At 64.1% G+C, this 48,882-nt stretch carries 42 protein-coding genes, 1 tRNA gene and 1 pseudogene (1 of these 44 cut by a window edge); 29 read left to right on the plus strand and 15 right to left on the minus strand.

Features of this window, described 5'->3' with window-relative positions:
* The 5 genes from ssuD to Q2941_RS06350 form a co-directional block, all read left to right on the plus strand.
* Nucleotides 1-930 carry the 3' portion of an FMNH2-dependent alkanesulfonate monooxygenase gene (ssuD, locus tag Q2941_RS06330; protein WP_458191952.1) on the plus strand. It extends 237 nt beyond the left edge of the window, so the window shows 930 of its 1,167 coding nt (coding positions 238-1,167); its start codon lies off the left edge, out of view; it ends in the stop codon at nucleotides 928-930.
* Nucleotides 927-1,733 (plus strand): aliphatic sulfonate ABC transporter permease SsuC, encoded by an 807-nt coding sequence (ssuC, locus tag Q2941_RS06335; RefSeq protein ID WP_458191953.1) that lies wholly within the window; start codon nucleotides 927-929, stop codon nucleotides 1,731-1,733. Before ssuD ends, ssuC begins: the two co-directional genes overlap by 4 nt.
* A 7-nt stretch (nucleotides 1,734-1,740) precedes the next feature.
* On the plus strand, nucleotides 1,741-2,565 hold the full coding sequence (locus Q2941_RS06340) for an ATP-binding cassette domain-containing protein (RefSeq protein ID WP_458191954.1): 825 nt from the start codon (nucleotides 1,741-1,743) through the stop codon (nucleotides 2,563-2,565).
* 32 nt (nucleotides 2,566-2,597) lie between these two features.
* Nucleotides 2,598-3,179 carry a flavin reductase family protein gene (locus Q2941_RS06345; protein ID WP_458191955.1) on the plus strand — a complete coding sequence of 194 codons (582 nt, stop codon included), beginning with the start codon at nucleotides 2,598-2,600 and terminating at the stop codon, nucleotides 3,177-3,179.
* Between the two features lie 88 nt (nucleotides 3,180-3,267).
* The gene (locus tag Q2941_RS06350; RefSeq protein ID WP_027523194.1) at nucleotides 3,268-3,423 is read left to right on the plus strand and encodes a hypothetical protein; all 156 of its coding nucleotides are present in this window, start codon (nucleotides 3,268-3,270) and stop codon (nucleotides 3,421-3,423) included.
* Between the two features lie 103 nt (nucleotides 3,424-3,526).
* Here Q2941_RS06350 and Q2941_RS06355 read toward each other — a convergent pair whose 3' ends face one another.
* The 11 genes from Q2941_RS06355 to Q2941_RS06405 all read right to left on the minus strand — a co-directional run bounded on the left by Q2941_RS06355 (nucleotide 3,527) and on the right by Q2941_RS06405 (nucleotide 15,318).
* Nucleotides 3,527-4,675, minus strand: a complete 1,149-nt coding sequence (locus Q2941_RS06355; RefSeq protein ID WP_458191956.1) for a M20 family metallopeptidase — start codon at nucleotides 4,673-4,675, stop codon at nucleotides 3,527-3,529.
* Between the two features lie 116 nt (nucleotides 4,676-4,791).
* Nucleotides 4,792-5,880 (minus strand): hypothetical protein, encoded by a 1,089-nt coding sequence (locus Q2941_RS06360; RefSeq protein ID WP_458191957.1) that lies wholly within the window; start codon nucleotides 5,878-5,880, stop codon nucleotides 4,792-4,794.
* Nucleotides 5,881-5,882: 2 nt separating this feature from the next.
* A complete protein-coding gene (locus tag Q2941_RS06365; RefSeq protein ID WP_458191958.1) occupies nucleotides 5,883-6,575 on the minus strand; it encodes a hypothetical protein in 693 nt (230 codons plus the stop codon).
* 369 nt (nucleotides 6,576-6,944) lie between these two features.
* Nucleotides 6,945-8,330, minus strand: coding sequence for a sigma-54-dependent transcriptional regulator FlbD (flbD, locus tag Q2941_RS06370; RefSeq protein WP_027523197.1), 1,386 nt, complete (start codon nucleotides 8,328-8,330; stop codon nucleotides 6,945-6,947).
* A gap of 108 nt (nucleotides 8,331-8,438) precedes the next feature.
* Nucleotides 8,439-8,789, minus strand: coding sequence for a flagellar motor switch protein FliN (fliN, locus tag Q2941_RS06375; RefSeq protein ID WP_449377945.1), 351 nt, complete (start codon nucleotides 8,787-8,789; stop codon nucleotides 8,439-8,441).
* 3 nt (nucleotides 8,790-8,792) lie between these two features.
* Nucleotides 8,793-9,413: a FliH/SctL family protein gene (locus Q2941_RS06380; RefSeq protein WP_458191959.1), complete on the minus strand. Its 621-nt coding sequence runs from the start codon at nucleotides 9,411-9,413 to the stop codon at nucleotides 8,793-8,795.
* Entirely contained in the window at nucleotides 9,413-10,507 is a 1,095-nt protein-coding gene (fliG, locus tag Q2941_RS06385; RefSeq protein WP_027523200.1) for a flagellar motor switch protein FliG, read from the minus strand. Before fliG ends, Q2941_RS06380 begins: the two co-directional genes overlap by 1 nt.
* A gap of 17 nt (nucleotides 10,508-10,524) precedes the next feature.
* A complete protein-coding gene (gene fliF, locus Q2941_RS06390; RefSeq protein WP_458191960.1) occupies nucleotides 10,525-12,150 on the minus strand; it encodes a flagellar basal-body MS-ring/collar protein FliF in 1,626 nt (541 codons plus the stop codon).
* Between the two features lie 179 nt (nucleotides 12,151-12,329).
* Nucleotides 12,330-12,605, minus strand: a complete 276-nt coding sequence (gene sciP, locus Q2941_RS06395; protein ID WP_002714638.1) for a CtrA inhibitor SciP — start codon at nucleotides 12,603-12,605, stop codon at nucleotides 12,330-12,332.
* Between the two features lie 373 nt (nucleotides 12,606-12,978).
* Nucleotides 12,979-13,689 (minus strand): flagellar hook assembly protein FlgD, encoded by a 711-nt coding sequence (locus Q2941_RS06400; protein ID WP_458191961.1) that lies wholly within the window; start codon nucleotides 13,687-13,689, stop codon nucleotides 12,979-12,981.
* A 12-nt stretch (nucleotides 13,690-13,701) separates the two neighbouring features.
* A complete protein-coding gene (locus Q2941_RS06405) occupies nucleotides 13,702-15,318 on the minus strand; it encodes a flagellar hook-length control protein FliK (protein WP_458191962.1) in 1,617 nt (538 codons plus the stop codon).
* Between the two features lie 364 nt (nucleotides 15,319-15,682).
* Between Q2941_RS06405 and mnmA the strand changes: the two genes are divergently transcribed.
* From mnmA to Q2941_RS06420, 3 genes are all read left to right on the plus strand, one after another.
* Nucleotides 15,683-16,864, plus strand: coding sequence for a tRNA 2-thiouridine(34) synthase MnmA (mnmA, locus tag Q2941_RS06410; RefSeq protein WP_027523204.1), 1,182 nt, complete (start codon nucleotides 15,683-15,685; stop codon nucleotides 16,862-16,864).
* Nucleotides 16,865-16,970: 106 nt separating this feature from the next.
* Nucleotides 16,971-17,609, plus strand: a complete 639-nt coding sequence (locus tag Q2941_RS06415; RefSeq protein WP_027523205.1) for a class I SAM-dependent methyltransferase — start codon at nucleotides 16,971-16,973, stop codon at nucleotides 17,607-17,609.
* Between the two features lie 45 nt (nucleotides 17,610-17,654).
* On the plus strand, nucleotides 17,655-18,020 hold the full coding sequence (locus tag Q2941_RS06420) for a hypothetical protein (RefSeq protein ID WP_027523206.1): 366 nt from the start codon (nucleotides 17,655-17,657) through the stop codon (nucleotides 18,018-18,020).
* Nucleotides 18,021-18,187: 167 nt separating this feature from the next.
* On the opposite strand, the gene Q2941_RS06425 is transcribed toward Q2941_RS06420, so the two are convergent.
* A tRNA-Met gene (locus Q2941_RS06425) sits at nucleotides 18,188-18,264 on the minus strand.
* 488 nt (nucleotides 18,265-18,752) lie between these two features.
* On the minus strand, nucleotides 18,753-19,643 hold the full coding sequence (locus Q2941_RS06430; protein ID WP_027523207.1) for a LysR substrate-binding domain-containing protein: 891 nt from the start codon (nucleotides 19,641-19,643) through the stop codon (nucleotides 18,753-18,755).
* Between the two features lie 111 nt (nucleotides 19,644-19,754).
* Between Q2941_RS06430 and Q2941_RS06435 the strand changes: the two genes are divergently transcribed.
* The 8 genes and pseudogenes from Q2941_RS06435 to Q2941_RS06470 all read left to right on the plus strand — a co-directional run.
* The gene (locus Q2941_RS06435; RefSeq protein WP_027523208.1) at nucleotides 19,755-20,504 is read left to right on the plus strand and encodes an SDR family NAD(P)-dependent oxidoreductase; all 750 of its coding nucleotides are present in this window, start codon (nucleotides 19,755-19,757) and stop codon (nucleotides 20,502-20,504) included.
* Between the two features lie 17 nt (nucleotides 20,505-20,521).
* Nucleotides 20,522-21,370 (plus strand): transketolase, encoded by an 849-nt coding sequence (locus Q2941_RS06440; RefSeq protein WP_027523209.1) that lies wholly within the window; start codon nucleotides 20,522-20,524, stop codon nucleotides 21,368-21,370.
* A gap of 59 nt (nucleotides 21,371-21,429) precedes the next feature.
* Nucleotides 21,430-22,383: a transketolase family protein gene (locus Q2941_RS06445; RefSeq protein ID WP_051389757.1), complete on the plus strand. Its 954-nt coding sequence runs from the start codon at nucleotides 21,430-21,432 to the stop codon at nucleotides 22,381-22,383.
* Nucleotides 22,384-22,434: 51 nt separating this feature from the next.
* On the plus strand, nucleotides 22,435-23,460 hold the full coding sequence (locus Q2941_RS06450) for a TRAP transporter substrate-binding protein (RefSeq protein WP_027523211.1): 1,026 nt from the start codon (nucleotides 22,435-22,437) through the stop codon (nucleotides 23,458-23,460).
* A complete protein-coding gene (locus tag Q2941_RS06455; RefSeq protein ID WP_458191963.1) occupies nucleotides 23,457-25,325 on the plus strand; it encodes a TRAP transporter large permease in 1,869 nt (622 codons plus the stop codon). The genes Q2941_RS06450 and Q2941_RS06455 overlap by 4 nt, the downstream gene beginning before the upstream one ends.
* Before the next feature lie 132 nt (nucleotides 25,326-25,457).
* Nucleotides 25,458-27,413, plus strand: coding sequence for a transketolase (tkt, locus tag Q2941_RS06460; RefSeq protein ID WP_458191964.1), 1,956 nt, complete (start codon nucleotides 25,458-25,460; stop codon nucleotides 27,411-27,413).
* A 74-nt stretch (nucleotides 27,414-27,487) separates the two neighbouring features.
* Nucleotides 27,488-28,474 carry a D-2-hydroxyacid dehydrogenase gene (locus tag Q2941_RS06465; RefSeq protein ID WP_458191965.1) on the plus strand — a complete coding sequence of 329 codons (987 nt, stop codon included), beginning with the start codon at nucleotides 27,488-27,490 and terminating at the stop codon, nucleotides 28,472-28,474.
* Between the two features lie 171 nt (nucleotides 28,475-28,645).
* Nucleotides 28,646-28,972: pseudogene (locus Q2941_RS06470) on the plus strand (aldehyde dehydrogenase (NADP(+))); the annotation flags it as partial.
* 5 nt (nucleotides 28,973-28,977) lie between these two features.
* Here Q2941_RS06470 and Q2941_RS06475 read toward each other — a convergent pair.
* Together Q2941_RS06475 and Q2941_RS06480 are read right to left on the minus strand one after the other, a co-directional pair.
* Nucleotides 28,978-30,390: a sensor histidine kinase gene (locus Q2941_RS06475; protein ID WP_458191966.1), complete on the minus strand. Its 1,413-nt coding sequence runs from the start codon at nucleotides 30,388-30,390 to the stop codon at nucleotides 28,978-28,980.
* Nucleotides 30,387-31,052: a response regulator transcription factor gene (locus tag Q2941_RS06480; protein ID WP_027523216.1), complete on the minus strand. Its 666-nt coding sequence runs from the start codon at nucleotides 31,050-31,052 to the stop codon at nucleotides 30,387-30,389. Before Q2941_RS06480 ends, Q2941_RS06475 begins: the two co-directional genes overlap by 4 nt.
* An 88-nt stretch (nucleotides 31,053-31,140) precedes the next feature.
* Between Q2941_RS06480 and Q2941_RS06485 the strand changes: the two genes are divergently transcribed.
* The 13 genes from Q2941_RS06485 to acs form a co-directional block, all read left to right on the plus strand.
* Nucleotides 31,141-32,235, plus strand: a complete 1,095-nt coding sequence (locus tag Q2941_RS06485) for an ABC transporter substrate-binding protein (RefSeq protein WP_027523217.1) — start codon at nucleotides 31,141-31,143, stop codon at nucleotides 32,233-32,235.
* Nucleotides 32,236-32,396: 161 nt separating this feature from the next.
* Nucleotides 32,397-33,800, plus strand: coding sequence for a 2-hydroxycarboxylate transporter family protein (locus tag Q2941_RS06490; RefSeq protein ID WP_084801449.1), 1,404 nt, complete (start codon nucleotides 32,397-32,399; stop codon nucleotides 33,798-33,800).
* Nucleotides 33,801-33,861: 61 nt separating this feature from the next.
* Nucleotides 33,862-36,558, plus strand: a complete 2,697-nt coding sequence (gene acnA, locus Q2941_RS06495) for an aconitate hydratase AcnA (protein ID WP_458191967.1) — start codon at nucleotides 33,862-33,864, stop codon at nucleotides 36,556-36,558.
* A 43-nt stretch (nucleotides 36,559-36,601) separates the two neighbouring features.
* The gene (locus tag Q2941_RS06500) at nucleotides 36,602-37,627 is read left to right on the plus strand and encodes an isocitrate/isopropylmalate dehydrogenase family protein (protein WP_458191968.1); all 1,026 of its coding nucleotides are present in this window, start codon (nucleotides 36,602-36,604) and stop codon (nucleotides 37,625-37,627) included.
* Between the two features lie 316 nt (nucleotides 37,628-37,943).
* Nucleotides 37,944-39,596 carry an acetolactate synthase large subunit gene (locus Q2941_RS06505; RefSeq protein ID WP_458191969.1) on the plus strand — a complete coding sequence of 551 codons (1,653 nt, stop codon included), beginning with the start codon at nucleotides 37,944-37,946 and terminating at the stop codon, nucleotides 39,594-39,596.
* A 10-nt stretch (nucleotides 39,597-39,606) separates the two neighbouring features.
* Nucleotides 39,607-40,992, plus strand: a complete 1,386-nt coding sequence (locus Q2941_RS06510; protein ID WP_458191970.1) for an aldehyde dehydrogenase family protein — start codon at nucleotides 39,607-39,609, stop codon at nucleotides 40,990-40,992.
* A 38-nt stretch (nucleotides 40,993-41,030) separates the two neighbouring features.
* Entirely contained in the window at nucleotides 41,031-42,221 is a 1,191-nt protein-coding gene (locus tag Q2941_RS06515) for an iron-containing alcohol dehydrogenase (protein ID WP_458191976.1), read from the plus strand.
* A complete protein-coding gene (locus Q2941_RS06520; RefSeq protein WP_027523224.1) occupies nucleotides 42,214-42,876 on the plus strand; it encodes a poly(R)-hydroxyalkanoic acid synthase subunit PhaE in 663 nt (220 codons plus the stop codon). Before Q2941_RS06515 ends, Q2941_RS06520 begins: the two co-directional genes overlap by 8 nt.
* Entirely contained in the window at nucleotides 42,873-43,964 is a 1,092-nt protein-coding gene (gene phaC, locus Q2941_RS06525) for a class III poly(R)-hydroxyalkanoic acid synthase subunit PhaC (protein ID WP_254111007.1), read from the plus strand. Before Q2941_RS06520 ends, phaC begins: the two co-directional genes overlap by 4 nt.
* A gap of 4 nt (nucleotides 43,965-43,968) precedes the next feature.
* A complete protein-coding gene (locus tag Q2941_RS06530) occupies nucleotides 43,969-45,924 on the plus strand; it encodes an acyl CoA:acetate/3-ketoacid CoA transferase (protein ID WP_458191971.1) in 1,956 nt (651 codons plus the stop codon).
* Nucleotides 45,925-45,943: 19 nt separating this feature from the next.
* Entirely contained in the window at nucleotides 45,944-46,357 is a 414-nt protein-coding gene (gene phaP / locus Q2941_RS06535; RefSeq protein WP_458191972.1) for a TIGR01841 family phasin, read from the plus strand.
* Between the two features lie 92 nt (nucleotides 46,358-46,449).
* Nucleotides 46,450-47,400 (plus strand): alpha/beta fold hydrolase, encoded by a 951-nt coding sequence (locus Q2941_RS06540; RefSeq protein WP_458191973.1) that lies wholly within the window; start codon nucleotides 46,450-46,452, stop codon nucleotides 47,398-47,400.
* A partial coding sequence (gene acs / locus Q2941_RS06545; RefSeq protein ID WP_458191974.1) for an acetate--CoA ligase occupies nucleotides 47,393-48,882 on the plus strand: 1,490 nt, incomplete at its 3' end. The genes Q2941_RS06540 and acs, both read left to right, overlap by 8 nt.

Consider the following 48,882-nt stretch of genomic DNA (forward strand, 5'->3'; position numbering starts at 1 on the left):
GTGGCTGTCAGGCCCGGCCTGCAATCGCCAAGCGTCGCCGCGCGCATGACGGCCACGCTCGACCGCGTCACCAACGGCCGGTTGCTGGTGAACGTCGTCACCGGGGGCGACCCCGTCGAGAACAAGGGTGACGGCATATTCCTCGCCCATGATGAGCGCTACGAGGTCACCCGCGAGTTTTTGAACGTCTATAGCGAGCTGCTTGCCGGCAAGACCGTGAATGTCGAGGGCAAGCACATCCGCATCGAGGATGGCAAGCTGCTGTTCCATCCAGTGCAGTCGCCGCGTCCGCCGCTTTATTTCGGCGGTTCGTCGGATGCCGGCATCGACGTCGCCGTCGAAGCAGTCGACAAGTATCTCACCTGGGGCGAGGCACCGGCGCAGGTCGCCGAGAAGATCGCCAAGGTGAAGGAGGTTGCGGCGCTACGCGGGCGAAAACTGTCCTTCGGTATCCGTCTGCACGTCATCGTCCGCGAGACCAATGAAGAGGCCTGGCAGGCTGCCAACGAGCTGATCAAGCATGTCAGCGACGAGACCATTGCGCTGGCGCAGAAGAACTTTGCGCGCATGGATTCGGTTGGCCAGCAGCGCATGGCACGGCTGCATGGCGGAAGGCGCGACAAGCTCGAGATCAGCCCGAACCTCTGGGCCGGCGTCGGCCTCGTGCGCGGCGGCGCGGGAACGGCGCTGGTCGGTGACGCCCAGACTGTGGCGGCCCGCATCAAGGAATACCAGGATCTCGGCATCGATACCTTCATCCTCTCGGGCTATCCGCATCTCGAGGAAGCCTATCGCTTCGCCGAGCTGGTGTTCCCGCTGCTCTCGCTCGAGCTGCCGAGCAACGTGACGAAGCTTCACTTCAATGGCGGGCCGTTCGGCGAGACCGTCGGCAGCGATTTCCGTCCGCAGAAGCAGGTCTCGCAGTCATGAGCCTTATCGACAGCATTCCCCTTCGGCGCAGTTTCCGCCTGCCGCGCGCCGACGGCCTGATCCAGTGGATCGTGCCGCTCGCCATCATCGTGATCTGGCAGATCGCCAGCGTTGCCGGCCTCGTCCCGACGCGCGTCTTGCCGGCACCGAGCGACGTCGCGCTCGCGGGCTGGAAGCTGCTGCTCTCCGGTGAGCTCGTCCGCAACATCTGGGTCAGCTTCTGGCGCGCCTCGATCGGCTTCCTCATCGGCGGCAGCATCGGCTTCGCCTTTGGTCTGGCCAACGGCCTCTCGCAGCTCTCCGCAAAGCTGACCGATACGACGCTTCAGATGGTGCGCAACGTGCCGCACCTGGCTCTGATCCCGCTTGTCATCCTCTGGTTCGGCATCGACGAGAGCGCAAAGCTGTTCTTGGTGGCGCTCGGCGTGTTCTTCCCGATCTATCTCAACACGCTGCACGGCATTCGCACAGTGGACCCGCAGCTCATCGAGATGGGCCGCATCTACGGCATGAGCGACGGCGAATTGTTCCGCCGGGTGATCTTTCCCGGCGCGCTGCCATCGATCTTCGTCGGCATCCGCTTCGCGCTGGGCATCATGTGGCTGACGCTGATCGTCGCCGAGACCATCGCGGCGTCCTCCGGCCTCGGCTACATGGCGATGCAGGCGCGCGAGTTCATGCTGATCGACGTCGTCGTGCTGTCGATCCTGATCTACGCCCTGCTCGGCAAGCTCGCCGACACCGCCTCGCGCCTGCTCGAGCGCCTGACGCTTGCCTGGCACCCCGCCTTCCAGAAACGTTGAGACAAAAATGCAGACAGCTCTCCTCCTTCCAGAAACCGAACGCAACCAGCGGGCTCGCATCACGCCGCAGGCCCGGCGCCGGCGCGAGGACCGGCCGGCACTTGGCTTGCCGCTCACGATCCGCAACTTGCGCAAGTCCTTCGGCGACAACGAGGTGCTGCGCGGCATCGACCTGCACATCCCCGCCGGCCAGTTCGTGGCGATCGTCGGTAAAAGTGGTTGTGGCAAGAGCACGCTGCTGCGGCTGATCGCCGGCCTCGACAAAATCGATGCCGGGGCCATCAGCTTTGGTGAGGCGGCGCGGCCCGAGGATATCAGGGTGATGTTCCAGGAGCCGCGGCTGTTGCCATGGGCGCGGGTGCTCTCGAATGTCGAGGTCGGTTTGGGGCGCGATCGCGCCTCACAGGATGCGCATCCGCGCGCCGAGCACGCGCTGACCGAGGTCGGGCTCGCCGACAAGCGCGACCAATGGCCCTCGGTGTTGTCGGGCGGCCAGAAGCAGCGCGTGGCACTGGCGCGCGCGCTCGTCAGCCAGCCCCGCGTGCTGGCCTTCGACGAGCCGCTGGGCGCGCTCGATGCCTTGACCCGCATCTCGATGCAGCGGCTGCTGGAGCGCGTCTGGCGCGACCAGGGGTTTACGGCGATCCTGGTGACGCACGACGTCGCGGAAGCCGTTGCGCTGGCCGATCGCGTGCTCGTGATCGAGGAAGGCCGCATCGCGCATGACGCCACGGTCAATGCCCCGCGGCCGCGCGAGCGCGGCTCGGTGGAGCTTGCGGGCCTCGAAGGCTCCATCCTGCGCCATCTTCTCTCGGCGGACGATCGTACCTAGATAATAGAGGCCCTGATTTCAGGGAGCATGCCATGAACGTGATTGCCCGCCATATCATGACCGACACCACGATCTCCTCCGCCGATTTCCGCGGCGCCATGCGCCATCTCACCGGCGGTGTCAGCGTCATCACGGCCGGGCGCGGCAGGGACATCACCGGCATGACGGTGACTTCGGTGACGTCGCTGTCGGTCGATCCGCCGACACTGCTCGTCAGCATCAACCGCGACGCCTCGTCTTTCCCGCTGATCAAGCGCCATGGTGCCTTCGGCGTGAACATCCTCAACGCCGACCAGCTCGACATCGCCGAGCGCTTCGCCGGCAAGGGCGGGCTGAAGGGCGCCGACCGTTTCGCCGGCAGTGACTGGGTGACTGCCGTCTCCGGCGTCCCGCTGCTTGCCGGCGCGCTGGCCGCGCTCGATTGCGAGGTCGAGGAGATCGTCGAGCGCCACTCGCATGGCATCGTCATTGGACGCGCGCGTGACATCCGGAGCTCGACCCGCAGCGCGGCGCTTGCCTATTGGCACGGACAGTACGTCGCGGTCGATCAGGATGAGGATGCGGCGAGGCTCGCCGAGGTCAGTGTTCCCGCGCGGGGCCGGCGCGTCATTTGACCGCCGGGTGGCCTTCCGGGCTGGCCTTTTCGTTTCCCTCGATCTAGAAGCCCTGCCAGAGCCTCCCGGAGGAGGCGATGGAGCCGGCATGAAACGCGTTGCGACCTGGGCCTTCTACGCCGTCGGCGCGCTCGCGATTGCCTATCTCGCGCTCTACGCCTATGCGATGTTCACCGGCCGGCACATCGTGCCCGGCGACCCCATCCACATCTTCCGCAATCCCGACGCGCCGAGCTATTCTTGAGCAGGCGTAGGGTGGGTTAGCGAAGCGTAACCCACCACTTGCTTTCCGCGCGAAGAGAGAAGTGGTGGGTTACGCCTTCGGCTAACCCACCCTACGAGAGCGTTCAGCTCCGCAAGATCGCCAGCGCCAGCGCCTGCGCGCGGGGGACGATGCTGTCGAGCTCGAGATATTCCTCCGGCGTGTGCGCAAGCCCGCCGACCGGGCCGACGCCGCAGATCGTCGGCGTGCCGACGGCGGCGGTGAAGCCTGAATCGGCGCAGCCGCCGGAGAACTCGCCGGTGAGCGTGGTCAGCCCGACGTCGCGTGCAGCGCCCTGGTAACCCCAAAACAGCGACTTCGACGCCTCGCTCTGAACCGCCGGCACGAACTCGCCCTTGATCGTCAGCGTGGCGCTCGTGCCCGGCACGTAAGAGGTGGCGACGATCTTCTCGATCGCGGCCATCACCGCCTCGCGATCCGCAGGCTCGACGTAACGCAGATCGATCTGGCCCTCGGCATAGGGCGCCGTCGTATTCACGGACTGTCCGCCCGCGATCAGCCCGACGTTCAGGGTGATCCCCTTGGACAGATCGGTCAGCGCGTGGATGTGGACGATCTTGTGCGCGAGCTCGCCGATCGCGCTCACGCCGGCCGCAAAATTCGCGCCGGAATGCGCGGCCTTGCCGGTGACGGCAAGGTGCATGAAGATGCCGCCCTTGCGGCTCGTGACCACGTTCCCGGTCGGCCGCCCCGGCTCGGAATTGTAGACGGCGCGCGCGGAACGTCCCTCGCGCTCGATCACCGGGCGCGAGGAGGGCGAGGCGATCTCCTCATCCGAGGTGATCAGGACCTTGATAGGGTGAGGGCTGCCGCCGAATTTGTGGAAGGCCGTGGCCACGAACACGTTCATCACGAGCCCGGCCTTCATGTCCGCGACCCCCGGGCCATAGGCGCGGCCGTCCAGAATCGTGAAGGGGCGTCGTTCGGCCTCGCCTTTGCCGAACACCGTGTCGCGATGTCCCATCAGCAGGATCGGCTTTTCGTTGCTGCCGGGCTTGGCCACGGTTGCATGAAGCGCGTCGCCATAGGTGCCGTTCGGCTCGCGCCAGCTCGAAATGCCGTGCTCGGCAAAATGCCGCTCGAAGCGCGCGCCGACCGCGTCCACGCCTTCCTTGTCGTAGGATCCGGAATCGATGTTCACGACGTCGCGCAGCAGATCGATCATCGCCTGCTTCTGCGACGCCAGCCAATCGGTGATTTGAGTCTCGCCCATGTTCGCCCCGCAAGTTTGTCTTGCGGCGCTTATACGGCGTATCGCATCCGCGACCTAGTCCCCGAACGGAGCCCGGCCTTGCAAGTCGGCCATGCCCCGCAAGCCAGAGCGCGAAGCTATTCCATCGACGGAGGAACAATCCTTTCCATGCGTGCCGAAGGTCGACTGGGGTTGGGCGCGGTCCAGCGAAATGCGTGAAACGCTGCATCATCGGCCACGCTTCTTCCCACAATGGTCGTACCGTCAGCGCTTATTCCGGTGGCGTAGGATTCCGCTCCTCGGGGGGTGTCGAGGTCGAGCATGCCGGTTTCGGCGGTCCAGCGAAAGGCATGCGCTTTCCCATCGGCGATCTCGGCATATCCCACCACCACCGAGCCATCCGCGCTCACCGCAAGCGCATTGGATTCCCTCCCGCCGAGCGTGCCCAGATCGACCATGCCTGTGCTGCGTGTCCAGCGAAAGGCGTGATAGCCGTCCCAGGGCGAGGTCATACTATTTCCAACGACCACCGATCCGTCTGCGCTTGTGTCGTGGGCGCTGGAAGTGGGGCCTCCGAGCGTTCCCAGATCGATCATGCCGGTATCGCTGGTCCAGCGAAAGGCGTGTTCATCCTGCTCGGGAGTGTGGCTCGACCCCACTACCACCGCGCCGTCGGCGCTTACACCGCGCGCGCTGGATTTGTGTCCTCCGAGCGTGCCGAGATCGACCATGCCGGTGCTGCTGGTCCAGCGGAATGCGTGGGAGATGTGGGACCTATCGTCGGAGGTATCGGGGATCTGGGCGGACCCGACCACGACCGAACCGTCCGCGCTGACACCAGTGGCGCTGGACGAAGGTCCTCCCAGGGTGCCGAGATCGGTCGTGCCGCCGCCACTGGCCCAGCGAAGGGCGTGAGAGGCTTTACGATCCGCCGCAACTTTCCCACTGCCAACGATCACCGAGCCGTCGCCATTCACGGCATTGGCTGACGTCAGCTCGTCGAAGCCGGTCAAGCCGGTAGCGCTGGTCCAGCGGAACGGGCGATGGCGAACGGTCCCCAACACGACCGAGCCGTCAGCGCTCACCGCATCGGCACTTGATTTCGTCGGACAAGGCTGGGCTTGCGTGCACGCGACATCAGCGCTGATATAGATGGCAGAGCCGATCGCAGCGACGACGGCTCCCCCCGCCGTCGCGATCAGCCATTTCCGAGATTTGACGATCACGTCTATTCGGCAAACGGTATCGTCTCGCTGCGCATGCGCGTTCCGGGCGGGTAGCCCTCATGGTCCTCGGTTGCCCAATAGGGCCCCAAGGCATAGCCCATATAGTCCCAGAACCGGTCCCACATCGGCGAGCGCACGCCGGCGCGATAGCCGTCCTGCTCGCTGAGGGCCTTGTCGCGCCAGCGCTGCGCGATCTCTCGTTTCACCAGCGCGAAAAACATCGTGTCGCCGTCGGTCGCATCGATGGAAAGCAGGACCCGGCCGCGGGAGCCGATATGTTGCTCGAGCTCCTCGGTCGCTTGAGCATAGAGAGACCACACGGTCCTGCGATACGCGGAAGTCGTGTCCTCGTCAGAAAGGTCCGGGATCTCATCCTGCGTGATGAACGGCCCGAAGACGGCTTTGACTGCGGGCGGAAGAGCCGTGGGATCGATGACCCCGTCGTCGCGCCAGCGGCCGAATATCTCGATGAGGTATTTGTCCTCGGCCGAACATATTTTGTCCTGGTTGCGGAGCAGGACGACCGTTGCCAGAAAGCTTCGTGTGGTCGGCTCGTAGTCATCCCCTCCATAAAAGCCGACCGTTTCCTGGTCTTCCGGCGGATTGGCGATCCAGGCCTCCACTTGAGCCGTGATCGCAGCATCATCTCCCGAGAAATCCCGGGCGAAGGAGAGAATGGGATTTTCGTGATTCACAGAACCTCGCATTGTAGTCGGCGTAGTTGATCTCAGCGGTCCAACGCTGTCGCTTGTCGCACTTGCTTAGTCGCTGCTTCGACATCCGGGGTTCGGCCGGGCAACCGTGAGGATCACGGATCAGCATTCTCCCGAACGGTGCGCGAGCGCTGACCGTGCGGCGCACGTCGGTTCGAGACTGCCCGACGCGTCAAATCTTGCGGAGGCACGAGGCGTTCGCTGCCGGCCATCGGCTACTTTGCATGGGGTTGTTTTCGATATTTTGCGTGGGGGCCTATGGCGAATGTGTTCGCCCGCAAAGAAAACGCCCGGGGGCAAGCCCCGGGCACTCCTGACCTCAGCACTTGTGACCTCAGCACTTGTGCGGGGCTAAGCCCCCATCGCCGGCATGCGGGGATATTCGCCGGGCGTGCCGGCGGGCGGGATCGGGATGCCGCCGTCGGCATATTCGTTGAGCTTGTTGCGCAGCGTGCGGATCGAGATGCCGAGGATGTTGGCGGCGTGGGTCCGGTTGCCGAGGCAATGCTTCAGCGTCTCGAGGATCAAATCGCGCTCGACGTCGGCGACGGTGCGCCCCACCAGCGCCCGCGTCACCTGCTCCGCTGCCATCGTGGCGTGCGCTACCGCCGGCGCGGTCCTTGCGACGTCGAGGCGGTCGCCGTCCGGCGTGATGATGGCGTCAGCGCCGATCTCGTCGCCCTGCGCCATCAGCACCGCGCGGTGCATGGTGTTCTCGAGCTCGCGGACGTTGCCCTGCCAGCGGTTGGTCGAGAGCACTCGGCGCGCTTCCGCGGAAATGGGGCGCAGCGGGACGCCGTTGGCATCGGCATATTTCTTGACGAAATGCTGGGCGAGTTCGAGGATGTCGGCGGGACGCTCGCGCAGCGGCGGGATCTTCAGGTTCACGACGTTGAGGCGGAACAAGAGATCCTCGCGGAACGTGCCTTCGCGCACGGCTTCCGCCAGGTTGCGGTTCGAGGTCGCGATGATGCGGATGTCGACGGGGACGGGCTTGGTGCCGCCGACGCGGTCGATCACGCGCTCCTGGATCGCGCGGAGCAGTTTTGACTGCAGGCGGACGTCCATCTCGGAGATTTCGTCGAGCAGCAGCGTGCCGCCGGTCGCCTCCTCGAACTTGCCGATACGGCGGGCGACCGCGCCGGTGAACGCGCCCTTCTCGTGGCCGAACAGCTCGGATTCCAGGAGATGCTCGGGGATCGCAGCGCAATTGATGGAGATGAAGGGGCGTTTGGCGCGGGCCGAGCGTGTATGGACGTAGCGTGCCAGCACCTCCTTGCCGGTACCGGATTCGCCGGTGACCATCACCGAGGCGTCCGAGCCGGCGATCTGCTGGGCAAGCTTGACCACGCGCGCCATGGCGTCGTCGCGATAGATGAGCTCGCGGGAATCGTTGGCGACCGCGGCGAGCACCGCGGCGATCAGCTCCGGCTCCGGCGGCAGCGGGATGTATTCCTTGGCGCCGGCGTGGATCGCGGCGACCGCGGCGCGGGCGTCGTTGGTGATGCCGCAGGCGACGATCGGAGCGTGGATGTGCTCGGCTTCCAGCCGCATCACGAGATCGCGGATGTCGAGGGCGACGTCGACCAGCAGCAGGTCGGCGCCCTTGCCGCCGCGCAGCACGCGCATTGCCTGCTCGTGGTCCTCGGCGTGGGTCACGGTGGCGCCGTTCTCCATCGCGATCTTGGTGGCGGTGGTGAGCTGGCCCTTCAGTGTGCCAACGATGAGAAGCCGCATGTCAGTCTCCTGTCCGTCTGTTCGCGCTGCTGCGCGTCATTCCTTGCGCTAAAGCATGATCCGGAAAAGTGTGTAGCGGTTTTCCGAAGAGATCATGCTCAAAACAAATCAACTGCGTTCGGTCCTGATGATTTCGGTCATGGTCACGCCGAGCTTGTCCTCGACCAGCACCACCTCGCCGCGAGCGACGAGGCGGTTGTTGACGTAGATGTCGATGGCCTCGCCGACGCGCCGGTCGAGCTCGAGCACGGTGCCGGGGCCGAGCTTCAACAGCTCACCGACGTCCATCTTGGAGCGGCCGAGCACGGCGGAGACTTGCACCGGAACGTCGAACACGGCCTCGAGGTCTGCGGCGACACGGGCCGCGTATTCGTCCTCGTTGTAGCCGACATCGGTGCCGGTCGGCGGCATCGGGCCGTTGAGATCGGGAAGCGGGACCTGCCCGTCTGTGTCGCTCATGGCTTAGTTCCCCTTGCGGGACGCGAGATAGCGTCCGACGAGTTCGTCGATCTTGCCGAGAATGGCGCCGCGCTCGAGCACGACGCCGCCATCGGCCCATTCGATCCGGCAGTCGCCGGTTGCAATCTCCGGCTCGGCCAGGATCACCAGCCGGCCCTCGAACCCGCTCTGCTTGGCGAGCCGCTCGATCCGCTCGCGCGCGCTCTCATAGAGCGCATCGTTGATGCGGACGACCAGGTGCGGCGTCGCGACCAGGTGCGAGAAGCACTCCTTGACCAGCGCGACGATCTCGCCGAGCGGCTCGGCGGCGATCAGGTCGGCGCACAGCTTGCGCGCCACCGCGACCGCGACGTCGACCGCCTCGGTCTCCATCCTGGCCTCGATATTGCCGATGCCCGACGCGATGCCCCTGACCGAGATGTTGATCTCCTCCATGGCGAGCGCGACGCGGCGGTCGCTCTCGGCCTTGGCCTCGCGCTGTCCGGCGTCGAAGCCGGCCTGGTAGGCGCGCGCCTCGGCGGCCGCGATCTTCTGCGCGACCTCGGCTGCACTCGCAGCCTTCTCGCGCGTCCGGTCGGGTGCGGAGAAGTCGTTGTCGAACAGGAATTTCGCGGGTGCCGCCATCAGTACACCAATTCGTCGTCAGCGCGGTTCTTGGTCAGCATGATCTCGCCCTTGGCGGCGAGGTCCTTGGCGAGGTTGACCAGCAGCGCCTGCGCCTCGTCGACATCGCGCAACCGGACCGGTCCCATCGCCGCCATATCGTCCTGCAGCATCTTGGCGGCGCGCGAAGACATGTTGCCGAAGAAGAAGTTGCGGACGTCCTCGTTCGCGCTCTTCAGCGCGACGGCGAGCTTGTCCTTGTCGACGTTGCGCATCAACGTCTGCGCGGAGCCGGAGTCCAGCTTGACGAGGTCGTCGAAGGTGAACATCAGGGCCTTGATGCGCTCGGCCGATTCCCGGTTCTCCTCTTCCAGCGAGGTGATGAAGCGGGTTTCGGTCTGGCGGTCGAAATTGTTGAAGATTTCCGCCATCACCTCGTGGGCATCGCGGCGGCGGGTCTGCGACAGGTTCGACATGAATTCGACGCGAAGCGTCTTCTCCACGCTCTCGATGACCTCCTTCTGCACCGCCTCCATCTTCAGCATGCGGTTGACGACGTCGAGCGCCAGCTCCTCGGGCAGGATGCCGAGGACGCGCGCGGCGTGCTCCGGCTTGAGCTTGGACAGCACCACCGCGATGGTCTGCGGGTACTCGTTCTTCAGGTAGTTGGCGAGCACCTCTTCCTGCACGTTGGAGAGCTTCTCCCACATGTTGCGCCCCGCGGGGCCGCGGATCTCGTCCATGATGCCGTTGACGCGCTCGGGCGCCAGGTATTGCTGCAACAGTCGCTCGGTGGCGTCGAAATTACCCATCAGCGCGCCGGAAGCCGACATGCGCGAGACGAATTCGAGCAGCATGTCCTCGACCGTGTCGACCTCGACCGTGCCGAGGGTGGACATCTCCAGCGAGAGCTGGCGCACCTCCTCGTCGTCGAGCATCGACCAGATCTTGCCACCATATTGCTCGCCGAGCGCCAGCATCAGGATTGCGGCGCGCTTCGGTCCTGCCAGCGGCTCGGACTTGCCGTCCTTGGCCCGGTTGCCGGCGCGCTGCCCGAGGGTCGAGATCACACTGGTGATGTCGTGCGAGTTGGCGTTTTGCAAGGAGGCGGCCATGTCAGTTCACTTCTCGATCATTTCGCGGGTTCGCTCAGCCATTGGCGGATGATGGCGACGGTTTCATTGGGGTTGCGCTCGGCGAGCTCACCGACGCGATGAACGGACTGGGCGTGGACCTGACCCTGGACGGTGGCGACGTCGATCGCGCTCGCCGTGGCGTTGCCGCTCGTGACCAGCGCGTGGCCGCCGCCCGAGGCGGAAGCGGATTCGTCGGTCAGCGCGGGCGCGCTCAGCGCGCTGGTCAAGGCCGCGACCTCGTCGGAGGCAAGGATTCGCTTCACCAGCGGCCGGATCACTATGAACATCACGACGAGGCCGAGCAGCATCATCACGCCGAGCTCGACGAAGTACATCACGTCGTCCTTGGTGAACTGGAGCATGCCGAGGAAGCCCGATGGTTCGGCGATCGGGGCGGTCGACGGCGCGTCGGCAAAGCGCAGGTTGACGACCTCGACCTGGTCGCCGCGCTTCTGGTCGAAGCCGATCGCCGAACGCACCAGCGTGGCGATGCGGTCGAGCTGCTCCTTGGTGCGGTCCTGATAGACCAGATCGCCCTTGTCGTTCTTGGAGTAGATGCCGTCGACCAGGACCGCGACCGAGATGCGGTTGACGCGCCCGGCCTCGGTCACCTCGGTCTTGGTGGTGCGGGAGATCTCGTAATTGTTGGTTTCTTCGGTCTTCTTGCTCTGGTCGCGGGCCGCGACCGCGGTGCCGCCCGATGAATTACCCGGTAGCTCGTTGTTGACGGTGACCTGGCCGTTGTTGTCGGCGGTAAGGCTGCTCTCTTCCCGGGTCTGGCTCGAGCGCAGCACGCGGCCTTCGGGATCGAATTTGTCGGAGGTCTGGGTGATCTTGTTGAAGTCGAAATCGGCGGAGAGCTGCACCCGGGCGCGGCCCGAGCCGACCACCGAGGAGACGATGTCCTCGACCTGCTTGCGCATCCGCTTCTCGAACGCGGTGCGGCGCTCGTCGCCGACGGCCTGCTCGGGATCGCTCGCCGCGCCATCGGCGAGCAACTGACCGGATTCGTCGACGATCGAGACGCGCTGCGGCTTCAACCCGTTGACGGCGGAGGCGACGAGATGGCGGATGGCGCGGATCTGCTGCGCCTCCAGCGAGCCGCGGACCCGCACCACGATCGAGGCCGACGGCTCGGGCGCCTCGCGCGAGAACAGCGGGCGTTCCGGCAGGACGAGGTGGACGCGGGCGGCCTGGATGCGGTCGATCGCGCGGATGGTGCGGGCGAGCTCGCCCTCCAGCGCGCGCAGATGATTGATGTTCTGGACGAAGCTGGTGGTGCCGAGCGCGTCCGACTTGTCGAACACCTCGTAGCCGATGCCGCCACCCTTGGGCATGCCGCCTTCGGCAAGCTTCATGCGCAGTCGCGTGACCTTGTCCTTGGGCACCATGATGATGCTGCCTTCATTGCGCAGCTCGAACTGGATGCCCTGACGTTCCAGGTCTTTGATAATGCTGGAGGAATCTTCGACGCTGAGGTCGGTGAACAGCGTCGTCATCTGCGGCGTGGTCACGCGCATGATGACAAAGGCAAAGAAGCCGATGAGTGCGGCGGTGACCGCGATCATCGCCCCGAACCGGGCGGCGCCGATACCTTTCAGGAAGTCCAACAGACCTTGCAAGCAATCGCCCCGCCAGATTCGGCCTGCAACCGGCAAGCCGACTGGGCAATTATTGCCTAGGTGATGGTTTCGATATGGTTAACGAAGATTAAGAGGTGGGACAAAAGTCGCGACATGAAAAAAATCGGCCTCGCAGAGCGAGGCCGATTTGCGTCAAACTTGGCGAATTTCCAGATCGCTTACTGGCGATACTGCTGGATGCGCGTGGTGCGCAGTCCGGCCAGACCATGCTGGTCAATGGAAAACTGCCAGGAGAGGAATTCGTCGACCGTCAGGGTGTAACGGCTGCAGGCTTCCTCGAGGGAGAGGAGGCCTCCTCGGACCGCGGCAACGACTTCAGCCTTGCGTCGGATGACCCAGCGTTTGGTCCCCGGTGCAGGCAGATCCGCGATCGTCAAAGGGCTGCCGTCCGGCCCGATGACGTATTTCACCCTCGGGCGATGGGGTTCTGTCATGGCGTACTCACAAACTCTCAACCACTGAACTCACGCCATAACCCTACGCCGGTCGGCTTAAAAATTGGCTAAGCCTAAGGCTTCAATACAATTCTCGTTGAAAATGGCTGGAACACGAGCGGCCCGGCGGGCGAGACGGGGGTCTCCAACCGGCCAAGCGGGGTAGAAGGTAAATACTTTACTAACTGGCGAGGCCTGCACGCGATGTCGCAAAGCCCCTCGACGTCGTCCTGGCGAAAGCCAGGACCCATTACCCCAGGGAGTAGTTCCTGCGAAGACTCGGGGTTACGCCTTCGCGTCAAAACGACTTTCGGTGGCTATGGGTCCTGGCTTCGCCAGGACGACACTGAATTTGCTCCGGCAGCGCGCCGCTTTAATTGCTGCTGCTGACGATGCTCTTGACCTGGCTGACCGTGTAGGTGCTCCCGTCGATCGTCAGCAGGGGCGGCGACTGCGTCAGGTCGACTGAAGACACCGTGCCCTGAACCTGCGCGGCGACACCGACCGAATTCCCCGAGGCGTCCTTGCCGGTTGCGCTGATCGTGTATTTGCCGTCGGGCCACTGCGTGCCGTCATTGCCCTGGCCGTTCCAGGTGAACGGAATGTCGGAGGCGGCGCCGGCGGTGTACTTGCCGGTGAACACGGTCTGGCCGCTGGAGTTGGCGATCGAGATGTCGACTGTTGCGTTGGAGGGGACATTGAGGTGCCAGGTCGCCGACGAACTGGTCATCGTCGCGGTCGTGCCGTCGACCACCGCGGTCTTGCCGACGAAATTCAGCGCCTGGGTCGCCTGCGCGGTCTGCTGCATCGTCACCAGCGTGGAGAGCTCGGTGTTGGTCTTGAGCTGTTGCTCGACGCCGGCAAACTGCACGAGCTGCTGGGTGAACTGGTTGGTGTCGAGCGGATCGAGCGGGTTCTGGTTCTGGAGCTGCGTCGTGAGCAGCGTCAGGAAGGTCTGGAAATTACCCGCCAGCGTCGAGCCGGTGGTCGAGCTCAGGCTGGAGCTCGACGAGGACGACGAGGATGACGTCTGGGTCGTGCCCGAAACGACTGAAGGGGCAGTGGCGGCATTCGTGGTGGTCATGTCGAATACTCCTCACACTCTGATATCGACGCCGCTGCTCGATCCGAGCATGCGGCCGTAGCCGCGTCCCACGGGCGCGGCGGGAGCTGCGTCTTCGTCGCTGATGATCAGACGGCGGGAATTGCTGCCGTTGTCGTTGCCGTTGCTCGAGTTCTGCCCGGATGAATTCTGGTCGCGCAGGCTGAACGACAGGCCGTTGCTGCCTGTCTTGAGGCCCGCATCGTCGAGCGCGCGCTGCAACTGCGGCGCGTCCTGTCGCAGCATCGACAGCGTCTCCGGCTTCTCGACGGTGAGATGCGAGGTGACCTGGCCGTTGCGGTCGACGTTGATGCGCACGTCGATGCGACCGAGCTCGGCCGGATCGAGGCTGATGTCGAACCGGGTCTTGCCGGCGCGCGCGGCCGCGGCGATCTCGACCGGCACCCCGCTGATCGGCACGGCGGTGGCGGTCGCCGCGGTCGCGGTCAGCGTCGCCGTCGATGCGCCGGCGACCGAGGTCGTCGTGGTCTGCGGAGCCTGCACTGCGGCAGCGGCCTGGGCGCTGGTGTCCGTCGTGCTCGTCAGCGTCTGAGTTGCTGCCGTGTGGTCGTGCGTCGATACCGCGGCGGGCGCGGCCGGAGCGGTCTTGTCCGATACATCGGCCTTGGCCTCGGTCGTGTTGCCCTCGACCTGCGGCCTGACGGCCTGCGGATGCACGGCCGCGTTCGGATTCGTGGCCATCGCCGCCTGGTTGGGCGTCGTGCCGGTCGTGCTCGTCTTGCTCGGATCCTGCCCGACGTTGGAAACGTCGGCGTTCTGTTGTGCCGTGGCGGCCGCCTTGAACGAGGTCTTGGGCGTCGCCTGGGCAACAGTGGCGGTCAGAGCGCCCTGTGCTTGTGGATCGGTTGGCGACGCGTCGGTTGTCGCGGCGGCGGCCGCATCCGTCAGCGCGGCTTTCGCGGCGGTGCCGGCATCGGCGGTCGCGGCGGTCTTGTCGCCGGTCGCGTCGGTCTTGACGGCCGGCGTAGCGATCTGCGCCGCGGTCGAGGCACTCGCGGCGATGCCGGCGGCTGCGATTGTCAGCGGTGAACTTGAATTGCTGGCAGCCTGGCTGGCGGCCGCGTTCGGATCGACCGGTACGACCGGGGCCGCGACGACGATGGCATTCGGATCGGGCGTTGCAGTCGGTGCGGTGGCTGCCTGCGTGGGATCGGCCTGAATGGCGGTGGCCAGGCCGTCCGTGTCCTCGGTCTTGTCGCCCTTGCTGTCGTCGGATTTTTCGGCCGATTTCGTGCCGGAGGCGTCTGACTTGCCTTTGGTCTTGTCGGTCGCCTTGGTGGGGGCGGCCGGTGTATCGCTGGCGGCAGACGTCGAACTGTCGGTCGTATCGGTCGATTTGCTCTGCGACGACGGATCGGTCGAGGAGGTGTCACGCGTGCTCTTTTCGGTGGAGGACGACGATGACGTGCTGTCTGTGCGGCGTGGTGCCGGGTCCGAGGTCGTGCTCGGCGTGCTGCTGGCAGCCGCCGTGTTGCTGTCGACGAGCGCGCCGAACGGGTCGTTCGCCGTCGACCCCTGCGAGCGGGCAGGTTTCGGCGGCGCGGTCTGGACCGACACGCTTGCGGCTACATCTGACGTCACGCTGACCACGGACACGCCCCTTGCAATGAACTCGAGACAAGGGGTTAGCAAGGAGTGGGCCAGCCCGGCTAAGAGTGGCTTTATATAATAAAATCAAATGCTTGACGCATTCCGCGTGCCACGGTGAAGACCTCGGAAACACGGCCCATTTCTGCCTCCCGGCAAGAATTGCCCTAAGCGCGTGGCGAAAGTCTCCCCTGCGATTGCTTCACGGGAATACGGCCTATATTAAAGGGTAGCTCTCAGCCGCTTTCGACCGGGCAAGCCGACCTCGTGGAACTATTTCCGTTCCCTGAGACCGCCCCTTTCCCGACCGATCAACGCGGGGCCAGCGGAACACTTCTGCAGCAAGTCGCATTCAACAGCCGGAACCATGCGCAACAGTCTGGATCTCGAAGGCCGTCCGCAGGACACCAGGGTCGTCGTCGCCATGTCGGGCGGCGTGGACTCCTCGACGACGGCTGCGCTGCTGAAGGCCGAAGGTTACGACGTCGTCGGCATCACGCTGCAGCTCTATGACCACGGTGCGGCGACCCATCGCAAGGGTGCCTGCTGCGCCGGCCAGGACATCCACGACGCGCGCGACGTTGCCGCCAAGCTCGGCATTCCCCATTACGTACTCGACTACGAGGACCGCTTTCGCGAGTCCGTCATCGACAATTTTGCCGATAGCTACGCGCTCGGCGAGACGCCGGTGCCATGCATCGAGTGCAACCGCTCCGTCAAGTTCCGCGATCTCCTGAAGACCGCGCGCGAGCTCGGTGCGGTCGCGCTTGCCACCGGCCACTATGTCGCCTCGCGTGGCCTCGCCGACGGCTCCCGCGCGCTGGTCTGCGCTGCAGATAGCGAGCGCGACCAGAGCTATTTCCTGTTCGCGACCACGCGCGAGCAGCTCGACTACTTGCGCTTTCCCCTCGGCGACATGACCAAGCCCGAAACGCGCGAGCTCGCCCGCCGCTTTGGCCTCAACGTTGCGGACAAGCACGACAGCCAGGACATCTGCTTCGTGCCCACCGGGCGCTACACTGACATCATCACCCGGCTGCGTCCCAATGCGATGGAGCCCGGCGACATCGTCGACCTCGACGGCCGCGTCATCGGCCAGCATCACGGCATCGCCAATTTCACCGTCGGCCAGCGTCGCGGGCTCGGCATCGCCTCCGGCTCACCGCTCTACGTGGTGCGGCTCGAGGCCGCGACCCGCCGCGTCGTGGTCGGGCCGCGCGATGCGCTGAAGATGCACCGCATCGTGCTGCGCGACGTCAACTGGATCGGCAACGGCGATATCGATCGCGCCATCGGCGGCGGCCTCGAGATGTTCGTGCGCGTGCGCTCGACCCGCGCGCCGCAGCCGGCGTGGCTGCGCGGCGGCAACGGCCATTACGAGGTCGAACTCGTCGCCGGCGAAGAGGGCGTCTCGCCGGGACAGGCCTGCGTGTTCTACGATGCGCCCTCGGGGCAGGCGCGCGTGCTCGGCGGCGGCTTTATCCAGAGCGCGGCCGCGAAGGTCGCAAGCGATGCGGCGCGGCCGTTCGCGGAAGCGCTGCGCGGCTAGCGCATGATCCGGAAAAGTGTGCAGCGGTTTTCCCTCGCGACAAACGCGGAACGCGTTTGCGCGGAGATCATGCGCAACATAAGAATCTAATTACAGGGCAGGGGGCATGGCAGCAGATATCTCGCGTGCCGGGGTCGAGAAGGCCTATGGCCGCTGGGCGCCGGTTTACGATCTCGTGTTCGGCAAGGTGTTCGATGCGGGGCGCCAATCGACCATTGCGGAGGCCGACAAGATCGGCGGCCGCATTCTCGACGTCGGTGTCGGCACCGGCCTGTCGCTGTCGGATTATTCGCGCTCGACGAAAATCTGTGGCGTCGACATTTCCGAGCCGATGCTGCGCAAGGCGCAAGCGCGCGTGCGTGCGGAAAAGCTCGGCAATGTCGAGGTGCTCAGCGTGATGGATGCGAAGAACCTTGCATTCCACGACGGCTTCTTCGATGCGGTGGTCGCGCAATATGTCATCACCGCGGTGCCCGATCCCGAAGGTACGCTCGACGAGTTCGTGCGTGTGCTGAAACCGGGCGGCGAGCTGATCCTCGTCAATCACATCGGCGCCGAGAGCGGACCGCGAAAACTGTTCGAACTCGCTTTTGCACCGCTCGCGCGCAGGCTCGGCTGGCGCCCGGAGTTTCCCTGGGACCGCCTCGTCGACTGGCAGAAGCGCCACGGCGGCATCACGCTCGCCGAGCGGCGGCCGATGCCGCCGATGGGGCACTTCTCGCTGATCCGCTACCGCAAATCGTAATGTTCAGAGGCGGAACACGCGGCGCGGCCCGCGCGTTTTCCGTCCATGCGCACGAGATCGAAACTCATTCTCGCAAGCCTTTTGATCGCAGCCTCCGGGCCTGCGATCGCACAGGCTCCGCCCAGCCCGGCGACGCCGCCGCAGGCGACCGCGCCGCCGCCCCCGCAGCGCGCCAGCGACTGCACGCCGACCCAGACGGATCGCCCTCGCGGCACCGTGAAGCCCGATGGCCAGACCACCGGCCAGGCGAGGGAACCACTGGGCGACAAGCTCGCGCAATCCGACGGCGTCCTCTGCCCGCCCACAGGCGTCGACCCCGAAATGCGCGCGCCTGCGCCGGATGTCGGCAAGACCCCGATCATCCCGCCCCCCGGCAGCCCGGGCGGCGATCCCAATGTGAGGCCGAAGTAGGGCTCGTTTCTTCGCCTTTCCTCGCGCGCGAATTTCGGGTGAGGGTGTCACCGTCCACCCGAAAGGGCCATGGCAAGGCTTCCAGGTCTCGGTCGAAGACAAGCTTGCCGCGCTAATCGGCGGGGGCCCTCTGCGCAGGCCCACCACAATCAATAATGGGTCATACGTGGTAGCGGGGGAGGGACTCGAACCCCCGACCCCAGGATTATGATTCCCGTGCTCTAACCAGCTGAGCTACCCCGCCACAGGGCTCGCACGGCCGAAGCGGCCATCTCGCGAACGCGCGGCATATAAGGAAGGGGGCGGCGGGCTGTCAAGCAAAGCGGGTGCGTTGGTGGGTCGATTTCGTGACGGAATCTGGCCCCTTTGGCTCCGAACTCGTCTGCTCCTGGGCACTCCGAGGAGAGCGCTATGCACAGGGTCCGAAAATCGTCAATCGGGGAACCGCGATCGTCCTCTGCTCCCGAATGGCCGGCCATTGTCCCATCGCCGGCTTCGCGGTGGACGTTTTCTCCGTTGAGATCGTGTGCGATTCCCCGGGCGTTCGTCCTGCGCCGTGTGCCGTAAGCGCGGGCTCTTAACTAGCTTTGCGCACTGTCTGCAAGAATTCCGCTTAACCTTTTGCGGCGGGCGGCCGTGATGCATGGGGGGTGCGGTGATCAGGACGTTGGTGATCTGCGCCGGACTGTAATCCGACGGGCTGGCCGAATTCGAGCCTGGTGTCGTGAGCGCCTAATTCTTCGAGCGGCCTGAGAGGCCCAATTCCCCGGCGATCCATTTCGTGAACGTGCGGACCGATTGTCTGTGCTTCGCCTGCGGGGGGCAGACCAGATAGTGGCCCACATACGTCACATCTCGAGCGTGGCCGGCAAGGGGGGCGACCAATTGGCCGTTCGCGAGTTCGCGCTCGGCAAGCCGGGTGGATTCCAGGGTCACGCCAAGACCGTCGGTCGCTGCAGCTATAGCCATAAAGCTTCGGTCAAAACGAAATCCACCAGGGCTTGGTGCAGAAAGGCCGTTTGCGGCGAACCAGGCGTTCCAGCGGACGCGTTTCTGCTCGCTTTCGATAAGCGCCAGTTTCAAAAGATCCGCAGGCTCGCGGATCGTGCCCGCGAGGGAAGGCGCGCACATCGGGCGCACGGTCTCCTCGCCAAGCGGCAGCACCGACAATCCCTCTTGCCGCGGCGGCCCGTAGCAAATGTCGACATCGAACTCATCGTTGCGAAAATGCGGATAGTCGACGCCGGCGGCCAGCCGTACCTCCAGTTCAGGATGTTCCTCTATCAACCTTCGCAACCGCGGCATGAGCCACTGCGCCGCCATGCTCGGCGCACAGTGAAGCCGCAACAAGTTGGATGAGCGCGCGCTCGCGACCTCGAGGCCATGTCTTAGCTCGTCGAATCCACAGGAGACCCGGCGCAAGAGCGCATCGCCCGCCGGACTCAGCCGGACATTGCGTCCTTCCCGCTCAAAAAGCGTCGTTCCGATCTGATCTTCGAAGGTTCGGATCGCGTGGCTGACTGCACTCGGCGTCAGTGCCAATTCGGTCGCGGCCGCGCGAAATGATCCGGTGCGTGCAGCAGCCTCGAAAACTCTCAACGCTCCGAGAGGAAGCTTGGACATGCCACAGGTGAGCACAGTTCATCTATTAGTGCAAATTTCGCCTATTTTCGCGTCACACCGCCCCGACCATAGTCCGCCCCCAACAAACAAGCTCTCTCGGAGGAAACAAGTATGCTTCTTGCAGGCAAGACTGCGATCATTTCTGGCGCCGCTGGGGCGCGCGGCATCGGCTTCGCTACCGCAAAAACGTTCGCGCAAAATGGTGCGCGCGTTGCGATCCTCGACATCGACGGCAAGAGCGCGGCCGGCGCCGCAGCCGAGCTCGGCACGAACCATGTCGGCGTTGCCTGCGATGTGACCAACAAGGCCGACTGTGAGCGCGCCGTTGCCGACGTTCTCAAAGCGTTCGGCCAAATCGACATTCTGATCAACAATGCCGGCATCACCCAACCGGTCAAAGTGTGGGACATTTCGTCGGAGGATTGGAACCGCATTCAAGACGTCAATCTGCGCGGTGTGCTTTTTCTTTCGCAGGCGGTGATGCCGCATATGCGGAACCGCAAGTCCGGCGCGATTGCCTGCATGTCCTCCGTCTCCGCCCAGCGCGGTGGCGGCATTCTCGGCGGCGCGCATTATTCGGCAGCCAAGGCCGGCGTGCTCGGCCTTGCCAAGGCGATGGCGCGCGAGCTCGGCCCCGATGGAATCCGCGTCAATTGTGTTACGCCAGGTCTGATCCAGACCGACATCAACGCGGGCAAGATCTCCGACGAAAAGCGCAAGGAGATTATCGACGGCATCCCGCTTGGCAGGCTCGGCGTGCCGCAGGATGTTGCCAACATCTATCTCTTCCTGGCCTCCGATCTCTCCGCCTACACGACGGGCGCGGTGATCGACGTCAACGGCGGCATGCTCATCCACTAGGGCAGGGGAGGGAACTCATGGAAGATGCCGCTTCGCGCATCAACGAGCCCAGCCTTGCAGAGCGCGCGTATCGTATCCGCCGCAACGCGGTGCGGATGGGTGAAGTGCAGGGCCAAGGCTACATCGCGCAGGCCCTCGACATCGCCGACGTGCTGGCAGTGGCCTATTTCCACGCCATGCGCTACCGGCCCGAGGATCCTGCCTGGGAAAAGCGCGACCGTTTCCTGCTCTCGAATGGCCACTACGCCATCGCGCTCTACGCCGCACTGATCGAGGCCGGGATCGTTCCGGAAGCCGAGCTCGAGACCTACGGCTTCGACGACAGCCGGCTGCCGATGTCCGGCATGGCGAGCTACACGCCCGGGATGGAAATGTCGGGTGGCTCGCTCGGCCTCGGCTTGAGCATTGCCGTCGGCATGTGCCTGGGTCTGAAGCGAAAGGGCTCCGACAGCCGCGTCTACACGCTGTTTTCCGACGGCGAACTCGACGAGGGCTCCAAGTGGGAGGCGATGATGTCCGCCGCTCACTACAATCTCGACAATCTCATTGCGATCGTCGACGTGAACAACCAGCAGGCCGATGGGCCGTCCAAGCAGATGATGGGCTTTGAGCCGCTCGCGGACAAGATGCGTGCGTTCGGCTGGTTCGTGCAGCGCGTCGATGGCAACGATCTCAACGCGGTGGTTGCCGCGTTCGATGCGGCCAGGACGCACGAGGGCGCAAGGCCGCGCATGATCATCGCGGATACCCTGATGGGGAAGGGCATTCCATTCCTTGAGGCGCGCGAACGCAATCACTTTATGCGTGTGGATGCACACGAATGGAAGCTGGCGCTGGAAGCTCTCGACGAAGGGAGGCGTGCGTGAAGCCGGTCTCGAATACGACAAGTTCTACTGCTGCCAAACCGCGGCTGACCACCTCGGCGATGATCGCCTCGATCGCTGCCGAAGGGCAGCGGACAAAGCCGGCGCCGTTCGGCCATGCGCTGATCGAGGTCGCACGGCAGCGTCCCGACATCGTCGGGATGACCGCGGATCTCGGCAAATATACCGACCTTCACATCTTTGCGAAGGAATTTCCCGACCGCTACTATCAAATGGGCATGGCCGAACAGCTCCTGTTCGGAGCTGCATCAGGCCTCGCAGCAGAAGGCTTCACGCCGTTCGTTACGACCTACGCGGTGTTCGCGTCTCGCCGTGCCTACGACTTTATTCATCAGACGATCGCGGAGGAAGACCGCAACGTCAAGATCGCCTGCGCGCTTCCTGGTCTCACCTCCGGCTACGGACCGAGCCACCAGGCCGCCGAGGATCTCGCGCTGCTTCGCGCGATGCCCAACATGACCGTGATCGATCCTTGCGACGCCCACGAGATCGAGCAGGCGGTGCCGGTGATCGCTGCCCATCAGGGGCCGGTTTATATGCGGCTGTTACGCGGACAGGTGCCGCTCGTGCTCGACGAGTACGGTTACAAGTTCGAGCTCGGCAAGGCAAAGCAGCTCCGTGATGGCGCCGACGTCCTCTTCATCTCCTCGGGCCTGCTCACGATGCGCGCGCTGGAAGCTGCAAAGCAGCTTGAGGCCGACCGCATCAGCGCCGCCGTGTTGCATGTCCCAACCATCAAGCCGCTCGATGTCGAAACGATCGTGGAGACCTGCCGCAAGCCGGGCCGGCTCGTTGTCGTTGCCGAAAATCACACCGTCATTGGCGGATTGGGTGAGGCGGTCGCGGCAGCCCTGATGCGAGCTCGCGTCCATCCTGCGTTCCATCATATCGGATTGCCGGACGAATTCCTCGCTGCGGGCGCGCTGCCGACGCTGCATGACCGTTATGGCATCTCGACGGAGGCGATCTGCGCGTCGGTCAAAAAATGGCGATGAAGGACCAACCTTCCGCAATACACATCACAAAACAACATTAGGGAGAACGAAATGACGAAGGAAACGAAGAAGGGCCTGACTCGCCGTGCGGTGTTGGCCGCCGGTGCCTCCATTCCGCTGGTGTCGATCCTGTCAAAGCGCGGTGATGCCGCGGAGTTCACTCTCAAATTCGCAACCGGACAGGACCCGTCCCACCCGGTCAACAAGCGTGCGCTCGAGGCCATCGATCGGATCAAGCAGGCGACCGGCGGGCGCGTTGAAATCAATCTGTTTCCCGCCAATCAGCTCGGCTCCGACATCGACCTTCTCGGTCAGATCCGCAATGGTGCCGTAGACTTCCTCAATATCGGTGCCTCGGTTCTCGCCACGCGGATTCCGACCGTCGGCATCGTCAACACGGGGTTTGCCTTCGCCTCTTACGACGATGTCTGGAAGGCGATGGACGGCGATCTCGGAAAGTTCGTCAAAGCCGAGATCGAGAACACCGGCACGCTTCAGGTGTGCAAATCCTGGGACAACGGGTTCCGCCAGCTCACATCCTCGACCCGCGAGATCAAGACACCCGATGACCTCAAAGGGTTCAAGATGCGGGTTCCGCCTGCTCCGATTCTCACCAACCTGTTCCAGGCGCTTGGTGCCGGCCCGACGCCGATCAACTTCAACGAAGTCTATTCCGCGTTGCAGACCAAGATCGTCGAAGGCCAGGAGAACCCTCTCGCGATCATCGCCACCGCCAAGCTCTACGAGGTGCAGAAGTATTGCAGCCTCACCAGCCACGTGTGGGACGCCTACATCGTTCTCGGTAATCCCCGGACGTTCTCACGCTTTTCGACCGATGTGCAGGAGATCGTCACACGCGAGCTGAACAAGGCGGGAGAAGACGAGCGAGCCGATATCGCGGCGCTTTCCAAGTCGTTGCGGTCGGACCTGACGGCCAAGGGTCTCAATTTTGTCGAGGTCGACCAAGCGGTGTTCCGGTCCGCACTTGCCAAGACCAAATTCTATTCGGACTGGCACGCAAAGTTCGGTGAGAAGGGGTGGACGATTCTCGAGCAGGCGGTTGGCAAGCTCGGATGAGTATCGCCCACGCCAAAAGCGCAGCGGTCGTCGCCACGGGACCGGCGCTGGCGTCCATACTGGACCGATGGCTTACGCTGATCACCGAGCCGCTGGCCGCTTTCGCAGTCACGGCCGAGATCGTTATCCTGCTCACAGGCGTCGTGTCGCGTTTCGTCTTCAACAATCCGCTGACATGGTCGGATGAGCTGGCGTCGATCACGTTCCTGTGGCTTGCAATGTTGGGCTCCGCCATTGCGCTCCGGCGTGGCCAGCATATGCGCATGACGGCACTGGTTGAGCGGACTTCGGGTGCGACACAGGAATTGCTCGAAGCAATGGCGACGGCTGCGCCCGCGCTCTTTCTCCTGCTGATTCTCGCGCCTTCGATCGATTTCGCAGAGGATCAGAGCTTCGCATGGACGCCCGCGCTCGGACTGAACGACAGCGTTCGCGCGGCGGCTGTGCCGACGGGCGTGGTGCTGATGCTGGCTGCCAGTCTCGTGCGCTGCATGCGGCTCGGAGTTCGCGAACTGTTGCTGGCAATTGCGGTTCTGGCGGCTCTGGCACTCTGTCTTTACTCCCTCGGTCCCTGGATCGTTGCGATCGGCAACTGGAATCTGTTGCTGTTCTTTGCACTGCTTCTGGGCGGAGGCGTTCTTGCCGGAGTGCCCATTGCCTACTGCTTCGGCCTTGCGACCGTCGCCTATCTCATGGTCGCGACCACGACGCCGCTGCAGGTGATCCCGGGGCGTATCGACGAAGGCGTGAGCTCGCTCATCCTGCTCGCGGTGCCGCTGTTCGTCCTGCTCGGCTATCTCATCGTGATGACGAAGATGGCGGCGGCCATGGTGAACTTTCTCGCCGCACTTGTCGGCCACGTGGAAGGCGGGCTCGCCTATGTGCTGCTCGGGGCCATGCTGCTGGTCTCGGGAATTTCCGGTGCCAAAACCGCTGATATGGCGGCCGTCGCACCCGTGCTCTTCCCAGGTATGAAGCGGCGGGGCATTCATGAGGGCGAACTGGTCTCGCTGCTGGCGGCCTCCGGCGCCATGGCGGAAACAATCCCGCCGTCGATCGTGCTGATCATCATCGGTTCTGTGACCGGTGTGTCGATTGCCGCGCTCTTCACCGGTGGCATTCTGCCCGGCATCGTGCTCGCTCTTGCACTCGCCCTGGTCGCGCGGCGTCGGATGTCCGAAGGCGCCGGCACCGACCGCGGTGTGACATCATTGCGCGAGATCGGTCGAAGTTTCGTTATCGCAGCGCCCGCTTTGGCCCTGCCGATCGTCATCCGCGCTGCCGTGACGGAGGGCGTTGCGACAGCGACCGAAGTTGCCACGATCGGCATCGCCTACACGATCATCGTCGGAATCATGGTCTACCGCTCGTTCAACCTGCGTGAACTCTATCCCGCGCTGGTTGGAACGGCGGCACTGTCCGGCACCATTCTGTTCATCATTGGCACTGCGACCTGCATGTCCTGGGCGCTGACGCAGTCGAACTTCTCGCATACGCTGGCGACGGCGCTCGCGCATGCTCCCGGCGGATATTATGGCTTCCTCGTCGGTTCGATTGCGCTGTTCATCGTGCTCGGCAGCGTGCTCGAGGGCATCCCCGCCATGGTGCTGTTCGGGCCTCTGCTGTTTCCGGTCGCCAAGCAGCTTGGCGTGCACGAGGTGCATTATGCGATGGTCGTGATCCTGGCGATGGGGATCGGCCTTTTCGCACCGCCTTTCGGCCTTGGCTATTACGCAGCCTGCTCGATCGGGCAGGTCGATCCGAATGCCGGCCTCAAGCGCATCTGGAGCTATCTTGCTGCGCTGGTGGTTGGCCTCCTGGTCGTCGCTTTCGTTCCCTGGATTTCGACTGGATTCCTCCCGTGACGCGCCGGACGCGCGTTTGACCCGGCAGCCTCCGTTCGGCGGAGGCTGCGCCGAACTGGTATTTTTCCGATGTCCGTTCACTCTTCCGTTGCTTCACCTGTCGCGCAAGCGTCGGCCGATCTGGACACGCGGATGGCTGATGCCATTCGTTTCCTGTCGCTCGACGCCATCGAAAGGGCGTCCGACGGTCATCCCGGTGCGCCGCTCGGCTGCGCCGAGATTGCGACCGCGCTGTTCACGCAGCATATCAAGTGCAATCCGCTCGATCCGCTCTGGCCGGATCGCGACAGGTTCGTCCTGTCGAACGGTCACGGCTCGATGCTGATCTATGCGCTGCTGCATCTGTCGGGCTATGCCGCCTTTCCGATCGAAGAGATCAAGCGTTTCCGCGAGCTGGGCTCGCACACGCATGGCCACCCCGAACGAGCGCCCGAGCTCGGCATCGAGGTCACGACCGGTCCGCTCGGGCAGGGCATCGCCAATGCGGTCGGCATGGCAGTCGCGGAAGCCTGGCTCAATGCAACGTTTGGCGATGGAATCGCCAACCATCGCACCTACGCGATCGTCGGCGATGGCTGTCTCCAGGAAGGGATCGCCCACGAGGTGATTTCGCTGGCGGGCCATTTACGCCTTGGCAAGCTCTGCTTCCTTTGGGACGATAATCGGATGACCGATGACGGTCACACGGATTTCTCGATCTCGGAAGATGTCCGCGCGCGTTTCCGCATCGCCGGTTGGCATGTCATCGATGCAAACGGACACGATATCGACTCGGTTTCCGCGGCGTTGCTGCTCGCCAAGGAAGACCCGCGCCCGACGATGATCGCTTGCCGCACCACCATCGGCAAGGGCTTGCCGCGTCTGGAAGGACAGCGCGGAGCCCACGGCGGTCGTGTGTTCGCTAGGGATCTGGAGGAAGCGCGTGTGGCCGCTGGATGGACCGCCGGACCATTCGAGGTTCCAGGCGATGTTGCGGATGGCTGGAAGGCTGGCGTACTCGATCGCAACTTGCCGACATACGAGGCGTGGCGCGCGCGCGTCGCAGCGATGTCGCCGGAGAAGCGAACCCTGTTTGAGCGTGTGATGGCCGGCGATCTGCCAAGCGGCTGGATCGATACCCTCGCCGCATGGCGCCGCAAGGTCGCGGTCGAACGACCGAACCGCTCCACGAACGAGGCAACCGCCGACATCGTGGCGCAGCTCGCCGAAGCGATCCCCGAACTGATCGCAGGCGCACCGGATCTCGAAGGACCGACCGGCTGCAAGCGTTCGCTTCACGCTTTCACACCGGAGAATCCCGCCGGTCGATATGTCCACTATGGTATCCGCGAGCACGCCATGGGGGCCATGATGAACGGCATGGCCGCGCATGGCGGCGTGCTGCCGCTTGGCGCAACCTATCTGGTGTTCTCCGACTATATGCGGCCGGCGCTGCGAATGGCGGCGCTCATGGAATTGCCGGTCGTGACCATTTACAGCCACGACTCCATCGGCATCGGCAAGAACGGTCCGACTCATCAGCCGGTAGAGTATCTGGCGGCGCTGCGCGCAATGCCGAATATGGCGGTCTTTCGGCCGGCCGATCATGTCGAGGCCGCCGAATGCTGGGAGCTCGCGCTGCAGCGCAAGCGCGGGCCGTCCTCAATGATCTGCTCCCGGCAGGCCTTGCCGCCGGTGCGTGACGACGATGGTTCGGTGAACCGCTCGGCACGCGGGGCCTATCTACTCGCTGAAGCAGAGGGCGCGCGGCGCGTTACTCTTCTCGCGACGGGCTCGGAGGTCCAGATCGCGCTGGCGGCGCGAACCATCTTGCAGGCAAAGGGAGTGCCGACCTCGGTTGTTTCCATGCCGTGCTGGGAATTGTTCGAGGAGCAGGATGAAGCCTATCGTGAGAGCGTCCTCGGCAAGGGCATCCGGGTCGCGATTGAAGCAGCGGTGCGCTTGGGCTGGGACCGTTGGATTGGGGAGCGTGGCGGTTTCATCGGAATGTCGAGTTTCGGGGCGTCGGGCCCAGGCGACGAGCTCTTCGACCATTTTGGCATCACGGCCGAGAAGGCAGCTGAATTGGCATTGAGGTTGCTTCGCTAACCGCCAGCCGGCGCGGGAGCACGTAATCTCCGCGCGCAAGGCCGGCACATTCGACAACTGACCGTGAGACCAAGATGACCATATCGGAACCAGTGCGCGTTGTTTTTCTTGACCGGGACACGATGCCACCAGACGTTCACCTGCGGGAGCCGTTCTTTCCGCATGAATTGCGGGAGTATGGCGCGACTGCACCCAAGGACGCCGCCGCACGGATCGCGGACGCCCATATCGTGATCACCAACAAGGCGCCGGTGCGACGTGCCGAGCTGGAAGCGGCGCCGAACCTGCGCTTTATCGCCATTGCAGCGACCGGCTCGGATGTCGTCGACATCCGCGCGTGCGAAGATCGTGGCGTCGCCGTTTCCAATATTCGCGGCTATGCGGTGAACACGGTTCCGGAGCACACCTTCGCATTGATCTTCGCACTACGTCGCAGCCTGACCGCCTATCGCGATTCCGTTCGCAATGGCCGTTGGCATGAATCCGGCCAGTTCTGCTATTTCGACTTTCCCATCCGCGACCTGGCCGGATCGACGCTTGGCATCATCGGAGATGGGACGCTGGGCCGCTCCGTTGCTGACATAGGCCGCGCACTTGGAATGCGCGTGTTGTTCTCCACGTACAAAGGCGTGGAGGGCATGGGTCCGCTCTATACCCCGTTCGAAGAGGTCTTGCGGACATCCGACGTCATCACGTTGCACGCGCCGCTGATGCCGGCAACGCGCAACATGATCGCGGCATCCGAATTCGCGATGATGGAACGCCGTCCACTCCTGATCAACACCGCGCGCGGCGGCCTCGTCGACGAGGTCGCGCTTGGCGATGCACTCCGCTCCGGTCAGGTATCCGGAGCGGGATTCGACGTCGCTACCGTCGAACCGCCCTCAAGCGATCATCCGCTGATGCAGTTGGTAGGAATGCCAAACTTCATCCTGACGCCGCACGTCGCATGGGCAAGCCGCGAGGCCGTACAGGCGCTTGCCGACCAGCTCGTGGACAATATCGAGGCCTTCTGGGGCGGCAAGCCGCGCAATCTCGTCACCGTGGTTCCACCGAAATGATTCCTCGCTGCGCGGTGCCCGCGCTTCCATGAATTCATCAACCCAAAGCGCGATAGTGATTCAATCCAAACTCATCGGGCTTGAGCTCAGAAGGCCGCGCAGCGACGCAAGCAGCGCCTGCGCCGGGTGAGGCAGCATCTGCCCTGTCGCCCTGTGTTGGAGCTGCTGTAGGGGCAACTGACGATCACGCTACAGCTCGATGACGCCGACCGCGACGATGCGCGCGCTCTCCTTCCGGTCATTGAACGGAAAGCCGGCCGAATCGTCGTCAAGGGTTAGCCGACCGGCGTCGAAGTCGCGCACGCGATGGTGCACGGCGGACCGTTTCCGGCGACGTCGGATTCGCGCACGACATCGGTCGGGACGCTCGCCATCCGCCGGTTCCTGCGGCCGGTCTGCTATCAGGATCTGCCCGTGGACCTTTTGCCTCCGGCGTTGCAAGACGGCAATCCGCTTCATGTCCCGCGACTGATCGATGGACGTTTGACGCTGGAGTGATCTGGTCAGGGCATTGGTCCTGCGGGGAAGCTCACTGTAACGGCCAGGCCGCAGCCGTCGACGTTGTCCGTCAGTTCGATCGCGCCGCGACCCTGTCGCAGCAAGGTCCGGACGATGGACAGCCCGAGCCCGGAACCAGCCGGACGACCGGCCGCCGGAACACGATAAAAGCGATCGAATACCCTTTCCCGATGCTCGGCAGCGATGCCGGGTCCGTTGTCGGCGATCTTCACTGCATATCCGTCACTGAGTGCGAGCACGCTGACGACGACTGACCCGCCTTCTCGGTTGTACCGGATCGCGTTGTCGATCAGGTTGGTCAGTATGTCGTGCAGTGTCGAGGAATCTGCGCTGACGAGCGCGCATTCCACGGCGGTATCAAATGCCAGATCGACGTTCTTGACTGCCGCAAATGGCGCCATCATTCCAACTGCCTCGCTCGCGCTCGAAACGAGATTGGTCTGCGTGACATGAAAGCTGGGTTCTGTGACTGTGGCCTGTTCTGCGCGGGCCATCGCGATAAGCTGGGCGACCAGCCGATCGAGATGTTTGGTAGATCGTTCGATCTCGGCAATCGTATCGATATTGTCGGGCAAGTGTCCCGCATCACGTTGCAGCAGCGCCAAATGAACTCGCAGTGACGCAAGCGGCGTCTTCATCTGGTGCGACGCGTCGGCTATGAAATCACGGATCAGCTGGATCGCGGCCTCGAGCCGCGCGAAGAGCTCATTCATCGCCCGAACGGGCGGATGCGCCTCATAGGGAATGTTCTCGAGCTCGAGCCGACGGAGGCCCGTTCCGGTGCCGAATTGCCGGGCGTCGATCTCACGTCCGAGATCCACAAGCGGCGCAAGTCCGCGACGGACCGCGAACCAGCCCAGCGCGGCGGCGGTGGCGATGATGCCGATTTCCAGCGCGGCGAGAGCGAGGAGAAGCTCGCGCTTCGCCGCGGTTCGTGCTTTCGTCGTCTCCGCAACCTGAACCAGGACGGGCAGAGGCTTGCCATAGGTGGCCTGAGTCGTGGCCGCAATGCGCACCGACATATCCTTGTAGCGAGCGTCGAAATGCTTGATGGTGCCGAGCGGAATGGCGGTCGGATCCGCGCGCGGCAAGTCCTGGTAGCCCGTGACTGGCGTCTGCTCGTAAGAAACGCTGTAGTAGACGCTGTCGTTGGCCCGCGTTTCGAGCATTCCAAGAGCGACTTGTGGAAGATCGACGGAGATCTCCCCGTCTTCCACGGCGATCCGCTCGGCGATCGCTTTCACCGAGCCATCGAGTACACGGTCGTAGGCCGTTTCGATGGTCTGGTTGATGAGCACCAGGCCGGCAAGGCCAAGGGCCGCAGCCAACGCGCTAGTTGGAATGAGCAGGTTGAGCAGGAGTGCGCGGCGCAGCGACGGTGCGCGTTTCGGTGTCACCTATCCTCCATGAGATAGCCGAGACCTCGGACCGTCTTGATCATGGGGCCGTCGGGAGCGAGCTTCTGCCGCAACCGAGCGATGTAGAGTTCGATCGCGTTCGGAGCTACGGGCTCGTCGAAGCCGAAAACCTCGGAAATCAGCCGCTCCTTTCGCACGAGCCGACCCGCATGCGACATAAGGATCTCGAGCACGGTGACTTCGCGCCGGCGCAGAATCAATGGCTTGCCGGCCAGTGTCGCCGTCGCAGAAGAGGTCTCGAACATCAAGGCCCCGCATTTCAGGACCGGATCGAGACGACCCTTGCCGCGCCGCACCAATGCCTTGACCCGCGCCTCGAACTCGTCAAGGTCGAACGGCTTCGTGAGATAGTCGTCGGCCCCGAGGTTGAAGCATCTCACCTTGTCTTTGACCTCCCCAAGTGCGGTGAGAATCAGAATCGGCACTTCGCAGCCATTGTTGCGCAGCCTGCGAAGCACTTCCTGACCCGGCAAATCCGGCAGGCCCAGGTCGAGTATGATGAGCGAATACGCCTCGGATGGGGCAATCTCGATGGCTGCCGTACCGCTCGCTTCGTGATCGACGGCGACGCCGGCGTGTGTCAGGGCCTTCTTGAGGCCCTTTACCAGCGACAAGTCATCCTCGACGATCAGGATACGCAAGACGACGGACCTCAAGCAGGGTGGGGCGTTGCCAAGTGCGACAATGTAAGTTCAGATGTATCCCGAGGTCAAAGGTTGCGCACTATCCATGAGAACCCGCCAACACGCGTCGCCGCTCGACCGTCTGCTTGTCGGCCTCTGCGCGTCTGCGGTGTGCTTCCTGTTGTGCGCCGCAGCTTTCGCCGAGAATGCCGACTCGGACGGAAAGGCTGGCGCCGGCGACACGCGAACTCGTCTGGTGGTCAAGGCGACCACGGATATCGCAGAGGCGACCGAGCTGGTTGCCGAGTTCATGAAGCTCAATCCCGAAGTTCGCGTTCAGTACTCCAAGATCTCGTCCACCGAGCTGTACGACGAGATCGCGAAGCCCTTTGGGCAGGCTGCCGCGGTCGATGTCGCCTGGAGCTCGGCCATGGATCTCCAGATCAAGCTCGCCAATGATGGGTACGCATCCGAATATCGCTCGACGGAGCTCGAGGGCATCCCCGATTGGGCCCGGTGGAAGGATCGTGCCTACGGCATTACGGCCGAGCCGGTGGTGATCGTCTTCAACAAGCGATTGCTTCGAGGCAGCCTGGTGCCGAAGGACCGCGCCGAACTGTTGCGCGTGCTGACGAATCATCCGGCGGTATTCCACGGGAAGATCGCGACCTACGATCCCGAGCTCAGCGGCACGGGCCTCCTGTTCTTGAGTCAGGATGTGCGCGTCACCGCCGACACATGGAAGCTGGTCGCAGCAATGGGGCAGTCGGGGGTCAAACTCTACACCTCGTCTGCAGCGATGATCGATCGGGTGAGCACCGGCGATCTCGTTCTGGCCTATAACGTTCTCGGCTCATACGCGCTGGAGCGCGCCAAGCACGAACCGGACCTTGGCGTCATATTTCCGGGCGACTACACGCTGCTGCTGTCGCGAATTGCGCTCATCCCGCGGTCTGCCGAGCAGCCGGAATTGGCCAGGCGCTTTGTCGACTTCCTGCTGTCTCGCACCGGACAGACCTTGCTGGCTCGACATTCCCTTGGATCGGTTCGTGACGACATGAAGCCGGCGATTCCGGGATTCGTGGGTGCCGAAAAAGCTCTTCGGCCGATAGCGTTGAGCATCGACCTGCTGACGTACCTGGACCAGGCAAAGCGTCGGCGCTTCCTCAGGGACTGGAAAGACGCGCTGCGCGAGCATTGAGCCCGCGGCCCTGTCGGCGTGACAGGTTGCTGACAGGTTCGGCGGCGTATCCTGCGCCCAACAAGAAGACACGGAAGACATTCGCGCCGCGCCCACGATTGTGGAGCGCGGGCCGACGTCTACTCCTTGCGAACATAAAAAACATTGGGAGGAATACGAGCATGTCAGCGCAGGACGCGGACGGTATCGTCCCGCATCGTGGGAGTATCACAGGGTCGGAAGATCGGAACTCGGCGAATGCCGGACGCCGATTCTGGCCGGAAGGTTGGTGGCGGCTGACGGACGTCCGGATTGGAATCATCCCGATCCCGATCTATCTTCTGCTCATCATTCTCATCGGGGCGCTGGTCTATACCGGCGAGATCAAGTCGGACGGACCGACCATGATCGCCGTGCTCGTGCTCGGCGGCTTCACCTGTGCGGAGATCGGCAAGCGGTTGCCGGTGCTGCGCAGCATCGGGGCCGGCGCGATCTTCGCGACCTTCATTCCCTCCGCGCTGGCGTTCTACCATGTGATCCCGGCGCAGGTCGAAAAATCCATCATCGACTTCACCAAGTCGACCAACTTTCTCTATCTCTTCATCGCCTCGATCATCGTCGGCAGCATTTTTGCGATGGACCGCGAGGTGCTGATCCGCGGCTTCCTGAAGATCTTCGTGCCGCTCGTTATAGGCTCGATTGCGGCCGCGATCGTCGGCACCCTCGTCGGGACGGCGTTGGGGCTCGGTGCAAAACACACCTTTTTCTACGTCGTGGTGCCGATCATGGCGGGCGGCGTCGGCGAGGGCGCCATTCCACTATCGATCGGATATGCCGCGTTGACCGGCGTGCCGCAGGGCGAGGTGTTCGCGCAGGTGCTGCCACCGGTGATGCTGGGCAGCCTGACCGCTATCCTGCTGTCCGGCGCGCTCAATTTCGTCGGCAAGAAATATCCGCATCTCACCGGCGAGGGCCGGTTGCAGCCGCATGGCGAGGATGACTTCGACGTCCATGCCGTGCACGAGGAAGGCGGCAAGGAGCAGGGCGTCGGCCATGTCGGCGTCAGCACGATCGCAGCCGCCGGACTGACCGCGATCACGCTCTATCTCCTCGGCGTGCTCTGCCATCACCTGTTCGGATTGCCGGCGCCGGTGGCGATGCTGTTCCTGGCGGTGCTCGCCAAGCTCAGCCGCGCCGTGTCGCCGGAGCTGCAGCAGGGCGGCATGGTGGTCTACGAATTCGTCCGCACCAACATGACCTATCCCTTGCTGTTCGCGATCGGCGTCGCGCTGACGCCCTGGGACAAGCTGGTCGCGGCATTTCATTTCGCCAACATCATCACCATCATGTCGACGGTGGTCACGATCATGGCGACCGGCTTCGCGGTCGGCAAGTTCATGAACATGTACCCGATCGAAACTGCGATCGTGAATGCCTGCCACAGCGGCCAGGGCGGCACAGGAGACGTCGCGATCCTCACCGCCGCCAACCGCATGCAGTTGATGCCGTTCGCGCAGATCGCGACCCGCATCGGCGGCGCGGTCACCGTCACCTTGGTGCTGATCATCATGGGCTATCTCAAGTGATGCATCCGGAGACCAAGACGATGCTCGCCCAAAACCATCCGCGTGAGAGGATTGTTTGCCCATGAGCAGTCTCGACAGCTTCAAATGCCGCAAGACGTTGACCGTCGGCGGGCAGACCTACACTTACGTCTCGCTGCCCGACGCCGAGAAGAACGGCCTTGCCGGCATCTCCCGCCTGCCGTTCTCGCTGAAAGTGCTGCTGGAGAACCTGCTGCGGTTCGAGGACGGCCGGTCGGTGACGCGCGCCAACATCGAGGCGCTGGCGCGCTGGACCGACGATCGCGGATCAGCCGGGGCCGAGATCGGCTTCCGTCCTGCCCGCGTGCTGATGCAGGATTTCACGGGCGTGCCTGCCGTGGTCGACCTCGCGGCGATGCGCGATGGCATGGCGAAGCTCGGCGGCGACCCGGCGCGGATCAATCCGTTGGTGCCGGTCGATCTCGTGATCGACCATTCCGTCGTGGTCGATCATTTCGGCAATTCACAAGCCCTTCACGACAATGTCGCCCGCGAATACGAGCAGAACGGCGAGCGCTACAATTTCCTGAAATGGGGGCAGGGTGCGTTTGCCAATTTCCGCGTAGTGCCCCCAGGTACTGGCATCTGCCACCAGGTCAATCTCGAATATCTGGCTCAGACGGTCTGGACCTCCGAGCGCGACGGCAAGACCTTCGCCTACCCGGACACGCTGGTCGGCACCGATAGCCACACCACCATGGCCAATGGCCTTGCCGTGCTCGGCTGGGGTGTCGGCGGCATCGAGGCCGAGGCCGCGATGCTCGGCCAGCCGCTGTCGATGCTGGTGCCGCAGGTAATAGGCTTCAAGCTGTCAGGCAAGCTGCGCGAGGGTGTGCTGGCAACCGATCTCGTGCTCACCGTCACCCAGATGCTGCGCAAGAAGGGCGTGGTCGGTAAGTTCGTGGAGTTCTACGGCCCCGGCCTCGACCACATGACGCTGGCCGACCGCGCCACCATCAGCAACATGGCGCCGGAATATGGCGCGACCTGCGGCTTCTTCCCGGTCGACCAGGAGACGCTGAACTATCTCAATCTTTCCGGCCGCTCCAGCGATCGCATCGCGCTCGTGGAAGCCTATGCCAAGGCGCAGGGCCTGTTTCGGACGAAGGGCATGCCGGATCCGATCTTTACCGATACGCTGGAGCTCACGCTCGATGACGTCGTGCCCTCGCTCGCCGGACCGAAGCGGCCCGAGGGCCGGCTTGGCCTGTCCGTCGCCAAGGCGAACTTCCTCACCGCGCTCGAGGGCGAGTATGGCAAGCTGGGCCAAGCCGAAAAGCAGTTCGCCGTCGAAGGCAAGGATTTCAAGCTCGGCCACGGCCATGTCGTCATCGCGGCGATCACCTCCTGCACCAATACCTCGAACCCGTCGGTGCTGATCGGCGCCGGGCTCTTGGCGCGCAATGCGATGCGCAAGGGCCTCACCGTGAAGCCCTGGGTCAAGACCTCGCTTGCGCCGGGCTCGCAGGTGGTGGCGGAATATCTTGCGAAGTCCGGGCTGCAGGCGGACCTGGACGCGCTCGGCTTCTATCTCGTGGGCTTCGGCTGCACGACCTGTATCGGCAATTCCGGGCCGCTGCCGGAAGAGATTTCCAAATCGATCAACGACAATGGCGTGGTCGGCGCCGCGGTGCTGTCGGGAAACCGCAATTTCGAAGGCCGAATCTCGCCTGACGTGCAGGCGAACTATCTGGCCTCGCCGCCGCTCGTGGTGGCCTACGCGCTCGCAGGCTCCCTCCAGGTCGATCTCGTCAATGAGCCCCTGGGCAAGAGCCCGGACGGCGTGCCCGTTTACCTCGAGGACATCTGGCCGTCGAATGCCGAGATCGAGAAGTTCATCCGCGACAATGTCACGCGTGCGATGTTCGAGACCAAATATGCCGACGTGTTCGAGGGCGACGCCAACTGGAAGGCGGTCAAGGTCGCGACGGGCCTGACGTATCGCTGGAACATGTCGTCGACCTATGTGCAGAACCCGCCCTATTTCGAGGGTATCACCATGAAGCCCGCGCCGACCGGCGACATCGTCGGTGCGCGCATCCTCGGCCTGTTCGGCGACAAGATCACCACCGACCACATCTCGCCGGCGGGCTCGATCAAGGCCTCGTCGCCGGCAGGAGAATTCCTGCGCGGTCGCCAGGTCCGGCAGGAGGACTTCAATCAATACGGTACGCGGCGCGGCAACCACGAGGTGATGGTGCGCGGCACCTTCGCCAACATCCGGATCAAGAACTTTGCGGTGCAGGGTGAGGGGGGCGCCACGCCGGAAGGCGGCTGGGCCGTGCATCAGCCCTCCGGCGAGCGGATGTCGATCTTCGATGCGGCGATGCGCTACGAGCGTGAAAAGGTCCCGCTGGTCGTGTTCGCCGGTGTCGAATATGGCAATGGCTCCTCGCGCGACTGGGCAGCGAAGGGCACCAAGCTGCTTGGCGTCCGCGCCGTGATCGCGCAGAGCTTCGAGCGCATCCATCGCTCCAACCTGGTGGGCATGGGCATCCTGCCGTTCGTCTTTGATGAAGGCACGTCATGGAAGAGCCTCGGCCTGACCGGCGGCGAGCAGGTCTCGATCAACGGACTCACCGACATCACACCGGGCCAGCGCATCACCATCAACATCACGATGGCGGACGGCACGGTGAAGCAGGTCCCGCTGACCTGCCGCATCGATACGCTCGACGAGCTCAACTACTACAAGCACGGCGGCATTCTGCCCTATGTGCTGCGCCAGCTTGCGGCGTGACGTCGCCGATCTCTCAAGGCACGACTAAGACAGGGGAAACAAGATGTCAGGCAGAATTCCGGCGACGTTGATACCCGGTGACGGGATCGGTCCCGAGATCACGGCAGCGGTGACGCGCATTCTCGATGCGCTGGGTTCGCCGTTCGAATGGGATGTGCAGCAGGGCGGCATGGCCGGGATCGAGAGCGCAGGCGATCCGCTGCCGGGAGCTCTGGTCGACAGCATCCGCCGCACCAAGCTTGCATTGAAGGGGCCGTTGACGACGCCGGTCGGTGGCGGCTTCCGTTCGGTCAACGTCCGCCTGCGCGAAGAGTTCGGGCTGTACGCCAATCTGCGTCCTGTGAAGACCATGGTGCCCGGCGGTCGCTACGAGGACATCGACCTCGTCCTGATCCGTGAGAATATCGAAGGCCTCTATGTGGCGTTCGAGCACTTCATCGCCGTCGGTGACGATCCGCACGCGGTCGCGATCTCCTCGGGCGTCAACACGCACGCGGAAGCGCGGCGCATCGTCCGCTTCGCATTCGAATATGCCATCGCCCACGGCCGCAAGAAGGTTACCGTGGTGCACAAGGCGAACGTATTGAAGGCGCTGACCGGGCTGTTCCTGCAGGCTGGTCGCGAGATCGCCAAGGAGTATGAGGGGCGGATCGCGATGGACGATCGCATCGTCGATGCCTGCGCCATGCAGCTCGTGATGAACCCGTGGCAGTTCGACGTCATCGTGACAACCAATCTGTTCGGCGACATCCTGTCCGACCAGATGTCCGGCCTCGTCGGCGGCCTCGGCATGGCGCCGGGCGCCAATATCGGCGAGAAGGCGGCTATCTTCGAGGCGGTGCACGGCTCGGCGCCCGACATCGCCGGCAAGGGGATTGCCAATCCGCTGGCGCTGCTGCTCGCGGCCGGGTTGATGCTCAAGCGCGTCGGCAAGGACGATCTGGCAACGCGGTTGCGGACGGCGATCGAGCAGACCCTGCAGGTCGACAATGTTCGCACTGCTGATCTCGGCGGCAAGGTCTCGACAGCGGATTTCGCGGGCGCGGTGATCAAGCGCCTGGCAACGTGATTCTGCAAAGGCTGGGAATGGAATGTGCTCTGAGCCATTGATCGCGGCACGGGAGCATGAGGCGGCCGTTCGGATCGTTGGTGTGCCAGGCAAGCACATTTCTGATCGGGTCATCAGGCGAACTGAGGATTCCGGCCCGGCAGTCTCGCTATCTGAGACGGAAGGCCTTCGAGCTTCATGGCAGTCCACCTTGCAATTGGCAGGACCGTCGTCCCGCATCGTATAGTTCGGCAGGAAACAAGAAACTGAAGCCGATGGAAGAGAAGCCTGGTGCGTTACGTGGTGCACCGCTGTGGTCGGCAACAAGGAGAGGAAGATGGTGAAGGGCTCTGACCTGTTGGTCGCAGCATTGGAACATGAGGGCGTCGACCGGATCTTCGGCGTGCCGGGGGAGGAAAATCTCGACGTCGTCGAGTCGCTCCGGAATTCGAAGATCCAGCTGATATTGACCCGCCATGAGCAGGCGGCGGCGTTCATGGCGGCGACGCATGGCCGGCTCACCGGCCGGCCCGGCGTATGTATCTCCACCCTCGGTCCGGGCGCGCTGAACTTCTCGACCGGCGCGGCCTATGCGCATCTCGGCGCGATGCCGATGGTGATGATCACGGGACAGAAGGCGATCATGAGCAGCCGGCAGGCGCGCTTCCAGATCGTCGACGTGATTGCGTCGATGAAGCCGCTCACAAAACTGTCCCGGCAGATCGTCAGCCCCGCCAGCATTCCGACGCTGGTGCGCGATGCTTTCCGCGTCGCGATGGAGGAGCGGCCGGGCCCGGTCCTGCTCGAGCTGCCCGAGGATATCGCTGGCGACGAGGTCGAGCCGGTGCCGATGGTGCCGATCCACCCGATCGAGATTCCGGTGGCGCATCGCGCAGCCCTCGATCGTGCCGCCGAGATGATCCTGGCGGCGAAGAAGCCGCTGATCATGCTTGCTGCGGCCGCCAGTCGACCACGTTCGACCTTCGGCATCGCCGGCTTCGTGCGGCGGACCGGGATTCCCTTCTTCACGACCCAGATGGGCAAGGGCACCGTGCCCGGCGGCACCAGCCTTTACATGGGCACGGCCGCGCTGTCCGAACGCGACTATGTGCATGAGGCTATCGACCAGGCCGACCTGATCATCGCCATCGGCCACGACACCGTGGAGAAGCCGCCCTTCATCATGGGTCCGAAGGGACCGCAGGTGATCCATGTCAGCTACACGCCGGCGACCGTGGAGCAGGTCTATTTCCCGCATGCCGAGGTCGTCGGCGACGTCGGCCCGAGCCTCGAACTGCTGGCCGACCGGCTCGAAGGCCGGCTGCCGAACGCCAAGGCGCTGCTGCCGCTGCGCGAGGGCATCCTCGGCCGCATCGCCGACCGCGCCACGGAGAGCCGCTGGCCGGTGACGCCGCAGCGGCTGGTGCACGACATTCGCCAGGTCATCCCCGAGAACGGCATCGTCGCGCTCGACAACGGCATGTACAAGATCTGGTTCGCGCGCAACTATCGGACCTACGTCGCCAACACGCTGCTGCTCGACAATGCGCTCGCCACCATGGGCGCGGGCCTGCCGTCGGCGATGATGGCGGCGATGCTCTATCCGGACCGCCGCGTGATGGCGATCTGCGGCGACGGCGGCTTCATGATGAACAGCCAGGAGCTGGAGACCGCGGTGCGGCTCAAGCTCAATCTGGTGGTGCTGATCCTCAATGACGGCGCCTATGGCATGATCCGCTGGAAGCAGGCGGTCGATAGTTTCCCGGATTTCGGACTCACCTTCGGCAATCCGGACTTCGTCCGTTATGCGGAGTCCTACGGCGCCAAGGGCTCGCGCGTCACCTCGGTGGACGCGCTGCTGCCGACGCTGGAAGCGGCCTTCAAGGGCGGCGGCGTCCACCTCGTCGATGTTGCCATCGACTATTCCGAAAACACGCGCGTGCTGGTCGAGGAGCTGCGCAACCGCAAGCTCGGCGTCGAGCCGTCCTGACGAGAGAACGATGCTACAGGTAGTGCAGGCGTTCGACCGGGCCCCGTTCGCCGAGGTCCCGGTCGACGATGTCGATGCAATGGAAGCAAAGCTTGGGGCCGCGCTGCGTGTCCTCGGCGATCGTGACGGCTGGTTGGCGACGCATGCGCGCATCGCGGTGCTGCGGCGGGCTGCCGGTCTTCTGGACGGACGGCGGGACCATTTCGCGCGCCAGATCGCGCGCGAAGGCGGCAAGCCGCTCACGGATGCGATCATCGAGGTGACGCGCGCGATCGACGGCCTGCATTGCGCCGCCGACGAGCTCAGGACCTTTGCCGGCCGCGAAATTCCGATGGGGCTGACGGCGGCCTCCAGCCGGCGCTGGGCCTTCACGACGCGCGAGCCGATCGGCGTCGTGTTCGCGATCTCCGCGTTCAACCATCCGCTCAATTTGATCGTGCATCAGGTGGCGCCGGCGATCGCGGTCGGCTGTCCCGTCATCGCCAAGCCCGCGAGCGCGACGCCGCTGAGCTGCCGTGATTTCGTCGCGCTACTGCATGAGGCCGGCCTGCCGGAAGCCTGGTGCCAGACCTTCATCCCGCGCAGCTCGGCGCTCGCCGAGCAGCTGGCTTGCGATCCCCGCATCAGCTTCCTGAGCTTCATCGGCTCGGCCAGTGTCGGCTGGCGGCTGCACAGCAAGCTCGCGCACGGCACCCGTTCGGCGCTCGAGCATGGCGGCGTCGCACCCGCGATCGTCGATCGCAGCGCCGATCTCGATCGTATCATCGAGCCCTTGGTCAAGGGCGGCTTCTACCATGCCGGCCAGGTCTGCGTGTCGACCCAGCGCATCTTCGTGCACGAAGCCATCTTCAACGCCTTTACCGAGCGCCTGGTCGCCCGCGTTGCAAAGCTCCGCACGGGCGATCCGACCCTGCTGGAGACCGAGGTCGGGCCGTTGATCAGTCCCAAGGAGGTCGACCGCATTACCGACTGGATCGGTGAGGCGGTCGCGGCCGGCGCGCAGCGGGTGATCGGCGGCGAGCGTCTGTCGGCCACCACGATGCAGCCGACGGTTCTGCTCGAGCCGCCGGCCGACGCAAGGGTGTCGCGTGAGGAGGTGTTCGGTCCGGCGGTCTGCGTCTATCGTTATGCGCAGCTGGACCAGGCGATCGCGCAGGCGAATTCGCTGCGCGTGCCGTTCCAGGCTTGCGTATTCAGCGAGGACATCGACGTCGCGCTGCGCGCCAGCGAGCGGCTCGATGCGTCGGCGGTCATGATCAACGACCCCACGACGTTTCGGACCGACTGGATGCCGTTCGCCGGACGGCGCGACGCCGGCTACGGCGTCGGCGGCATCCCGTACACCATGCGCGACATGACACAGGAAAAGATGGTGGTGCTGCATCGGCGGGCGTGAGGCCGGGCACCATTGAGAAGAAGAGGAGAGGGAACATGATCGGAAAATTCACCTTTCAATCGCCGTCGAACATTCTGTTCGAGCCGGGCGCCTCGCGGAAGATCGACGAACTGGTGGCCAGCTACGCCGCCAAGCGCGTCATGCTGGTGACCGACAAGGGCGTTCGCGGCGCGGGCCTGACCCGGGGCGCCGAAGCTTCGCTGGCCGAAGCCGGGATCGAGGTCAGCGTCTTCGACGACGTCGTCGCCGACCCGCCCTCGCATGTCGTTGAAGCGGCGGTCGCGGCCTGTCAGACCAACAAGATCGAACTCGTGCTGTCGATCGGCGGCGGCAGCGCGCTCGATACGGCCAAGCTTGTCGCCTATCTTGCCAAGACGCCGGATCGTCTCGATGACATCTATGGCGTCGGCCTTGCCAAGGGAAAGCGCCTGCCGCTGCTCCTGGTGCCGACCACGGCCGGCACCGGCTCCGAGGTGACGCCGATCGCCATCGTCACCACGCCGACCACCGAGAAGAAGGGCGTGGTCTCGCCGGTGCTGATTCCGGACTGGGCGATCCTCGATCCCGAATTGACGCTGGGCCTTCCGGCTCCCGTGACTGCTGCGACCGGCATCGACGCCATGGTGCATGCGATCGAGGCCTATACCAGCAAGGTCAAGAAGAACCCGATGTCCGACCAGCTCGCGCGCCAGGCGCTGGCGCTGTTGTCGGCGAATGTCCGGCGCGTCTGCGAGAATGGCAAAGACCTCGAGGCCCGCTCGGAGATGCTGCTGGGCTCGATGCTCGCTGGCATGGCCTTTGCCAATGCGCCGGTTGCGGCCGTCCACGCGCTCGCCTATCCGATCGGCGCGATCTTCCATGTGCCGCATGGCTTGTCGAATGCGCTCGTGCTGCGGCATGTGCTTGAGTTCAACCTGGCAGCGGCCGAGCCGCTCTATGCGGAGCTGGCCGAGATCGTGAGGCCGGGCCTGCGCGGCAGCCAGGCGGAGAAGGCGCGGGCCTTCATCGACGAGATGACCTCGATCGGTCGCGACTGCCGGGTGCCGGCGTCGCTCGCCGACGTCGGGATCGGCCGCGACGATCTGAAGAAGCTCGCCGAGGATGCGATGAAGCAGACGCGCCTCCTGGTCAACAATCCCAGGGAGCTGACGCTTGACGACGCCTACGCGATCTACAGCGCCGCCTACGGCGACGGCAGCAACCGCTCCGTGCAGGCGTCCCATGGCTGAGGAGAGCCAGGCCAATCCGTTTGGGCCGATCGTCGCGCAATGGATGGAGTCCTGGCGCGCGATGGCCGGCGCCACCGCTGGGATCGGCGAGACCTGGTCGAACTCGATGCTGCCCTTCATCGTGAAGCGCGCCGCCGAGAGCGGCTTCGGCATGACTGCCGGCAATGACCTGGCTGAGGCCATCGAGCGGATGGCCAAAGGGCCGCGACTTGCCGACGTGCTGGATTTCGACCGCAAGCTCGCGCATCTGACGGCGGCCTGGAGCGACCTGCAAGGCAAGCTCGCGGCCTATCAGGTGGTGGCCGCAAAACCGTGGATGCGCGCGGCCCAGCAGTTCAGCGCAAGGCAACCGGATGGAAAGGCCAAGGACGCCGGCTGGCGCGAGCATCTCGGGGCCTGGAACGAGCTTGCCAATGAGGAACTGATCGCCAACCAGCGCACCGAGGAGTTTCTGGTCGCACAAAAGCAGCTGCTGCAGGCGGCGACCGAATACCGAGCGCGGCAATCCGAGATCGCCGACACCATCGCTGCCGTCCTGGGCATCCCGACCCAGCGCGACTTCGACGAGGTGACGCGCCAGCTCACCGAGCTCAGGCGTGAGGTGCGGGCGCTGGAGCGGCGCTTAGGTGAAGCGGGATCGCGGGGAGACGCATGAGCAGCGACCAGCCGAACGGGACCGGCCCGTTCGCCGAAATGACCGACAAGATGCTCAAGGCCGGTAAGCTCTTGTCGACCATCAGGGACGACGACGTCGATGTCGGCGCGACGCCGAAGACGCTCATCATGCGCCGCGACAAGGTCGAGCTGTTTCGCTACGCGCCCATCACCGAGCAGAAGGTCAGGACACCGGTGCTGCTGGCCTATGGCCTGATCGGCCGCTACACCATGGCGGACCTGCAGGAGGACCGCTCGCTGGTGCGCAGCTTGCTGGCGCAGGGGCTGGATCTCTGGCTGGTCGATTGGGGCCAGCCCAACCGTACCGAGCGCTGGCTGACGATTGACGATTACGTCGACGACTACATCCACGCTGCGGTGGAGCGGGTTTGCCGCGAGACCGGCCATGACCGCATCACGCTGCTCGGCATCTGCGAAGGCGGCGTGTTCACGACCTGCTATGCCGCGCTGCATCCGGACAAGGTCAAGGGCCTGGTGCTGACGATCACGCCGATCGATTTCCACGCCGACCGCGACGATCCAGACACCCATCACGGCTTCCTCAACCTCTGGACCCGCAGTCTCGAAAGATCGGACATCGACAAGCTCGTCGATACCTATGGCGGACTGCCCGGCGAGTTCATGAGCTCGGTGTTCTCCCTGATGACGCCGATGCGCTCGCTGACCAAGTACAATGTCGACCTGATCGACGTCGTCGACGACGAAGCGAAGCTGATGAACTTCTTGCGGATGGAGAAATGGCTTGCCGACCGGCCCGCCCATCCGGGCGAGGCCGCCAAGCAGTGGCTGAAGGACCTCTATCAGGACAACAAGCTGGTGAAGGGCGAGTTCGTCCTGTCGGGACGGCGCGTCGATCTTTCGAAGCTCACCGCGCCGGTGCTCAACGTGTTCGCGCTGAACGACCACATCATCCCGCCCACCTGTTCGCGCGCGCTCGGTGAGCATGTCGGCACGAAGGATTACTCGGAGATCGAGCTGCCCGGCGGCCATGTCGGCCTGTTCGTGTCGAGCAAGTCGCAGGGATCACTGAGCAAGGGCATTTCGGAGTGGCTGGCGGCGAGGGACTAGTGCGATGACCAAGGACAAGATCGTCTCTGCCGACGAGGCAGTCGCCATCATCCGCGATCGCGATACGGTCTGCACATCCGGCTTCGTCGGCATTGGGACGCCAGACGAGCTCTTGATCGCGCTGGAGAAGCGCTTTCGCGAGACCCGCCATCCGTCGGACCTGACGCTGATGTTTGCGGCCGCGCCCGGTGATGCTGCCGACCGCGGCCTCAATCGTCTTGCTCATGACGGTCTTCTCAAGCGCGTGGTCGGCGGCCATTGGGCGCTGGTGCCGAAGCTCGGCGAGCTCGCGCTGGCCAACCGGATCGAGGCCTACAATCTGCCGCTCGGCTGCATCTCCCATCTCTATCGCAACATCGCCGCGCGCGGTCCCGGCGTGATCTCCAAGGTCGGCCTGAGAACCTTCGTCGATCCGCGGCTGCAGGGCGGCAAGCTCAACGAGAACACCACCGAGGATCTCGTCGAGCTGATGCGCATCAATGACGAGGAGTGGCTGCGCTACAAATCCTTTCCGATCAACGTGGCGCTGTTGCGCGGCACCACGGCCGATCCGGCCGGGAATATCACCATGGAGCGCGAGGCGCTGACGCTGGACAACCTCGCGATGGCGATGGCCGCGAAGAATTCGCGCGGCTTCGTCATCGTGCAGGTCGAACGCATCGCGGCGAGCAACTCGCTCAACCCGCGCGAGGTGCAGATTCCCGGCATCCTGGTCGACTGCGTCGTCGTCGCCGACCCGACCAATCACGTCCAGACCTACGGCGCGACCTACAGCCACGCCTTCTCCGGCCGGCAGCGGGTGCCGATGGACCGCGTCAAGCCGCTCGAGCTCGACGAGCGCAAGATCATCGCCCGGCGCTGCGCCTTCGAGCTGCCACCCGGCGGCGTGGTCAATCTCGGTATCGGTATGCCCGAGGGCGTCGCCGCCGTTGCTGCCGAAGAGCACATGCTGAAATTCCTGACGCTGACCGCCGAGCCCGGCATCATCGGCGGCATGCCGCAGGGAGGGCTCAATTTCGGCACCGCGCTCAATCCGGACGCGGTGATCCACCAGAACCAGCAGTTCGACTTCTATGACGGCGGCGGGCTGGATCTGGCCTGTCTCGGCATGGCGCAGGTGGATGGTGCCGGCAACGTCAATGTCAGCCGCTTCGGCAAGCGCCTCGCCGGCGCTGGCGGCTTCATCAATATCTCGCAGAGCTCGAAGAAGCTGGTGTTCGCGGGCACCTTCACCAGCGGCGGCCTGAAGGTCGCGGTCGAGGACGGCGCGCTGCACATCTTGCGCGAAGGTTCTGCGAAGAAGTTCATTTCCGCGGTCGAGCAGATCACCTTCAGCGGCGATCATGCTGCCGAGACCGGCCAGCCGGTGTTCTACGTCACCGAGCGCTGTGTGTTGCAGCGGACGCCGGTCGGCGTCGAACTGATCGAGGTGGCGCCCGGCATCGACATCGACCGCGATATTCTCGGCCAGATGGATTTCAAGCCGTTGGTCCGCAACGTGCGCCCGATGGACCCGAGGATCTTCCGTGAGGGGCCGATGGGGCTCGTCCACATGTTGCTCGGCCGGGGTCTCGCCGACCGCATCAGCTACGATTCCGAGCGCAACACGCTGTTCGTCAATTTCGAGGGGTTTGACGTCCGCACCGTCGAGGATGTCGATCTGGTCCGCCGCGAGGTCGAGCACGCCTGCCGCGCCGTCGGCAAGCCGGTGGCGCTGGTCGCAAACTACGACGGCTTCCATCTGGAGCCCACCGTCAGCGACACCTATTTCTCCATGATCGCCTATCTCGAGCAGCGCTATTACAGCTCGGCCTCGCGCTACACCACGAGCGCCTTCATGCGCCTGAAATTGGGCGAAGGGCTCGCTGAGCGTCACGTCGCCCCGCATATCTTCGAGACGCAGGCCGAGGCACAGCGCTTTGCACGTTCTCAAGCATCGATCGATCCATCGAACAGGTAGAATCTTCAAGGAGGGATGTATGACGACAGACACCGACAAGATCGCCCAGGCCGTGAAAGAGCAGATGGAGAAACTCTCACAGACGTTCAAACTGCCCGATGTCGATGTTACGGCCTTGATTGAAAAGCAGCGAAACACGATCGATGCCCTTTCCAAGGCTGCCCAGCTATCGAACGAAACAGCGGCCGAGGTGTCGCGCCATCAGCTGGAGATTCTTCGGTCGGCATCGGAACACGTGACCTCGATGATGCGTGACATGAAGCTTTCCGGCGAGCAGGGGCGCGAGTTGGCGGCCAAGTCGTTCGAGGCGGCTCTAACCAGCGCTCGTGAGTTCGCCGAGATGACGGCGAAGTCCAACGCCGAAGTGTTCAACTTGATCAAACAGCGCATGACGGACAATTTCGAAGAGATGCGCAAGAATTGGAAATCGTAAAGGGAGGTCCTGACGAAGCGCAGATGTTGCTTACAGGTTGGCGGGGCAGTGCACGGCACGCGTTCGTGTCGTGGCTTGCCAGGAGAGGCAGGATGTTTGACGGATCGGAGGAGATGGCGTTGAGGGTTCGAGGGGACAGGCTGAAGCACCTTCAGCCTGATCGCGAGGACGTCGTGCAAGGCCTCTCGCCATCCGGCTTCCACCAGCTCGCCTACACCGATTGGGGCCCGCTCGACGACAAGCGGCCGATCATTTGCGTCCACGGGCTGACGCGGCAGGGGCGGGACTTCGACCATCTTGCGGAGCGGCTGGTCGCAGCCGGTCGGCGCGTGATCTGTCCGGACCTGCCGGGCCGCGGACGCAGCGGTTGGATCGGCAATCCCGACCACTATACGCTGCCGCAATACTGTGCCGATATGAACGCGTTGATCGCGCGTCTCGGTGTGTCCGAGGTGGATTGGGTCGGCACGTCGCTTGGCGGCTTGATCGGCATGATCATGGCCGGCTTCTCCGGCAGCATGGTACGCCGGCTCGTGATCAACGACATCGGCCCCTTCGTGTCTTCGACCGGGTTGCAACGGATCGGCCAGTACATCGGCAACATGCCGGCTCTGTTCAAGACGATCGAGGAGGCCGAGACGTATTTCCGAACGGTGCTGGCGCCTTACGGCAAGCTCGCGGATGAGCATTGGCGTCACCTGACCGAACATAGCGTTCGCTGGGATGACGGCCGGCAGGGCTATGCGCTGCTCTGCGATCCCGCTATCGCGAAGGGCTTCCGATTGCCATGGTTCGCGGCGTTGAACCTCTGGGACTATTGGGAGGCCATCAAGGTGCCCGTGCTGGTGCTACGCGGCAAACATTCGGACCTGCTGTCGTTCGATCTCGCGGCCGAGATGCGCAAGCGCAACCGGATGGCCAACGTCTTTCAGTTTGACGATTGTGGACACGTCCCGCCATTGATGGCGTTCGAGCAGATCGACGTGGTGACGAAGTTTCTGCTCAGCAACACGATTTCCGGTTGGGGAGAGCGAAATGGATAGCAGCAAGCAGGGCGCATCGACCGGCGAGAAGATCTACGACGTGCCGGCAGAGTGGGCGAAGCGCGCCTGGGTCGACCAGGCCAAGTACAAGGACATGTACGCCCGCTCGATCTCGGACCCGAACGGTTTTTGGACCGAGCAGGCCAAGCGCGTCGACTGGATGAAGGCGCCGACCAGAATCGAGAACGTCTCGTTCGCACCCGGCAACGTCTCCATCAAATGGTTCGAGGACGGCGTCCTCAACGTCGCCTGGAACTGCATCGACCGGCACCTCGCCAAGCGCGCCAACCAGACTGCGATCATCTGGGAGGGCGACGATCCCTCGCAGTCGCGGCACATCACCTACAAGGAGCTGCACGACGAGGTCTGCCGGATGGCCAACATCCTGCGAACCCGCAACGTCAAGAAGGGCGACCGCGTCACCATCTACCTGCCGATGATCCCCGAGGCCGCCTACGCCATGCTGGCCTGCGCGCGGATCGGCGCGATCCACTCGGTGGTGTTCGCCGGCTTCTCGCCCGACAGCCTCGCCCAGCGCATCAGCGACTGCAAATCCAAGGTGATCATCACCGCCGATGAGGGCCTGCGCGGCGGCAGGAAGGTGCCGCTGAAGGCCAATGTCGATGCGGCGCTCGCCAAGACCGAAGGCGTCGACTGGGTCGTCGTCGTCAAGCGCACCGGCGGCAAGGTCGACATGTCCCCGTCGCGTGACCTCTGGTACCACGACGCGGCCAAGATGGTGACGACGGACTGCCCGGCCGAGCACATGCATGCCGAGGATCCGCTGTTCATCCTCTACACCTCGGGCTCGACCGGCACGCCGAAGGGCGTGCTGCATACCTCGGGCGGCTATCTCGTCTATGCCGCGATGACGCACCAATACGTGTTCGACTATCACGACGGTGACGTCTACTGGTGCACCGCGGACGTCGGCTGGGTCACCGGCCACAGCTACATTCTGTACGGGCCGCTGTGCAACGGCGCGACCACGCTGATGTTCGAAGGCGTGCCGAACTACCCGGATAATTCCAGGTTCTGGAACGTCATCGACAAGCACAAGGTCAACATCTTCTACACCGCGCCGACCGCGATCCGCGCCCTGATGCAGGGCGGCGACGAGCCGGTGAAGAAGACTTCGCGCGCCTCGCTGCGCCTGCTCGGCTCGGTCGGCGAGCCGATCAATCCGGAAGCGTGGGAGTGGTATCACCGCGTCATCGGCGACGACCGCTGCCCGATCGTCGACACCTGGTGGCAGACCGAGACCGGCGGCATCCTGATCACGCCGCTGCCCGGCGCAACCAGGCTGAAGCCAGGCTCGGCGACGCTGCCGTTCTTCGGCGTGGTGCCGGAGATCGTCGATGCCGACGGCAAGGTGCTGGACGGCGAGACATCAGGCAATCTCTGCCTCACCCGCTCCTGGCCGGGCATGATGCGCACGGTCTATGGCGATCACGCCCGCTTCGAGCAGACCTACTTCTCGAC

It is taken from the genome of Bradyrhizobium sp. UFLA05-153 (genome assembly GCF_054185185.1).

Excerpts from the sequence above, each read along its gene's own strand:
- ssuC (WP_458191953.1), top strand. The coding sequence starts at position 927 with ATGAGCCTTATCGACAGCATTCCCCTTCGGCGCAGTTTCCGCCTGCCG.
- Q2941_RS06340 (WP_458191954.1), top strand. The coding sequence starts at position 1,741 with ATGCAGACAGCTCTCCTCCTTCCAGAAACCGAACGCAACCAGCGGGCT.
- Q2941_RS06345 (WP_458191955.1), top strand. The coding sequence starts at position 2,598 with ATGAACGTGATTGCCCGCCATATCATGACCGACACCACGATCTCCTCC.
- Q2941_RS06350 (WP_027523194.1), top strand. The coding sequence starts at position 3,268 with ATGAAACGCGTTGCGACCTGGGCCTTCTACGCCGTCGGCGCGCTCGCG.
- Q2941_RS06355 (WP_458191956.1), bottom strand. The coding sequence starts at position 4,675 with ATGGGCGAGACTCAAATCACCGATTGGCTGGCGTCGCAGAAGCAGGCG.
- flbD (WP_027523197.1), bottom strand. The coding sequence starts at position 8,330 with ATGCGGCTTCTCATCGTTGGCACACTGAAGGGCCAGCTCACCACCGCC.
- fliN (WP_449377945.1), bottom strand. The coding sequence starts at position 8,789 with ATGAGCGACACAGACGGGCAGGTCCCGCTTCCCGATCTCAACGGCCCG.
- Q2941_RS06380 (WP_458191959.1), bottom strand. The coding sequence starts at position 9,413 with ATGGCGGCACCCGCGAAATTCCTGTTCGACAACGACTTCTCCGCACCC.
- fliG (WP_027523200.1), bottom strand. The coding sequence starts at position 10,507 with ATGGCCGCCTCCTTGCAAAACGCCAACTCGCACGACATCACCAGTGTG.
- sciP (WP_002714638.1), bottom strand. The coding sequence starts at position 12,605 with ATGACAGAACCCCATCGCCCGAGGGTGAAATACGTCATCGGGCCGGAC.
- Q2941_RS06400 (WP_458191961.1), bottom strand. The coding sequence starts at position 13,689 with ATGACCACCACGAATGCCGCCACTGCCCCTTCAGTCGTTTCGGGCACG.
- mnmA (WP_027523204.1), top strand. The coding sequence starts at position 15,683 with ATGCGCAACAGTCTGGATCTCGAAGGCCGTCCGCAGGACACCAGGGTC.
- Q2941_RS06415 (WP_027523205.1), top strand. The coding sequence starts at position 16,971 with ATGGCAGCAGATATCTCGCGTGCCGGGGTCGAGAAGGCCTATGGCCGC.
- Q2941_RS06420 (WP_027523206.1), top strand. The coding sequence starts at position 17,655 with ATGCGCACGAGATCGAAACTCATTCTCGCAAGCCTTTTGATCGCAGCC.
- Q2941_RS06430 (WP_027523207.1), bottom strand. The coding sequence starts at position 19,643 with ATGTCCAAGCTTCCTCTCGGAGCGTTGAGAGTTTTCGAGGCTGCTGCA.
- Q2941_RS06435 (WP_027523208.1), top strand. The coding sequence starts at position 19,755 with ATGCTTCTTGCAGGCAAGACTGCGATCATTTCTGGCGCCGCTGGGGCG.
- Q2941_RS06440 (WP_027523209.1), top strand. The coding sequence starts at position 20,522 with ATGGAAGATGCCGCTTCGCGCATCAACGAGCCCAGCCTTGCAGAGCGC.
- Q2941_RS06445 (WP_051389757.1), top strand. The coding sequence starts at position 21,430 with ATGATCGCCTCGATCGCTGCCGAAGGGCAGCGGACAAAGCCGGCGCCG.
- Q2941_RS06450 (WP_027523211.1), top strand. The coding sequence starts at position 22,435 with ATGACGAAGGAAACGAAGAAGGGCCTGACTCGCCGTGCGGTGTTGGCC.
- Q2941_RS06455 (WP_458191963.1), top strand. The coding sequence starts at position 23,457 with ATGAGTATCGCCCACGCCAAAAGCGCAGCGGTCGTCGCCACGGGACCG.
- tkt (WP_458191964.1), top strand. The coding sequence starts at position 25,458 with ATGGCTGATGCCATTCGTTTCCTGTCGCTCGACGCCATCGAAAGGGCG.
- Q2941_RS06465 (WP_458191965.1), top strand. The coding sequence starts at position 27,488 with ATGACCATATCGGAACCAGTGCGCGTTGTTTTTCTTGACCGGGACACG.
- Q2941_RS06485 (WP_027523217.1), top strand. The coding sequence starts at position 31,141 with ATGAGAACCCGCCAACACGCGTCGCCGCTCGACCGTCTGCTTGTCGGC.
- Q2941_RS06490 (WP_084801449.1), top strand. The coding sequence starts at position 32,397 with ATGTCAGCGCAGGACGCGGACGGTATCGTCCCGCATCGTGGGAGTATC.
- acnA (WP_458191967.1), top strand. The coding sequence starts at position 33,862 with ATGAGCAGTCTCGACAGCTTCAAATGCCGCAAGACGTTGACCGTCGGC.
- Q2941_RS06500 (WP_458191968.1), top strand. The coding sequence starts at position 36,602 with ATGTCAGGCAGAATTCCGGCGACGTTGATACCCGGTGACGGGATCGGT.
- Q2941_RS06505 (WP_458191969.1), top strand. The coding sequence starts at position 37,944 with ATGGTGAAGGGCTCTGACCTGTTGGTCGCAGCATTGGAACATGAGGGC.
- Q2941_RS06510 (WP_458191970.1), top strand. The coding sequence starts at position 39,607 with ATGCTACAGGTAGTGCAGGCGTTCGACCGGGCCCCGTTCGCCGAGGTC.
- Q2941_RS06520 (WP_027523224.1), top strand. The coding sequence starts at position 42,214 with ATGGCTGAGGAGAGCCAGGCCAATCCGTTTGGGCCGATCGTCGCGCAA.
- phaC (WP_254111007.1), top strand. The coding sequence starts at position 42,873 with ATGAGCAGCGACCAGCCGAACGGGACCGGCCCGTTCGCCGAAATGACC.
- Q2941_RS06530 (WP_458191971.1), top strand. The coding sequence starts at position 43,969 with ATGACCAAGGACAAGATCGTCTCTGCCGACGAGGCAGTCGCCATCATC.
- phaP (WP_458191972.1), top strand. The coding sequence starts at position 45,944 with ATGACGACAGACACCGACAAGATCGCCCAGGCCGTGAAAGAGCAGATG.
- Q2941_RS06540 (WP_458191973.1), top strand. The coding sequence starts at position 46,450 with ATGTTTGACGGATCGGAGGAGATGGCGTTGAGGGTTCGAGGGGACAGG.